This is a genomic window from Mycolicibacterium brisbanense (genome assembly GCF_001570425.1).
Taxonomy (GTDB): Bacteria; Actinomycetota; Actinomycetes; order Mycobacteriales; family Mycobacteriaceae; genus Mycobacterium; species Mycobacterium brisbanense.
The window spans coordinates 112222-169892 of sequence record NZ_BCSX01000044.1; the positions used below are offsets into that span (position 1 = coordinate 112222).

General features: G+C 68.1%; 41 protein-coding genes (2 of these 41 only partly in view). 12 read left to right on the forward strand and 29 right to left on the reverse strand.

The window, feature by feature from the left end:
- Together RMCB_RS24895 and RMCB_RS24900 are read left to right on the forward strand one after the other, a co-directional pair.
- Positions 1-2557: the 3' portion of an arabinosyltransferase domain-containing protein gene (locus tag RMCB_RS24895; protein WP_201028346.1), read on the forward strand. The gene continues 734 nt to the left of window position 1, outside the view; the window shows 2557 of its 3291 coding nt (coding positions 735-3291); the start codon falls outside the window, past its left edge; it ends in the stop codon at positions 2555-2557.
- Positions 2554-5772, forward strand: a complete 3219-nt coding sequence (locus RMCB_RS24900) for an arabinosyltransferase domain-containing protein (RefSeq protein ID WP_062830894.1) — start codon at positions 2554-2556, stop codon at positions 5770-5772. The genes RMCB_RS24895 and RMCB_RS24900 overlap by 4 nt, the downstream gene beginning before the upstream one ends.
- Before the next feature lie 82 nt (positions 5773-5854).
- On the opposite strand, the gene efeB is transcribed toward RMCB_RS24900, so the two are convergent.
- Genes efeB through RMCB_RS24925 form a run of 5 tightly spaced genes read right to left on the reverse strand, consistent with a single transcriptional unit; the run spans position 5855 to position 11107 of the window.
- A complete protein-coding gene (gene efeB / locus RMCB_RS24905) occupies positions 5855-7084 on the reverse strand; it encodes an iron uptake transporter deferrochelatase/peroxidase subunit (RefSeq protein ID WP_062830895.1) in 1230 nt (409 codons plus the stop codon).
- A gap of 9 nt (positions 7085-7093) precedes the next feature.
- Complete coding sequence (gene efeU / locus RMCB_RS24910) at positions 7094-9130, reverse strand: iron uptake transporter permease EfeU (RefSeq protein WP_062830896.1); 2037 nt, start codon at positions 9128-9130, stop codon at positions 7094-7096.
- A gap of 45 nt (positions 9131-9175) precedes the next feature.
- On the reverse strand, positions 9176-10177 hold the full coding sequence (locus RMCB_RS24915) for a DUF4331 family protein (protein ID WP_062831003.1): 1002 nt from the start codon (positions 10175-10177) through the stop codon (positions 9176-9178).
- Between the two features lie 46 nt (positions 10178-10223).
- A complete protein-coding gene (locus tag RMCB_RS24920) occupies positions 10224-10652 on the reverse strand; it encodes an RDD family protein (protein ID WP_062830897.1) in 429 nt (142 codons plus the stop codon).
- Positions 10649-11107, reverse strand: a complete 459-nt coding sequence (locus RMCB_RS24925; protein ID WP_036424714.1) for a hypothetical protein — start codon at positions 11105-11107, stop codon at positions 10649-10651. The genes RMCB_RS24920 and RMCB_RS24925 overlap by 4 nt, the downstream gene beginning before the upstream one ends.
- A 75-nt stretch (positions 11108-11182) precedes the next feature.
- On the opposite strand from RMCB_RS24925, the gene RMCB_RS24930 reads away from it, so the two are divergent.
- Positions 11183-11650, forward strand: a complete 468-nt coding sequence (locus RMCB_RS24930; protein ID WP_131805578.1) for a hypothetical protein — start codon at positions 11183-11185, stop codon at positions 11648-11650.
- Here RMCB_RS24930 and RMCB_RS24935 read toward each other — a convergent pair.
- From RMCB_RS24935 to RMCB_RS24960, 5 genes are all read right to left on the reverse strand, one after another.
- The gene (locus tag RMCB_RS24935; protein ID WP_062830899.1) at positions 11624-13147 is read right to left on the reverse strand and encodes a sensor histidine kinase; all 1524 of its coding nucleotides are present in this window, start codon (positions 13145-13147) and stop codon (positions 11624-11626) included. The two genes, RMCB_RS24930 and RMCB_RS24935, sit on opposite strands and share 27 nt — an antisense overlap.
- Complete coding sequence (locus RMCB_RS24940) at positions 13125-13829, reverse strand: response regulator transcription factor (protein ID WP_084388608.1); 705 nt, start codon at positions 13827-13829, stop codon at positions 13125-13127. Before RMCB_RS24940 ends, RMCB_RS24935 begins: the two co-directional genes overlap by 23 nt.
- A gap of 546 nt (positions 13830-14375) precedes the next feature.
- A complete protein-coding gene (locus tag RMCB_RS24950; protein ID WP_062830901.1) occupies positions 14376-15794 on the reverse strand; it encodes a phytoene desaturase family protein in 1419 nt (472 codons plus the stop codon).
- Entirely contained in the window at positions 15791-17557 is a 1767-nt protein-coding gene (locus RMCB_RS24955; protein ID WP_062830902.1) for a DUF3556 domain-containing protein, read from the reverse strand. The genes RMCB_RS24950 and RMCB_RS24955 overlap by 4 nt, the downstream gene beginning before the upstream one ends.
- Positions 17558-17582: 25 nt before the next feature.
- Positions 17583-19037, reverse strand: a complete 1455-nt coding sequence (locus tag RMCB_RS24960) for a class I adenylate-forming enzyme family protein (RefSeq protein ID WP_062830903.1) — start codon at positions 19035-19037, stop codon at positions 17583-17585.
- A 105-nt stretch (positions 19038-19142) separates the two neighbouring features.
- Here RMCB_RS24960 and RMCB_RS24965 point away from each other — a divergent pair, with 105 nt between their 5' ends.
- Positions 19143-20408 (forward strand): PucR family transcriptional regulator, encoded by a 1266-nt coding sequence (locus RMCB_RS24965; RefSeq protein WP_062830904.1) that lies wholly within the window; start codon positions 19143-19145, stop codon positions 20406-20408.
- Positions 20409-20477: 69 nt separating this feature from the next.
- On the opposite strand, the gene RMCB_RS24970 is transcribed toward RMCB_RS24965, so the two are convergent.
- The 12 genes from RMCB_RS24970 to glf form a co-directional block, all read right to left on the reverse strand.
- Positions 20478-22031: an acyl-CoA carboxylase subunit beta gene (locus RMCB_RS24970; RefSeq protein ID WP_029370838.1), complete on the reverse strand. Its 1554-nt coding sequence runs from the start codon at positions 22029-22031 to the stop codon at positions 20478-20480.
- The gene (gene pks13 / locus RMCB_RS24975; protein WP_062830905.1) at positions 22028-27421 is read right to left on the reverse strand and encodes a polyketide synthase Pks13; all 5394 of its coding nucleotides are present in this window, start codon (positions 27419-27421) and stop codon (positions 22028-22030) included. Before pks13 ends, RMCB_RS24970 begins: the two co-directional genes overlap by 4 nt.
- A 149-nt stretch (positions 27422-27570) precedes the next feature.
- Entirely contained in the window at positions 27571-29463 is a 1893-nt protein-coding gene (gene fadD32, locus RMCB_RS24980) for a long-chain-fatty-acid--AMP ligase FadD32 (RefSeq protein WP_062830906.1), read from the reverse strand.
- A 218-nt stretch (positions 29464-29681) separates the two neighbouring features.
- Complete coding sequence (culp6, locus tag RMCB_RS24985) at positions 29682-30692, reverse strand: carboxylesterase Culp6 (protein ID WP_062830907.1); 1011 nt, start codon at positions 30690-30692, stop codon at positions 29682-29684.
- An 8-nt stretch (positions 30693-30700) separates the two neighbouring features.
- Positions 30701-31156, reverse strand: coding sequence for a hypothetical protein (locus RMCB_RS24990; RefSeq protein WP_029370834.1), 456 nt, complete (start codon positions 31154-31156; stop codon positions 30701-30703).
- A 55-nt stretch (positions 31157-31211) separates the two neighbouring features.
- Positions 31212-32114 (reverse strand): alpha/beta hydrolase-fold protein, encoded by a 903-nt coding sequence (locus RMCB_RS24995; protein ID WP_062830908.1) that lies wholly within the window; start codon positions 32112-32114, stop codon positions 31212-31214.
- 252 nt (positions 32115-32366) lie between these two features.
- The gene (locus tag RMCB_RS25000) at positions 32367-33374 is read right to left on the reverse strand and encodes an esterase family protein (RefSeq protein WP_029370832.1); all 1008 of its coding nucleotides are present in this window, start codon (positions 33372-33374) and stop codon (positions 32367-32369) included.
- 310 nt (positions 33375-33684) lie between these two features.
- Positions 33685-35688 (reverse strand): terminal beta-(1->2)-arabinofuranosyltransferase, encoded by a 2004-nt coding sequence (gene zomB / locus RMCB_RS25005; RefSeq protein WP_305802503.1) that lies wholly within the window; start codon positions 35686-35688, stop codon positions 33685-33687.
- A 28-nt stretch (positions 35689-35716) separates the two neighbouring features.
- Entirely contained in the window at positions 35717-36634 is a 918-nt protein-coding gene (locus RMCB_RS25010) for a decaprenyl-phosphate phosphoribosyltransferase (protein WP_029370830.1), read from the reverse strand.
- Positions 36635-36655: 21 nt separating this feature from the next.
- Complete coding sequence (locus RMCB_RS25015) at positions 36656-37183, reverse strand: phosphatase PAP2 family protein (RefSeq protein WP_029370829.1); 528 nt, start codon at positions 37181-37183, stop codon at positions 36656-36658.
- Between the two features lies 1 nt (position 37184).
- Entirely contained in the window at positions 37185-39122 is a 1938-nt protein-coding gene (locus RMCB_RS25020) for a glycosyltransferase (protein ID WP_062830909.1), read from the reverse strand.
- Entirely contained in the window at positions 39119-40363 is a 1245-nt protein-coding gene (gene glf, locus RMCB_RS25025; RefSeq protein WP_029370827.1) for a UDP-galactopyranose mutase, read from the reverse strand. The genes RMCB_RS25020 and glf overlap by 4 nt, the downstream gene beginning before the upstream one ends.
- 214 nt (positions 40364-40577) lie before the next feature.
- Between glf and RMCB_RS25030 the strand changes: the two genes are divergently transcribed.
- Both RMCB_RS25030 and RMCB_RS25035 read left to right on the forward strand, forming a co-directional pair.
- Positions 40578-41579: a hypothetical protein gene (locus RMCB_RS25030; protein ID WP_062830910.1), complete on the forward strand. Its 1002-nt coding sequence runs from the start codon at positions 40578-40580 to the stop codon at positions 41577-41579.
- Positions 41580-41703: 124 nt separating this feature from the next.
- Positions 41704-43299 (forward strand): N-acetylmuramoyl-L-alanine amidase, encoded by a 1596-nt coding sequence (locus RMCB_RS25035; RefSeq protein ID WP_062830911.1) that lies wholly within the window; start codon positions 41704-41706, stop codon positions 43297-43299.
- Positions 43300-43343: 44 nt separating this feature from the next.
- On the opposite strand, the gene RMCB_RS25040 is transcribed toward RMCB_RS25035, so the two are convergent.
- From RMCB_RS25040 to RMCB_RS25055, 4 genes are read right to left on the reverse strand one after another with little or no spacing between them, the layout of a single operon-like run.
- Positions 43344-44168 carry a Cof-type HAD-IIB family hydrolase gene (locus tag RMCB_RS25040; protein ID WP_062830912.1) on the reverse strand — a complete coding sequence of 275 codons (825 nt, stop codon included), beginning with the start codon at positions 44166-44168 and terminating at the stop codon, positions 43344-43346.
- Positions 44168-44929: a lysophospholipid acyltransferase family protein gene (locus RMCB_RS25045; RefSeq protein WP_029370823.1), complete on the reverse strand. Its 762-nt coding sequence runs from the start codon at positions 44927-44929 to the stop codon at positions 44168-44170. Before RMCB_RS25045 ends, RMCB_RS25040 begins: the two co-directional genes overlap by 1 nt.
- Positions 44930-44935: 6 nt before the next feature.
- A complete protein-coding gene (locus tag RMCB_RS25050) occupies positions 44936-45730 on the reverse strand; it encodes a lysophospholipid acyltransferase family protein (RefSeq protein WP_029370822.1) in 795 nt (264 codons plus the stop codon).
- A gap of 42 nt (positions 45731-45772) precedes the next feature.
- A complete protein-coding gene (locus RMCB_RS25055; RefSeq protein WP_062830913.1) occupies positions 45773-46792 on the reverse strand; it encodes an alpha/beta hydrolase family protein in 1020 nt (339 codons plus the stop codon).
- 18 nt (positions 46793-46810) lie between these two features.
- On the opposite strand from RMCB_RS25055, the gene RMCB_RS25060 reads away from it, so the two are divergent.
- The 4 genes from RMCB_RS25060 (at position 46811) to RMCB_RS25075 (ending at position 50817) form a co-directional block, all read left to right on the forward strand.
- Entirely contained in the window at positions 46811-47653 is an 843-nt protein-coding gene (locus RMCB_RS25060) for a PaaX family transcriptional regulator C-terminal domain-containing protein (RefSeq protein WP_062830914.1), read from the forward strand.
- The gene (locus RMCB_RS25065) at positions 47650-48828 is read left to right on the forward strand and encodes a saccharopine dehydrogenase family protein (RefSeq protein WP_062830915.1); all 1179 of its coding nucleotides are present in this window, start codon (positions 47650-47652) and stop codon (positions 48826-48828) included. The genes RMCB_RS25060 and RMCB_RS25065 overlap by 4 nt, the downstream gene beginning before the upstream one ends.
- An 85-nt stretch (positions 48829-48913) precedes the next feature.
- On the forward strand, positions 48914-50485 hold the full coding sequence (locus RMCB_RS25070) for an MBL fold metallo-hydrolase (protein ID WP_062830916.1): 1572 nt from the start codon (positions 48914-48916) through the stop codon (positions 50483-50485).
- Entirely contained in the window at positions 50482-50817 is a 336-nt protein-coding gene (locus RMCB_RS25075; protein ID WP_029370817.1) for a PH domain-containing protein, read from the forward strand. The genes RMCB_RS25070 and RMCB_RS25075 overlap by 4 nt, the downstream gene beginning before the upstream one ends.
- A gap of 10 nt (positions 50818-50827) precedes the next feature.
- Here the strand turns inward: RMCB_RS25075 and RMCB_RS25080 are convergent, their stop codons facing one another.
- The gene (locus RMCB_RS25080; protein WP_029370816.1) at positions 50828-51652 is read right to left on the reverse strand and encodes a DUF5718 family protein; all 825 of its coding nucleotides are present in this window, start codon (positions 51650-51652) and stop codon (positions 50828-50830) included.
- Positions 51653-51756: 104 nt separating this feature from the next.
- Between RMCB_RS25080 and RMCB_RS25085 the strand changes: the two genes are divergently transcribed.
- Positions 51757-52440, forward strand: a complete 684-nt coding sequence (locus RMCB_RS25085; RefSeq protein WP_062830917.1) for a hemerythrin domain-containing protein — start codon at positions 51757-51759, stop codon at positions 52438-52440.
- A gap of 3 nt (positions 52441-52443) precedes the next feature.
- Here the strand turns inward: RMCB_RS25085 and RMCB_RS25090 are convergent, their stop codons facing one another.
- A complete protein-coding gene (locus tag RMCB_RS25090) occupies positions 52444-55755 on the reverse strand; it encodes an ATP-binding protein (protein ID WP_063979668.1) in 3312 nt (1103 codons plus the stop codon).
- Positions 55756-55768: 13 nt separating this feature from the next.
- Entirely contained in the window at positions 55769-57028 is a 1260-nt protein-coding gene (gene serS, locus RMCB_RS25095; protein ID WP_029371883.1) for a serine--tRNA ligase, read from the reverse strand.
- 137 nt (positions 57029-57165) lie between these two features.
- Between serS and RMCB_RS25100 the strand changes: the two genes are divergently transcribed.
- Positions 57166-57671 carry the beginning of a septum formation family protein gene (locus RMCB_RS25100; RefSeq protein ID WP_062830918.1) on the forward strand. It continues 928 nt past the right edge of the window, so only the first 506 of its 1434 coding nucleotides appear in the window; the start codon lies at positions 57166-57168; its stop codon lies off the right edge, out of view.

Below are 57671 nucleotides of genomic sequence, written 5' to 3' on the forward strand. Positions count from 1 at the left end.
GCGCCGGTTCCTGCGGGTGCCGGTCGCGACGTGGATCGCCGACGCAGGCGTCGTCGGGGCGCTGCTGCTATGGCACGTCATCGGCGCCATCTCGTCCGACGACGGCTACAACCTCACCATCGCGCGGGTGTCCGCCGATGCGGGTTACAACGCCAACTACTTCCGCTACTTCGGCACCAGTGAAGCGCCGTTCGACTGGTACCAGTCGGTGCTGGCGCACTTCGCGGCGATCAGCACCGCAGGGGTGTGGATGCGCCTGCCCGCCACCCTGGCCGGCATCGCGACGTGGCTGCTGCTGAGCCGCTGGGTGCTTCCGAGGCTCGGCCGCCGCATGGCCACCAACCGCATCGCGGTGTGGACGGCAGGCGCGGTGTTCGTGGCTGCCTGGCTGCCGTTCAACAACGGACTGCGCCCTGAGCCGCTGATCGCGTTCGGCGTGCTCGCGGTATGGGCGCTGATCGAGAACACCATCGCGACACACCGCCTGTGGCCCGCCTGCCTGGCCATCATCGTGGCGATGTTCAGCGTGACACTGGCCCCGCAGGGCCTCATCGCGCTGGCCCCGCTGCTGGTCGGGGCGCGCGGCGTCGTCGGCATCATCCGCGCGCGGCGCATCGCGCTGCCCGCCCTGGCCGGCCTGGCCGGCTCCGCGGCGCTCGTGTTCGTCATCGTCTTCCGGGACCAGACCCTGGCCACCGTCGCCGAATCTGCTCGCATCAAGTACACCGTCGGGCCGACCATCTCGTGGTACCAGGAATTCCTGCGCTACTACTTCCTCACCGTCGAAGATTCCGTGGACAGTTCGCTGACCCGGCGGTTCGCGGTGCTGACCATGCTGTTGTGCCTGTTCGGCATGATCGCCGTGCTGCTGCGCAAGGGCCGGGTGCCCGGGCTGGCCAGCGGGCCGGTGTGGCGGCTGCTCGGGGTCACCGCGATCGGCCTGCTGCTGCTGCACTTCACCCCCACCAAGTGGGCCGTGCAATTCGGCGAGTTCGCCGGGCTCGCCGGGGCGCTCGGCGGCGTGACCGCGTTCGCGTTCGCCCTCGTCGGCCTGCACAGCCGACGCAACCTCGCGCTGTACGTGACGGCGCTGCTGTTCGTGCTGGCCTGGGCCACCTCCGGCATCAACGGCTGGTTCTACATCGGCAACTACGGCGTTCCGTGGTTCGACCGTCAGCCGGTGATCGCCGGGCATCCGGTGACGTCGATGTTCCTGGTGCTGGCCATCATCACGGGCGTCCTGGCCGGCTGGCTGCACTTCCGCATCGACTACGCCGGGCACACCGAAGTGGCGAACACCCGCCGCAACCGCGTGCTGGCGTCCACCCCGCTGCTGGTGGTCGCGATCATCATGGTCGTGCTCGAAGTCGGCTCCATGGCCAAGGGCTTCGTGCAGCGTTACCCCGTCTACACCACGGCGGCAGCCAACGTGCGGACACTGGCCTCGGGGCTCTCGAATACCAGCTGCGCCATGGCCGACGACGTGCTGGTCGAGGCCGACACCAACGCGGGCATGCTGCAGCCGGTACCGGGCCAGACCTACGGCGAGTACGGGCCGCTCGGCGGGGAGAACCCGGTCGGCTTCAACCCCAACGGCATCAGCGACACGCTGGAGCCGCCGAAACCCGTCGTCGCCAACCCTGGCACCGTGAACTCCGACGGCTCCCCCAACAAGCCCAACGTCGGCATCGCCTACGCCGCGGGCACCGGTGGCGGCTACGGTCCGGTCGGCGTCAACGGATCCCGCGTGTTCCTTCCTTTCGGCCTCGACCCCGCCCGCACCCCGGTGATGGGCAGTTACAAGGAGAACACCGTAGCCGCCAAGGCCACCTCGGCCTGGTACCAGTTGCCGCCACGCAGCCCCGACCGGCCGCTCGTCACCGTCGCGGCCGCCGGAGCCATCTGGTACTACGACGAAGAGCACGAATTCCACTACGGGCAGTCGCTGAAGCTGCAGTGGGGCGTGCACCGTCCCGACGGCAGCTACCAGGCGCTGGACTCGGTGCAGCCGATCGACGTGTTCGCCCAATTCGCCTGGCGCAACCTGCGCTTCCCGCTGGCCTGGGCGCCGCCGGAGGCCAACGTGGCGCGTATCGTCGCCGACGACCCGAACCTGAGCGACGACCAGTGGTTCGGCTTCACGCCGCCGCGGGTGCCGACCCTGCAGACCGCGCAGCAGTTCCTCGGCTCGCAGACGCCCATCATGATGGACATCGCGACCGCCGCGAACTTCCCGTGCCAGCGCCCGTTCTCCGAGCACCTCGGTGTCGCCGAACTGCCGCAGTACCGCATCCTGCCCAACGTCAAGCAAGTGGTGGTGTCGTCGAATATGTGGCAGTCCGCCCAGAAGGGTGGCCCCTTCCTGTTCATCCAGGCGCTGCTGCGCACGTCGACCATCCCGACGTACCTGCGCAACGACTGGTATCGGGACTGGGGCTCGATCGAGAAATACGACCCGGTGGTACCGCCTGAGCTGGCGCCCGTCGCCCACATCGATCAAGGAACCAAGCGAGTGTTCGGCTTCAGCCGGCCCGGACCGATTCGGGCCCTGCCATGACCACGACGGAACTGAAGCCTGCCGAGAGCGCGCCGACGGCGGCGAAGGACGTGAAGACCGCCCGCTGGGTCGCGATGATCGCCGGGCTGATCGGTTTCCTGTGCTCGGTGCTGACGCCGCTGCTGCCGGTGGTCCAGACGACGGCGACGCTGAACTGGCCCCAGGAGGGGCAGCTGAACAGCGTCACGGCGCCGCTGATCACCGAGACTCCGGTCAAGATGACGGCGACGATCCCGTGTGACCTGATCCGCTCCCTGCCGCCCGAGGGCGGCCTGGTGCTGGGCACCGCACCCAAGGAGGGCAGGCAGGCCCCGCTCAACGCGCTGTTCGTCAACGTCACCAGCAAGCGCGTCGACATCACCGACCGCAACGTGGTGATCTCCAGCGTGCCGCGGGAGAAAGCCGTTGGCCCCCCGGGTTGTTCGCGCATCGAGATCACCTCGTCGGAAGCGGGCACATTCGCCACGTTCGTGGGGTTGACGGGTACCGACGGGAAAGAGCTGCGCACCGGCTTCGCCGACCCGAACCTGCGGCCGTCGATCGTCGGCGTCTTCACCGAGCTGAGCGGCCCTGCGCCACAAGGGCTTTCACTGTCGGCAACGATCGACACCCGGTTCACCACGAAACCCACCGCGCTCAAGCTGACGGCGATGCTGCTCGGCATCGCGGCCACCGTGATCGCGGTGCTGGCACTGTGGCGCCTCGACCGGCTCGACGGCCGCCGGATGCACAGCCTGATCCCGTCGCGGTGGCGCACGTTCAGTGCGGTCGACGTGGTGGTGGTCGGCGGTTTCCTGGTGTGGCACGTGATCGGCGCCAACTCGTCCGACGACGGCTACATCCTGCAGATGGCCCGCGTGGCCGATCACGCCGGATACATGTCGAACTACTTCCGCTGGTTCGGAAGCCCGGAAGACCCGTTCGGCTGGTTCTACAACCTGCTGGCGCTGATGACCCACGTCAGCGACGCCAGCATCTGGATGCGGCTGCCCGACCTGATCTGCGCGCTGGTGTGCTGGCTGCTGCTCTCGCGTGAGGTGCTGCCCCGGCTCGGGCCCGCCGTCATCGCTTCCAAGCCCGCGCTGTGGTCTGCCGGCCTGGTGCTGATGGCCGCGTGGATGCCGTTCAACAACGGTCTGCGTCCCGAGGGCCAGATCGCCACGGGCGCCCTGATCACCTACGTGCTGATCGAGCGCGCCATCATCTCCGAACGACTCACCCCCGCGGCGCTGGCGATCATCGCCGCGGCGTTCACGCTCGGTATCCAGCCGACCGGCCTGATCGCGGTGGCCGCGCTGCTGGCCGGTGGCCGCCCGCTGCTGCGCATCCTGGTGCATCGCCGTCGCCGGGTCGGCGTGTGGCCGCTGGTGCTGCCGCTGCTGGCCGCGGGCACCGTGATCCTCACCGTGGTGTTCGCCGACCAGACCCTGGCAACGGTGTTGGAAGCCACCAGGATTCGCACGGCCATCGGACCGAGCCAGGCCTGGTACACCGAGAATCTGCGGTACTACTACCTGATCCTGCCGACGGTCGACGGTTCGCTGTCGCGCCGGTTCGGCTTCATCATCACCGCGCTGAGCCTGTTCACCTCGATGTTCATCATGTTGCGGCGCAAGCGGGTTCCCGGCGTGGCCCGCGGGCCGGTGTGGCGCTTGATGGGCATCATCTTCGCGACCATGTTCTGCCTGATGTTCACCCCGACCAAGTGGGTGCACCACTTCGGTCTGTTCGCCGCCGTGGGCGCGGCGATGGCAGCGGTGGTCACCGTGCTGGCCTCGCCGGTGGTGCTGCGCTCGGCGCGCAACCGCATGGCGTTCACCTCGGCCGTATTGTTCGTCATGGCACTGTGTTTCGCCACCACCAACGGCTGGTGGTACGTCTCCAGCTATGGCGTGCCGTTCAACAACGACAAGCCGGCCATCGGTGGCATCACCGTCAGCGCCATCTTCTTCACGCTGTTCATCGTCACCGGACTGTGGGCATTCTGGCTGCATTTCCGGCCGGGCACCGAGAGCAGGGTGACGCGGTTGCTCACCACGGCACCGGTGCCGGTGGCTGCCGGGTTCATGTGCGTGGTGTTCGTCGGGTCGATGCTCTACGGCGTGGTGCGTCAGGCCGGGACCTACTCCAACGCGTCGTCGAACCTGCAGGCACTGGCCGGTGGCTGCGGGTTGGCCGACGACGTCCTGGTCGAACCCGACCCCAACAACGGCTTCTTGACCCCGCTGCCCGGGGACTACGGCCCACTTGGGCCGCTTGGCGGCGCGGCACCGACCGGCTTCACCCCCAATGGCGTGCCGGATCACATTGTCGCCGAGGCGATCCGGCTGACAGTGCCGATGCCCGGCATCGACTCCGACTGGGACGCCGCGGCCAAGCTGAAGACCCCCGGCATCAACGGGTCGACCGTGCCGCTGCCCTACGGCCTCGACCCGGCCCGGGTGCCGGTGGCAGGCAGCTACGTGGAAGGGCCTGCGCAACAGGAGAGCAAGCTCGCGTCGGCCTGGTACCAGCTGCCCGCACCCGACGCCGGGCATCCGCTGGTGGTCGTCACCGCCGCCGGAACCATCACGGGCAACAGCGTTTTCAACGGCCGCACCGAGGGCCAGACCGTCGAGCTGGAATACGGGCGTCCGGGTCCCGGCGGTGCGCCGGTGGCCGCGGGCCGGCTGGTTCCGTATGACCTCGGGCCCATCCCGTCGTGGCGCAACCTGCGGTTCGACCGCAGCCAGATCCCGGCCGACGCGACGTTCGTGCGCATCATCGCCGAGGACAAGTCCCTGACCCCCGGCGACTGGATCGCCGTCACCCCGCCGCGGGTGCCCGAGGTCAAGACCGTGCAGCAGTACATCGGCTCGGAGCAGCCGGTGTTGATGGACTGGGCGGTGGGCCTGGCCTTCCCGTGCCAGCACCCGATGCTGCACGCCAACGGTGTCACCGAGATCCCGAAGTTCCGCATCACCCCGGACTACAACGCCAAGATGAAGGACACCGACACCTGGGAGGACGGCCTCAACGGTGGCCTGCTGGGCATCACCGATGTGCTTCTGCGGCAACATGTCATGGCGGCCTACCTCAACAAGGACTGGGGCCGCGACTGGGGCTCGCTGCGCAAGTTCGACACCATCGTCGACGCGAAGCCGGCCACGATCGAACTCGGCACCGCCACCCACAGCGGGCTCTACAAACCGGGCAAGATCCGCATCAAGCCGTAGTTTCTGGTCAACTGCTGCCGCGAGCGTGAACTGAGTGCGAAAAATCGCGGCGACATTCGCACTCAGCGCACGCTCGCGGTGATCAGCTCAGCAAAGCCTTTGCGTACCAGTCACGGTCGTCGGCCAGACCCGGCAACGCGAAGAAGTAGCCACCGCCGAACGGCTGCACATAGTCGACGAGGGGTTCGTCGTCGAGGCGGCGCTGCACGGTCTCGAACTGCCGGTCGATGTCCTGCTGGAAACACACGAAGACGTGCCCGGACTGCATGTTGCCGTTGCGGTCGACGCCCAGGTCGTAGTTGTAGGACCGGCGCAGCAACCGCTGGTTGTCGGTGGCGGGCGTGCGTGGATTCGCCAGCCGGATGTGGGCGTCGAGCGGGATGGTCTTGCCTGCCGGGTCGGCGGCGTAGTCGGGATTGTCGAACTCGTTGTTGCCGTCCAGCGGCGCCCCGCTGTCGCGGCGGCGACCGAACATGCGCTCCTGCTCGTTGATCGACACGCGGTCCCAGAACTCGACGAGCATCCGGATGAGCCGGACCACCATGTAACTGCCGCCGTGCGACCAGGCCGGCTCGGCCGGGTCGGTCACCCAGATCAGGTTGGCGGCGTCTTGTGAAACCGGGTTTCCGGTGCCGTCCTTGAAGCCGAGCAGGTTGCGGCCGGTGCCCGACGGGCGTGGCGGTGAGTTGTATCCGTCGATGCGCCACCGCATCTGCATCGAGCCACGCACGCTGCGCATGATGTCGCGCAGCGCGTGGTGCACGGTGTCGGGATTGTGTGCGCACAGCTGCACCAGCACGTCGCCGTGCGTCCACTGCGGATCGGGAAAGTCGTTGGGGAACAACGTCATCGGCTTGAGCTTGGCGGGTTTGCGATCGGCAAGGCCGTATCGCCCGTCAAACAGGCTGGCGCCCAGCGCGACCGTGACGGTCAGCCCGTCGGCGGGGATCACCGGGCCCAGCACCGCACTGTCGGCAGGCGGCTGCGATATCCCGAGTTCGGGCGGCGTGCCGCCGCCGGTCAGGAACCGGGCCCGCTCGGTGAGGGCGGCGAAAGTCTGTGCCAGCCCGGCCTTGTCCTTGGCGGTGACGTCAAAGGCGATGTGGCTGGCGAAATTCTGTTTCTCGGCCGGCGGTGGCGTCAGGATGCCGGACTGGTGCTCGGCGTGGAACGGATAGCGCTCGGGCGGTGCGGCGACGGTCGCCGCGTTGGCGTCCACCGCCTTGCCTTCGAGCAGCACGGCACCGGTGATCGCGGTTCCCGCGGCACCTGCGGCGGCGCCACGCAGGAAATGCCTTCGACTGACATCCATTTGCGGCTCCTAACGGCTGACCGGTAGTTCGATGACGAGCGGCACCGAGGCCAGCGTCTCCAGTGCCTGTCCCAACGCCGCGTTGACGGCGGCACGCTGCGCGGCAGACGCCTGACTCAGCGGCACCCAGCGGGTCGCACGCAACGCGGCATCCAGTGCGTCGAGGTCAGAATTGGCCTGCCCCAACAACTTCGGTGCCCGCGGCGTGATCAGTGGGGCGAACTGGCCGAGTACGGCGCGGGTCGCCTCGACCGACGCGGCGGTCTCGGCGTACTCGGTGCCCGCGCCCTGGTTGGTGTAGCCGGCCAGTTGGAACCGCAGCATGTCCTCGAGAATCTCGTGCGGCCGTTTGGTCTGGTCGGCGGGCTCGAGCATGGCATCGGACAGGTTGACCCGCAGCTTGGCCACTTCGGTGGCCAGCGCATCGGCGACGGGCATCAGCTGGGTGGGCGGCTGTCCGTGCCACAGGCCGTATTCGAGGCGGCGCAAGCCGGCGAAGTCGGGGTCGTCGACACCGCCGGGCAGGCCGTGGGGCAGGCCCGCGATGGCGTCGCCGTAGTCGCCGAAGCTGCCGTATGCGGCGCCGACGCGGTTCCAGGTCAGCATCGCGGCGGTCCAATCCGCTTTGGCCGCACCGGTGTTCCCGTCGGCAAGGTCGGCCCTGATGCGGTGCACCTGGTCGCTCAGCGTCGCGAGCAGACCGTCGACGTAGAACTGGTAGGCCGCCATGGCCGGCTTCAGGTCGTCTTCGGTGACCCGCACGATCGGCGCCGGGGCGCCCGGAACATCCTGTCCGCTGACCTGTTTGGCCTGCGAGACCACCGCGGGCTTCCCCGCCAGCAGGCACGTGAACTTGTAGCTGCCGGAGCCCAGATTGGCCGTCATCGGCGCGCTGGTGGCCGGGCCGAGGGTTTCGATCTCGGCGACGACGCCGTTGTTGGCGTCCACCAGGTTGATCTCGCCGGTCTTGCCGGACTTGTTGACGACGGTGAACGTCTGGTTGCCCGCGCGCACGGTGGACCAGTCCGCCGCGCACGAGTCCGCGGTTACGGTCACCCGGGTGGCGTCGGCGGAGGCGCCGGGCAGCAGCGCGATGACCGCGGCGGCGAGCACGGCGGGCACCACGACGACGGCGACGGCCACCGCGACCGGCCGGTGGGCGATCAACCGGCTCACAGCGGAGGGTTCCGCCGGCTCTGTCGGTTTCACCGGCGCCGGGGCCTGCCGCGACGAGCGCAGGAAGGCCGGTATGACGACGACGAGGTAGCCGGCCCACGCCAGCACCTGCAGCACGGTCATGCGTGGGGTCAGCTGGGTGATGCCGGTGACGATGGTGACCCACCACGAGTCGGCGGAGATGTGACCGCTGAGGTCGAAGGCGTACCAGGACCGGCCGGGTAGCCAGCCCGCGGTCTGCAGATCACCGATGCCGTAGGCGAGGATGCCCGCGGCGATGACGATGAGCACCACGGCCGTGCGGGTGAAGAAGGTCTTGAGGTTCATCCGGACCGATCGCCGGTACAGCAACCAGCACAACACGACGGCGATCGCGAGGCCGACGGCGCCGCCGAGGATGGGGCCGATCGATTCCCCGGCGGCCTTGGCCGCGGTCCAGAAGAACAGCGTGGTCTCCAGGCCTTCGCGGGCGACCGCCAGGAAGGCGGTCAGCGCCAGCGCCCCGGACCCGAGCATCAACGCCTCGGCCACCTTGCCACTGAGCTCGCCGGACAGGTGGGCCGCGGTGCGCGACATCCAGAAGATCATCGCGGTGACCAGCACCACCGCGAGGATGCTCAGCAAGCCACCGACGATGTCCTGGCCCACGCCGCCGAGTGAGCTCGTCGTCGCGCTCAGCACCGTCGCGAAGCTCGCGGACACCGTCAGCGCACCCAGCAAACCGAGCCAGACAGGCGCGGTGGGCCGGCGGACACCGTCGGCCAGCGGGGATTTGTGCACGGCAGCCAGCAGGATGCTCACCACCAGGCCCGCTTCCAGGCCTTCCCGCAAACCGATCAGCAGGTTCGGCACCGCGTCGGATAGCGTCACCTAATTAAGGTAAGGCACACCAACTGAGAGGCCGCTGTGGATACCTCAGTGCGGCGGCCCCAGATACGGGAACACCTGCAACGTATCGGTGTGCGGGCTCAGGCCTGACGGCGGGCAGTCGCCCTTGGTCAGCGAAGCCAGCCGATAGTCGATCACGTCGTCGGTGAACACGCGGCCGTTCGGATACTTGGCCGGCTTCGACGGGTCGAACGTCAACATGTCCGGCAGGATGCCCTCGGCGTCGATGGCGGCGATCGCCTCGTCGTCCGAGTAGCCACCGGTATGCCCCAGCAGGTGGATGAACTGAGCCATCCAGCGCTCCCGGTCGTGGATCGGCACGCTGGCGTTGTACTCCAGCTTGGTGTCGTCGGTGTTGAAGAAGCTGCTGACCGACGGATGCCCGGCGCGGTCCACATGCTGCAGCTCACCATCGACACGCACGCTGCACCGACCCCAGATCCGGATGTCCGGGTCGGCGCCGAGCTGCTCGGTGGGTAACTCCATGACCATCGAGCACACATTGGCCTCGGTGTTGGAATCCACACCTGTCCACGGGTATTGGCCGCTGAGGTGCAGGGCCGTGAAGTTGCGGCCGCCGCGGATGTCGAAGAGGTTCTTGACGCCGTCGAAGTCGAAGAAGAAGGCGTCGCTGCGGGCACCGGCGAAGAACGTGTAGTCATCGGTGCGGGCGATCACCGGTTCCTTCCCGAACGACACCTCGACGCCACCGAAGATCCGCTCCCCCACGGCCTCGGGGGATTCCGCGTCGTCACCGGTGGCCAGGTACACGTCCACGGTCTGACGGCCGTCGACCGGCTGGGAGAACACGTAGCTGAACGCGATGTCGTTGCGCAGGTCGCCGTCGTTGTCGATGGCCAGCCGGTAGATGGCGTCCGGGTGCAGAAAGTCGGCTTGCGGATTGGCGTTGAGGATCAGCACCGTGCGGGCCGGGTCCGCCGGTGACTGGAAGGCGTACAGGTCGCACAGATCGAGTCGCTGATCGCCCAGCGGTGGCCCGAGGCTCAACCCGGTGAAGTGGTTCGACATGACGCTCATCCAACCGTGTGGACCGCCGCGCCGCAGCGGAACCGGATTACACCCGGGCGTAGACCACCCGACTGCCCAAGACGATGTCCTGCAACGACCTTCGCCGTGCGTCGACCACCACCCACAGCAGGCCGACCGGGAACAACACGTAGGCCACCGCGCGGACGAGCGCCACCACCGGTCCGAGTCGCTCGGACCGCCGACCCACCACCCGCAGCCCCATGACCACGGCTCCGACCGTGCAGCCCGACACCACCCAGCAGCCCGCGAGGTAGAGAACCGACACCGCGAACATCACCACCGACGAGAAGATCGCGGAAACGGTCGGCAGGCTGAATGTGGTGGGGCCGAACATCAATCGCGTCAGGATCAGGCCGACGTACAACGCCGAGAGCACGATACCGACGACGGCCAAGTCGATGACCGCAGCCACCCCCCGGCTCACGATGCCCGCCGGGCGCGCCTCCTGACTCACGACGGGTCCCGGTCGCGCCCCAGCAACCGGTCGACGAAGCCGGACACCATATCGTCGGCCCGCTCGCCCTGGCTGCGGACGTCGGTCATCACCTCGGCGGTCACCGAATCGGTGGACCTGCGGATGATTGTCGGCAGATCGATGCCGTCGACCACCTCATTGGCCAGACCGACGAGGTCGACGCGCTGCCGCACCAACTCGTTGAGGTCGAGTTCATCCAGGACCATGTCGACGACCTGCACGGCCACGGCCGTCACGAGCGCCTTCACCGGTTCGATGCCGGCGGCGATGACACGCTCACCGCGTTGCGACAGATCTCCACGCACCTGCTTGAGCAGACCACCCAGCACGGGCAACCGCTCAGCGCCGCGATAGACCGCGACCACGCCGCCGACGGCGGTTGCTGCCGCGCCCGCGGCAACCGTCACCGCGGGATGATCCTCGAGGCCTGACACGGTTCGAATGGTAGCCGCGCAGTGGTTGGCCGAACTTGGGATCGGTAACCGCGCCGGTGCTCTCTACTGATGACCATGACGAGACGATCCGTGCTCATCGCGACCGCCGCGGCCTTCGCCGCTGGGTGCGTCATCAATCCCGCTGTCGCCGCGGCCGATACACGTGTGCACCTGCAAACCCCGTCCGGCAACATCCGCTGTGTGCTCGACATCTCGCCCGCCACCGACGCCCCGGTGGCCCTCTGCCAGATCAGCGACCACACCTACGTCGCGGGGGCGTCGCGGGACGAGACCACCGGTGCGGCCTGCCCGTCGGGCAACGCGGGCCGCGACTTCCGTCTCGACGCGGGCCAGCCCGCGTTCCTGCGGTGCTCCTACGCCGCACTCGACGGCGGCGCCGGCGTGTGGGAGACCGCTGACGACGGCCAGTCCACCTCGTTGGGCCCGATCACCTGTGTCAGCGAGGTCGCGCGCATGACGTGCACCGACACGGACAGCGGACACTTCTTCCGCGTGTCACGCGAGAGTTATCAGTTGGGCTGACCGGACTCTCGGCAGGCTGATGGTGAACGTGGTTTCCCCAGGGACACTGCGTACCGAGACAGTTCCCTTGTGGGACTTGACAAGTGAGGAGACGATCGCCAAGCCGAGACCCGTGCTGCCTGCCCGGCGGGACCGCGACGAGTCGCCGCGGGTGAAGCGTTCGAAGATCTCGGGCAGCTGGTGTTCGGGGATGCCGGGACCATTGTCGGTGACCGTCAGCAGCGCCGTGTGGTCGTCGGGACACGTCAGTGTGGTGTTGACGTGGGTGCCCGGCGGGGTGTGAATCCGGGCGTTGGTCAACAGATTCGCGAGCACCTGATGCAGGCGCAGGCTCTCGCCGGAGACGATGACAGGTTCGTCGGGCACGTTGACCGACCACTGGTGGGTAGGTCCGGTGACCCGCGCATCCATGACGATGTCGGCGGTGAGCAAGCACAGGTCGACGTCGCTGCAGTCCAGTGGCCGCCCGGCGTCCAGGCGCGCCAACAACAGCATGTCCCCGACCAGTTGGGTCATGCGCTTGGCTTCTGCGTCGACGCGCCCGATGGCGTAGGCCAAATCTGGCGACAGCTCCGAAGGAGCACGCAGAGCGACCAATTCGGTGTAGCCGCTGATGCACGCCAGCGGGGTACGGAGTTCGTGACTGGCGTCGGCGACGAACTGACGCACCCGCATCTCGCTGGTGTGCCGGGCCGACAACGCGTCCGCTATACGATCCAGCATCTGGTCGAACGCCATGCCGAGCTGACCGACTTCGGTGTACGGGGACTGCGGCCCGGTGCCGACAAGGACTGTGGGAAAACGTACTTCGCCTCGGTCGAGCTCGAGCTGCGCGATGCGCCGGGCCGCCAGGGCGACGCGGGACAGCGGGGCGAACTGCCTGCGGATGACGACCACACCGGCGACCGTCGCCACGAGCAAGGCCACCGCCGCGACCGCCCAGAAGATGCCCATCAGCGAGACCAGGGTCCGGTTCACACCGTCGAGCGACAGACCGGCCACCACGAGATTGCCGTCGGAGGCGGGCGTGGCGATCAGCTCGTATTCGCCTATGCCGTCGAGGAATGCGCGCACGGGACGACTGGTGGGCACGTCGACAAGCACGCTCGCCGCAGCCGGCGACAATTGGTCGCGTGAACCATCGGTGGTGATGACAGCGGCTTCGGTGATCCGGCCGCCGACGACGACCGCGCCGACGGTGCCCGTGGATTGCCCTGGCGCATCGAGGAATACCGGCCCCGGCCCGTCGAAGTGGACGCCCGGCGGCGGGCCGAGGTCGTAGAACGTCACCGACCGGGACGCCGCGTCGCGCACCTGGCTGTCGAGTTGGCGCATCAGGAATCGTTCTGTCGCCAGCAGGGTCCCGGCACCGACGACCGCACATACGCACGCCAGCAGCACCACGAGCACCATCACCAGCCGGGCCTGCAGCGACCACGTGCGCGGACTGCGGATCCGCGCGGTCAGCGAGAGTTCAGCGGGGCGGTTTGAGGACATAACCGACTCCACGAACGGTACGGATCAACGGGGTGCGTCCGGCGTCGATCTTGCGCCGGAGGTAGGAGATGTAGAGTTCGACGACGTTGGAGCGCCCATCGTCGTCATGGTTCCAGACCCGTTGCAGGATCTGCGCTTTGGTCAGCACGCGTTGCTGATTGCGCATCATGAACCGGAGCAGTTCGAATTCGGTTGCCGTCAATTGGATCTCGTCGCCACTTCGGGTCACCTCATGGCTGTCCTCGTCGAGGATCAGGTCGGCGACGATCAGCCGGGCATCGCCGGTGTCGGCGGCCACGCCACTGCGCCGCATGAGCGCCCGCAACCGCAACACCAGTTCCTCGACGCTGAACGGTTTGGTCACGTAGTCGTCGCCGCCGGCCGCGAGCCCCGCGATGCGGTCCTCCAGCGCCTCCTTGGCCGTCAGCAGCAGTAACGGCAGCTCCGAGCGCGCGCCGCGCAGCCTCTGGAGCACGTCCAGCCCGGACATATCGGGCAGCATGATGTCCAGGACAACCACGTCCGGCGGGTCCTGCTGCGCCAGCCGCAGGGCGGTCGCGCCGTCGGCCGCCGTCGTCACCTTCCAGCCTTCGTAGCGCAGCGCCATCGAGACCAGTTCAGCGAGCCCGGGTTCGTCGTCGACCACCAGGACGCGGATCGCGCTTCCATCGGCACGGGTCATCACGGATCTGGCCGTCACGGATGTCTGCACCATCCGATCGTCGTGGCCCGGGTTAGCCGTCGCCTGTGGGGTTGATGTGCAAGAGCTATGGATGTGATGCAGGGGCGTGCGGTGCGCTGACCCGCACCGCACGCCCTATTGCATCCGTCAGCGTCCGGGGCCGGGCGGGCCAGGCTGCGGCGCGGGCGGTCCGGGTTGGCACGGCTGCAGCGGAGGGCACGGCGCGGGCGCGGGGCCGGGCGCTCCTGGTCCCGGCGGTGGCGGTGGGTCCGCACTGGCTACTCCGACGCCAAAGCCCAACGCCGCCAAGGACAAGCCGGCCGAGACCGCGAGCGTTCCCAGCAGGCTACGTGTGACACTGTTCGACAATCATCTCTCCCTTCATCACGAAATGTTCGTTGCGGCAGAGACGTTATCGACCGAGGTTATCCGAGTTCTGGCAAAAGAATATGCGTGAGCTATGTAACGGTTCTTTTTTCCCCGCGAGCAGACGCGAAAGTCCGCGACACGCCGGTTTTCACGGACTTTCACGTCTGCTCGCGCGGGTTAACGGGCCAGATACTTCAGCGCGAGCTGCGCCGCGTTGGCCCCGCACATACCGTGAGCGCCCGGGCCGGGCGGCGTCGCTGCCGAACAGATGTACATCCCGGGAACACCAAGCCGGTAGGGCTGCAACGTCATCCGAGGTCCGAACACCAGTTGTCGAATGTCCTTGGCACCCGTGCAGATATCGCCACCGACATAGTTGGGGTTGTACACCGACATCTCGGTGGTGGTGCGCACGGCCATCCCGACGATGCGGTCCCGAAAACCCGGCGCGAACCGTTCGAACTGGCCGATGATCGCCTCGGTGGCATCGCCGGTATAGCCCTGCGGCACATGGGCATACGAGTAGATCGGGTTGACGTCGCCGACCGAACGTTGCGGGTCGGCCAGATATTGCTGCCCCACCAGGACGAACGGCCGCTGCGGCATGCGCCCGGCGTGGATATCCCGTTCGGTGCCCGCGATTTCGTCGAAGCTGCCCCCCAGGTGCACGGTGCCGGCCTTACCGACCTGCGGGTTGCGCCACGGCACCGGGCCCTGCACGGCGAAATCCACCTTGAACGCGCCGGGCCCGTACCGAAACTTGCTGAACTGCTTGGCAATTCGGCGTGGCAGCCGGTCACCGAGGATATCGGCGACGGCGGTCGGCGCGAGATCGAACATGGTGATGTCGGCGGCAGGCAGCTGAGCAGCCGAGGTCACCCGGACACCGGTCTGCACCTTGCCGCCGTGCTCGGCGAGCACCGCGGCGAGCGCATCGGTGATCGACTGCGAGCCGCCCGCGGCCACCGGCCAGCCGTGCCGATGCCCTGCGGTGATGATGCCCAGGCCGATCGCCGAGGTCAGCGGGCGATGCAGCGGCTGAAAGGTATGTGCGGCAACGCCTCCGAACAGCGCCCTGGCCTGCGGGGTGCGGAACAGCCGGCTCAGTGCCGAGGCGGGCAGGACCGTCGGCGCCCCGAACCGGGCCAGCGCGATCGGGTGTTTCGGCACCCGCAGCAGCGGGCCCATGATGTCCTGCGCGAGCGTGTCGAAGCGGGCCGACGGGCCACCGAACAACGCCTTCCAGCGGGTGCCGTCGGCGCCCAGCCCGGCGGCGGTGTCGTCGACGCTGCGCCACAGCAAGCCCGCCCCGCCGTCGTCGAGCGGGTGCGCGCAGTCGATTTCGGGTAGGCGCCACTCGATCGGTAGATCCAGTCCGGACAGGAAGGCCGAGCCGACCGCCATCGGATGGATCGCTGCGCAGTGGTCGACGACGAGGCCCGGCCCGAAGTCACCAAGGGGGCCCTCACCCGATCGCACCCCACCACCGATCTCGTCCTTGGCCTCCAACACCGTGACGTCCACGCCGCCGGCTGCCAAGGTGATGGCGGCAGCGAGCCCGTTGGGCCCGCTACCGACGACCACCGCGGTAGTCATGCCTGGACTCCGGCCCGGCGCCACGTCACATTCAGCGGGATCGGGCCGTTGGGCAGCCACGGCTGCTCCTCGACCAGGTCCGCGACGTTCCAGGTGCCTCGCTCGATGACTCCGAGGGCCGCGTCGATCACCTTGTACTCCTGGGTCTTCTTGTGGATCGGCTGCGATTCGACCCACGCGATCACGAACTCACCGGGCTCGAACTGGGCTTCGGTCTGGATGGCCCGGATCAGATCTTCATTGTGCAGGTGCCCGTCACCGAAGTTGAACCCGATGATGGTGTTGCAGGACATCTCGCCCTCCCGCACCGTGCGGGTGTCGATGTCGGGCAGGTTCTTCAGCAGCACCGAGTACAGGCCGCGACCCTGGCTGTGCATGGCCCGCCATGCCGTCACCTGCTGGGTGAACGCCTCGGCGACCACCGGATCCCAGCCGAAGTTGATGTACTGGTCGACCGTGTTGGGCGAGGACCGGGTGACCCGGTTGAGCTTCTGTTCGGCGCCCGGCGTGAACGTCCACACCGCCGAGGCCCAGTTGCCGGCATACTGCCGCATCGCGGGCAGGAACGACACCAGGTCGGGACGCAGATTGCCCAGCACCGGGAAGAAGCACAACCCGATCAGCAGCACGATGGTGAGCCACGGTGAGGACATGTCCCACACCGCATACCCGTTCCAGTTCGGGAAACCCACGAACAGGAACACCGTGGCGTAGGCGAACAGCACATTCCACTCCACCGGCACCGCCAGCGGGAACGTCGAGATGATGAACAGGTGGAAGCACACCATCACGGCTGCGGCGCAGAACGTCAGCCACGGCCACGGTGACAGCAGCAGTGCCAGCGGTGCGACGATCTCGACGAAACTGCCGGGACCGTGAGCCATGAACGTGGCGAGGTGCGACGAGCGCAGGTCGTGCGGGAAGTTGCGGTAGTGCGCGCGCTTGAGCCACTTGAACGGAAGCGTCGGACTGTTGCTCACCATCGGCGGGATGACGTTGGTGAAATGCAGACCGAACTTCGAGATCCCGGCCCAGATCCACACCGTGCCGATCAGCAGCTTGCCCGCGATGATCATGTCGACGAACGGCAGCGTGGTGAAGAACAGCAGTGCAGGCAGGTACTGCTCACCGCGGGCCGCCAGGAAGATGGTCTTGTCGCGCAGGCCGATCAGCACCAGCAGCACCATGGGAACGATCAGCAGGGCGGGGTTGACCAGGCCGGAGGTGTTGTCCGGCAGCACTTTCGACAGTGAGTCGCTGTGCACGCCGGGTGCCACCAGCGCCACGGTCACGCTGACGATCAGCGCCAGGTAGACGGTGACGTCGAACCACGTGCGCCGGTCGCCATTGGTGAACGGCACCGCCTTCCAGGGCCGCAGCCGAATGGTGTTGACCTTGGCCCAGAATCGGAAGCCACCTGTCATCGGTTTGGTCTTGCCCGCCAGCGGCCCCCATGATCCGGCGAGCCCGATGAGCTCGAGCAGGATGGTCCACAGGATCAGCTTCTGGTAGACGATCGGTTGGTTCCACCACCCCGAGACGTGCCAGAACGCCGGCAGATGCGATGTGACAGTGGCGATCACGACACCGCCGAGGGCGTAGAAGAACACCAGCTTGACGATGTAGAGCACATGGATCATGCGGGGCACACCGAGGCCGTGATCGGCCCACTTGGTGGTCATGATGCGGATCCGCTCCATCAGGGGCTGGCGCAGAAAGTCTTCCAGGTCGACGTCGGGCAGCGTCGGCGTGACGAATCCCATGATGAGCTCCTTCGGTGGGATCAGGTTAGTTCTGGGTGGCGGTGAAAGTTTTGCGCAGCGACGGCTTGTCGATCTTGCCGACGGGGTTCTTGGGAAGCTCGTCGAGCAGCGTGATCTCCACGGGCAGTTTGTATTTCGACAGCGAGTCACGGAGGTGCGCAACGATCTCGTCAGCGGTGAGATCGGTACCGGTGTTCAGCGAGGCGAACAGCACCGGCTCCTCGCCGTAGAGTGCACTGGCCCGCCCGACGACGGCCGCCTCGGCGATCTCCGGGAGTTGGTAGACGACGGACTCGATCTCCTTGGGATAGATGTTCTCTCCGCCGCGGATGATCATGTCTTTGGCCCGGTCGACCAGCACCAGGTAGCCCTCGTCGTCGAACCGCCCCACGTCACCGGTGTGCAGCCAGCCGTCGACGATGGTCTTGGCGGTCTCGTCCGGGCGGTTGAGGTAGCCCCGCATCACGTTGGGCCCCTTGATGATCACCTCGCCGATCTCGCCGTCGGGAACTGTCCGCCCGGCCGGGTCGACGATGCGAATCTCCTGGCCCGGCAACGGGATTCCGACGGTTCCCGGCTTACGCTTGCCGTTGAGCGGGTTGCCGGTGCTGGCGCACGACCCCTCCGACAGGCCGTAGCCTTCGATGAGCCCGATGCCGTAGCGGTTCTCGAAGCGCTCCAGGAGTTCGACGCTGGCGGGCGCCGCGCCGCACACCGCGAACCGCACCGAACTGGTGTCCGGCTGCACCTCGGCCGGCAGGCCGGCGAGCATGGTGTAGATCGTCGGCACCGCGGAAAAGTAGGTGGCCCTGGTGCTTTCGATGCGCGGGAAGAACGTGGCCGGGTTGAACCGGCCCGCGATGGTGGCCCGCCCACCGGCGATGAGCGGCGACAGGATGCTCACCACGATGCCGTTGACGTGAAACAGCGGCAGGATCAGCAGGCTGTGGTCCGAGGAGGTCAGCTCGAAACCCTCGATCACCATGGCGCACATGGCGTTGATGTTGCCGTGGTCGAGCATGACGCCCTTGGGACGGCCCGTGGTACCGCTGGTGTAGATCAGCAGGGCCAGCGCGTCGTCGGTGTTGTCGATCGGGTCTGCGCCGTCGGGGTCGCCGGTGAGGTCGTCCACGCGAAGAATCGGGATATCGGCGTCCACCGCACGGTCGGCGATCAGCACCACCGATCCGGCGTCGGCCACCTGGTACGCGACTTCGGCAGGCACCAGGGTCGGGCTGATCGGGGTGACGGCCGCTCCGAGTCGCCACGCGGCGAAGAGCGCGACGACGAACTCGGTGCGGTTGGGGAGCATGACGGCCACGACGCTGCCAGGCCGGACACCGTGCGCCCGCAGGGCCGCGGCGGCGCGGCGGACAGCGTCGAGGAACGCGCTGTTGTCCAGGTCGAGGTGGTCGTCGGCGACGGCGGGAGCATGTGGTGCGGCGGCGGCGCGGCGGTCGGGCAGAGTGGAGAGGGACATGTCACGACAGTAGAAATTTGTGCTCCCCACCACACCGTCGTACGCCGATGAAGTCGACCTGGCGGTTTGTCGCCGGGGAACAAATACACGTTCTAGGGTCAGGACATGGACACCGCTGTCGCAGCTGCCTCGGCCGTTGTGATGGACAGCCTGATCGCCCGCCAGAGCGCGGTGAGCCGCAGCGTCCAACAGGCGCTGGCCAGCGACATCACGCAGCTGCGCGGCGACCCCGAATTGGTGCAGCTGCTCGGGGCCAGCGTCGCGGGCAACGTCGAGACCATCTTCCATGCGCTGCGCCATGACATATCGCTGGGCAACATCGAGCCGCCGACCGCGGCGCTCGAATACGCCCGCCGCGTAGCCCAGCGCGGAGTGCCGATGGACGCGCTCGTGCGGGCGTACCGGTTAGGCCATGCCCTGGTGATCGACGCGGCCTCCGACGAGATCAACGCCTCGGGTCTGGACGCGCGGATCGGTTTGGCGGTGTTCGAGCGCATCACGTCGGTGTCGTTCCGCTACATCGACTGGATCAGCCAGCAGGTGGTGGTCGTCTACGAAGAGGAACGCGAACGCTGGCTGGCCAATCAGAACAGTGCCAGGGCGCTGCGGGTGCGCGAGGTTCTCGCGACGCCGCTGTCGGCCGCAGTGGCCGACCCTGACACCCTCACTGCCGCATTGCGGTATCCGATGCAGCGCACGCATCTGGCACTGGTGTTGTGGTGGCCTGCCGATTGCGACCGCGACGACGGGCTCGGCCGCCTCGAGATTCTGCTGCGCGATCTGGCTGAAGCCGTTGGCGCGCACGGCAGTCCGCTGTTCGTCGCAGCCGACCGCAACACCGGTTGGGGCTGGATACCGCTGTCGGCGATGGCAGCGGCGAGTGCACTCGACACCGCCCGCGACTTTCTCGGCGCTCAGCGTGATGCGCCCGCGGTGGCGCTCGGCACGCCGTTGCGGGGTGTCGACGGCTTCCGCAGGTCCCACCGCCAAGCCGTGCGGGCCCGCGTCGTCGCGATCGCCGCGGGCAGCGGTGGCGTCACCGCGGCGACCGATCCCGGTCTGGCCGCCGCGGCACTGATGGGTGAGAACCTCGACGCGGCACGGGGATTCGTCACCGATACGCTCGGCGAACTGGCTTCCGACACCGCCAACGACGCGCGGCTGCGCGAGACCTTGCGCGTCTACCTGGCCGACGGCGCGAGCTACAAATCCGCGGGCGAGAAACTCAATCTGCACTTCAACTCGGTGAAGTACCGGGTCAGCCGGGCGATCGAACGCCGCGGCCGCCCCATCGATGAGGACCGGCTGGACGTGGAACTTGCTCTGCTGCTGTGCCATTGGTACGGCGCGGCAGTGTTGGCCACGGGCTGACCCCCTGGGCGAGCAGACACAGCGGTCCGCGAACTGCGGCGTGTCGCGGTACCTCAGCGTCTGCTCGCGCTAGATAGGTAGGAGGCCGTGCTTGCGCTGGACGCGGCCGTGCTTCTGCTTGTCGCGCAACAGGTGCAGCGACTTGCGCAGCAGCAGCCGGGTTTCGTGCGGCTGGATGACGGCGTCGATGAACCCGCGCTCGGCGGCGATCCACGGCGTGGCCATGTTCTCGTTGTAGCCCGCGATGAAGTCCGCGCGGATCTTCTGCACCTCGGGCGCGGTGGGATCCGGGAAACGCTTCACCAGCAACTGCGCGGCGCCCTCGGCACCGATCACCGCGATACGGGCGGTCGGCCAGGCAAAGTTGAGGTCAGCCGAGAGCTGCTTGGAACCCATCACCGCGTACGCGCCACCGTAGGACTTGCGGATGGTGATGGTCACCTTCGGCACGTCGGCCTCGACGACGGCGTTGAGGAACCGGCCGCCGCGCTTGATGATGCCGCCCTTCTCCTGCTCGACGCCGGGCAGGAAGCCGGGGGTGTCGACCACGAAAACCAAAGGCAGGTTGTAGGAGTCGCAGAACCGGATGAATCCGGCAGCCTTGTCCGACGCCTCGTTGTCGATGGCACCGGACATGTGCATCGGCTGGTTGGCGATGACGCCGACCGGGTGCCCGTCGACGCGCGCGAACGCCGTGATCATCGCCTGCCCACGCTGCGCGGCAACGTCGAACACGTCGCCGTCGTCGAAGATCCGCAGCAGGATCTCATGCATGTCGTAGGCCGTGTTGTCGGCGTCCGGCACGATGGCGTCGAGCTCAAGGTCGTGCGGCGTGATCTCGGGCTCCATGCCGGGGTTGACGATCGGCGGGTCGTCAAAAGTGTTGGGGGGCAAGAAGCTCAGGTAGTCGCGCACGTACTGGAACGCCGCGGCCTCGTCCTCGACCACCTGGTGGATGTTGCCGTAGCGGGCCTGCGCATCGGCGCCGCCCAGCTCGTCGAGCGTCACGTCCTCACCGGTGACGTCCTTGATGACGTCCGGGCCGGTGACGAACATGTAGCCCTGGTCCCGCACGGCCACCACCAGATCGGTCTGGATCGGCGAATACACCGCGCCGCCAGCACATTTGCCGAGAATGATCGAGATCTCGGGCACCATGCCGCGCAGCAGTTCGTGGCGGCGGCCGAGTTCGGCGTACCAGGCCAGCGAGGTCACGGCGTCCTGGATGCGGGCACCGCCCGAGTCGTTGATGCCGATCATCGGGCAGCCGACCATGGCCACCCACTCCATCAGGCGGGCCACCTTGCGGCCGAACATCTCGCCGACCGTGCCCTGGAACACCGTCTGGTCGTGGCTGAACACGCCCACCGGGCGGCCGTTGATGGTGCCGTGGCCGGTGACCACGCCGTCGCCGAACAGTGCGTTCGGGTCACCGGGTGTCTTGCACAGGGCGCCGATCTCCAGGAAGCTGCCCGGATCGAGCAGCGCGTGGATGCGCGCACGGGCACTGGGGATGCCCTTCTTCTCACGCTTGGCGATGGCCTTCTCGCCGCCGGGTTCCTTGGCGATCTCAAGCTTCTCGCGGAGGTCGGCCAACAGCGCGGCCGTCGTCTTGTTCGTCACTTGCTCTCGCTCTCGGCTTCGATACGGTTGAGCGCCTCGCTCATGTGAGCACCCACTTTGGCAATGTACGGCTCGTCGATGGCCTGGATGTGCTCACCCCCGATGGGTACGACCTCCAGATCCTTGACGTACTCACCCCAGCCGCCGTCGGGCTTACGGGTCGCGTACGCAGGCTCGAACACGATCGCGTCATCGTGGTAGCGGTCGGCCAGGTACAGCGTGACGTGCCCGTCGTAGGGCTGGACCTCGATGGTGGCCAGGGCGCGCTGATCCAGGTACGACGTGCGCTGGTGCTCGATGATGCCGCCCGGGATCCGCACGCCGCTGTCCTTGATCGCGTCCAGCACGAACTTCACCTGGCCCTCGTCGTCGAGTTGCTCCAGTTCCTCGTACGGGATGGCCGGAATCTCGACGTTGAACGTCCGCTCGGCGAACAGGGCGTAGCGGTCCCAGCGGGCCCGCATGCCCTCCTTGCTCTGGTCGATCGGCTCGCCCGGAAGCGCGAGGTCGATCAGCCCGACGAACCGGACGTCGGCGCCTGCTCGCTTCAGCCCGATCGCGCACGCGTAGGCCAGTGCCCCGCCCAGTGACCAGCCCGCGAGCACGAACGGGCCGTCGTGCATAGCCAACAGCTTCGGCACGTATTCGGCCGCGCGCTCCTCGATCGCGCCCTCGACGCGCTCGAATCCGTAGACCGGGGTATCGGGCGGCAGCCGCTTCATCAACGGTTCGTAGACCACCGTGGACCCACCTGCCGGGTGGAACACGAAGAGCGGCACGTGCGACGAGCCCTCTTTCGGTGCCCGCAGCGTGCGCACGAACCCGTCGACCACGCCCTCCTCGAGCTGGTCGCGCACGATCGTGGACAGTTCCTCGATGGTCGTGGCCGACTTGACGTCGTCGACGGTGATGGTGCCCTCGGCGCGTTCGGACAGCCGCTCGGCCAACTTGGTCGCGGTCGCGTCGTCGACCGAAGGCAGCTCGTTGAAGATGCCGCCCGGAGACTTGCCGGTCACGATCGCCCACGTCGCGAACGTGACGCGTTCCGCGGCGTCACGCGGCGGCACGTCGGCGCCCAGCGCCTCGGTCACCGCCTCCTGGGTCAGCACCTTCGCTGCCGCTGCGGCTGCGGTGGCCTTGCTGGGGCCCGACGGATCTGACGGCGGGGCCGGGATCGAGGGACCGCTCGGATCGGTCGGCGGCGCGGGAATGTCGATCGGCGCAGCTGGTGCGACGCTGTCCTCGGAGTCCTTGTCGGCCAAGGGATGTCCGGCCTCAGCGAGCTTGGCTTCGAGCTCGGCCACCGTGGACGCACCACCCAGCAGCTCGGACTGCTCGGCGGCGATGTCCTCGGCCGACTTGCCCTTCTGCGACTCGGCGATCTGGTCGACCTCGTCGCGGTGCTCGATCGCGTACTTGATGAGCTCCTCGACGTTGTAGAGGTTGGCGTCCCGGACCGCGGTCAACTGGATCGGCGGCAGGTCGAAGTCGTACTCGACGCGGTTCTTGATCCGCACCGCCATCAGCGAGTCGAGACCCAGCTCGATCAGCGGCACCTCCCACGGCAGATCCTCGGGCTCGTAACCCATTGCGGCACCGACGATCGTGCCGAGGCGCTGCGCGACGGTCTCACCGGACTCGGGCGACCACTTCTCGAAGCCGGCGCCCATGCCTGCGCCCTTGGTCAGGTTGTCCTGCAGGATCTCGGCATCATCCTCGGGTTCCGGCTCGACGGCGGCCGGTGCGGCCGAAACCTGCTCGGCGACAACACCGGCACCCACTGCGGTCGGCAGGGTGGCCGCGGCGCCGCCGCGGGTCACGATGGCGTCGTAGACCAGCGTGAACGACTCATCGATGCGGGCGTGCACCTGCACCGAGGCACCGCCCGGGTGCCGGGTCAGCGTCGTGACCAGCCGCGAACCCTCGGCCGGCACCGCGCGCTGCTCGGACGCGGTCAGCCTGGCGTCCGGAAGCACCTGCGCGGCAGCGGCTTTCACCAGCGCAGCGAGGTCGATGGCGCCCTTGGGCACGAACTCCCACACGTGCTTGCCGTCGGGGGTGGCGACATGGTTGCCCGGCATGACCGCCGAGCTGTCACCGGTGAAGTGCGCATCCAGCCAGTGCTGCTTGCGCTTGAACCGCGTCGGCGGGATGTTGGCGAAGTCCAGGGCACCGGCCAGGCCGCTGGACTTGCGCGGGAACAGCGTGCGGATGTCCAGGTCGTGACCGTGCACAAACAGGTGCGCCATGGCCGTGGTCATCGAGGTGACCTCGTCCTGCTTGCGGGCCAGCGTCGCGATCAGCTGCGCGTCGTGCAGGCCCGCCGACGCTGTCGTCAGCCCAACCTGCATGAGCGCCACCGGGTTCGGCGCCAGCTCCAGGAACGTAGTGTGCCCGTTGTCGACCGCGTTGCGGATGCCGTGCGTGAAGTAGACGCTGTGGCGCAGCCCCTTCTTCCAGTACTCCACGTCGTGGATCGGCTCGGCGCCGGCCCGGATGAACTTGCCCTCGTGCACGGTGGAGAAGTAGCCCGTGGTCAGCGGATGCGGTTCGATGCCCTGGATCTCGGCGGAGAGTTCGCCGAGCAGCGGATCCATCTGCTGGGTGTGGCTGGCGCCCTTGGTCTGCAGCTTGCGGGCGAACTTCCCCTCGGACTCGGCCCGGGCGATGATCGCGTCGATCTGCTCCGGCGGACCGCCGATGACGGTCTGGGTCGGGGCGGCGTAGACGCACACCTCCAGGCCCGGGTAGTCGGCGAAGACGGTCTTGATCTCGTCGGCCGAGTACTCCACGAGGGCCATGAGCCGGATGTACTCGCCGAACAGCATCGCCTCGCCCTCACCCATCAGGTGGGCGCGCGAGCAGATGGTCCGGGTCGCGTCGGCCAGCGACAGGCCGCCGGAGAAGTAGGCGGCGGCCGCCTCACCGAGCGACTGCCCCACCACCGCACCGGGTTTCGCGCCGTGGGCCTTGAGGAACTCACCGAGCGCGATCTGGATCGCGAAGATCACCGTCTGGACCACTTCGATGGGGTATTCGCAGGTCTCGTTGGTGTAGTCGATCGCGTCGTCGAGGATCAGTTCGACGACGGAATAGCCGCGCTCATCCTGGATGTGGGCGTCGACCTTGTTGATCCATTCGGCGAAGACAGGCTCGCGCAGGTACAGCTCTTTGCCCATCTTGCGGTGCTGGGCACCGAATCCGGCGAGCACCCACACCGGCCCGTTGGTGACGGGACCGTCGGCGGTGATCACGCTCGGGTGCTGCTTGCCCTCGGCCAATGCCCGCAGGCCCTTGATGGCCTCGTCGTGGTCCGTGGCCAGCACGACCGCGCGCGAGCGGCCGTGGTTGCGCCGCGACAGCGAGCGCCCGATGGATTCGAGAGAGGCCTCACGCCCTGCGGGGCTGTCGATCCAGTCCGCCAGCTCGGCCGCGGCGGCCTTCTTACGCGACGTCAAGAACGCCGAGACAGCAAGCGGGACAACCTTTTTGACGGGCTCAGCGGCTTCGCGGGCGGCCAGCTCCTCGCGCGCCTTCTCGATCAGCCGCTTGGCCTCGTCGGTCAGGCCGGGCAGTTCGTGTGCGGCCTCATCGTAGGCGGGGTATTCATCCGCCTCCGGTTCATCGTGGATGAACTCGCCGTACTCGTCCATCCGCACGCCGCCGACGTATACGGCGTTGGCGTCGTCAGCGGTCGACTTCTCTTCGACCGCTTCGGGTTCCGGCTCGGGTTCGACGAGATCCGACGGCAGCACCTCACGCAGCACCAGGTGCGCGTTGGCGCCACCGAACCCGAATCCCGACACACCGGTGATGGCGTGCCCGCTGTACCGCGGCCACTCCGAGACGGTGTCGTTGACCTTGAGATGTTCCTTGTCGAAGTCGATGTAGGGGTTGGGCCCCGCGTAGTTGATCGACGGCGGCAGCTTGTCGTTGGCCAGCGCCAGCGTCATCTTCGCCAGGCTCGCCGCGCCCGCGGCCGATTCCAGGTGTCCCACATTGGATTTCACCGCACCCAGCAGGGCAGGCTTGTCCGCGTCACGACCCCGGCCGACCACCCGGCCGAGCGCGTCGGCCTCGATCGGGTCGCCCAGGATGGTGCCTGTGCCGTGCGCCTCGATGTAGTCGACGTTGCGCGGGTTGATCCCGGCGTCCTTGTACGCCCGGCGCAGAACCTCTTCCTGCGCATCGGGATTCGGGGCGAGCAGACCGTTGGACCGGCCGTCGTGGTTGACCGCGCTGCCGGCGATCACGGCCAGGATCTGGTCGCCGTCGCGGCGGGCATCGGACACCCGCTTGAGCACCAGCATGCCGCCGCCCTCGGAACGGGCGTAGCCGTCGGCGTCCGACGAGAACGACTTGATCCGGCCGTCGGAGGCCAGCACGCCGCCGACCTCGTCGAAGCCGATGGTCACCAGCGGGGTGATGAGCGCGTTGACGCCGCCGACGATGGCCACGTCGGCCTCACCCGAGCGCAGCGCCTGCACACCCTGGTGCGCGGCGACCAGCGAGCTCGAGCACGCGGTGTCGACAGACACCGACGGGCCGCGGAAATCGTAGAAGTAGGACACGCGGTTGGCGATGATCGCCGTCTGGTTGCCGGTGATGGCGTACGGGTGGGTCACCGTCGGGTCGGCCAGCGACAGGTAGGAGTAGTCGTTGTTGGAACTGCCGATGTACACCGCGACACTGCCGCCCCGCAGGCTCGACGCGGGAATCCTGGCGTGCTCCAAGGCTTCCCACGTCAGCTCCAGCGCCATGCGCTGCTGCGGATCGATGTTGTCGGCCTCCATCTTCGACAGCGCGAAGAACTCGGAGTCGAAACCCTTGATGTCGGACAGATAGCCGCCGCGGGTGCGGGCCTTACCCACCCGCTCGGCGATTCGCGGTTCGGAGAGGAACTCCTCCCACCGGCCCTCGGGCAGGTCGGTGATGCAGTCCTTTCCCGCGAGCAGGGCTTCCCACATCTCGTCGGGGGTGTTCAGGTCACCCGGGAAGCGGGTGGACACACCCACGATCGCAATGTCCTCGACATCACGCTCGCGCGACCAGTCCTCGTCGCTGGTGTCCTCGGGTTCGGGTTCGCCCTCGATGATGACAGTGGCCAGCGACTCGATGGTCGGATGCCGGAACAGCACCGTGGCCGTCAGCGTGACGCCGGTGAGATCCTCGATGTCACTGGCCATCGCGACCGCATCGCGCGAGGACAGGCCGAGCTCGATCAGTGGCGTGGTCTCGTCGATGGCGTCGGCCGATTGCCCCGTCGCGGTGGCCACCGCCTTGCGCAGCCACTCGCGCATCTCCGCGACGGTCATGTCGGGGCGCGACGCCGGTTGGCCGGCAGACTCGGTGGTCGCTGGAAGATTCGAATTGCTTTGTGCTTCATCCATCGCGGGTTGTCCTCCTCGCGTGCGGGTGTTCAAGTCACCTTGTCTCAACCGGCCGACAGTCGGCGGTGTAGCCCAGCTGGGCCCATCAGTGCTGTCTCTTCTTCGCGCGAGCGCTCATCAGTGCTGTCTCTTCTTCGCGCGAGCGCTCATCAGTCGGTCTCGTCGGGGAACGCGTTGGCGATCTTGCCGCTGCGCAGGCTGCCGTCCAGGTAGGCGGCCCGGCAGGCACGGCGGCCGATCTTGCCGCTGGAGGTACGCGGGATGGCACCGGCGGCGGTCAGCAGCACGTCGCGAACGGTGACGCCGTGCCGCACCGCGATGGCGGCGCGGATGTCGTCGGAGATGGGGCCGACTTCGAGCTTGTGCGCGCCCGGCGCCCGCTCGGCCACGATCACCAGCTGTTCGGAGGTGTCATCAGGGTCGCGGTGCAGCCCGGAATGCGCGTTCTCGAAGACCTCGTCGGGCAGCTGGTTGGCCGGCACCGAGAAGGCCGCGACGTACCCGGTGCGCAGCGCCTTGCTGGCCTCCTGCGCCGAGTACTCCAGGTCCTGCGGGTAGTGGTTGCGGCCGTCGATGATGACCAGATCCTTCACGCGGCCGGTGATGTAGAGATCGCCGTCGTAGAAGGCACCGTAGTCGCCAGTGCGGACCCAAGTGGCGTCGTCGGACGCACCCTCGGCGTGCGAGGGGCTGGTGCGCGACTTGAGGGTGTTCTGGAAGACCTCGCGGCTCTCCTCGGGCTTGCCCCAGTAGCCGGTGCCCATGTTCTGGCCGCTGATCCAGATCTCACCGACCTGGCCGTCGGGCAGCTCGGTCGCACTGTCGGCGTCGACGATGACCGCCCACTCGGCCATGCCGACCTTCCCGGCCGATGCCTGGGCGACGGCCTTCGGGGAATCCTCGGGCACCTCGACGATGCGCCCGCTGTTGAGCGCATCCCGGTCGACGGTGATGATCTTGGGCTCCTCGGCCGACGGCGTGGTCGACACGAACAGCGTGGCCTCGGCCAGGCCGTAGGACGGCTTGATGGCCTTGGCCGGGAAACCGTACGGGCCGAACGCCTCGTTGAACCGGCGCACGGTGGCCGCCGAGATGGGCTCGCTGCCGTTCAGCACGGCCTTGACGTTGGACATGTCCAGCGGCGCCGAGCCCTCCTTGGGCACACCGCGCGCCGCGGCGTGGTCGAACGCGAAGTTCGGGGCCACCGAGATGGTGCCGCCGGTGTCACCCTCCTTGCGGGCGAGTTCCCGGATCCAGCGTTCGGGACGACGCACGAACGCCGCCGGGGTCATGAAGGTGAAGTAGTAGCCGATCATCGGCGCGAGCAGAGCGGTGATCAGACCCATGTCGTGGAAGAACGGCAGCCAGGACAGGCCGCGGTCGCCGTCCTCGCCTTCCAGCGCCTCGATCACCTGCACGACGTTGGTGGCCAGGTTGAGGTGGGTGATCTGCACACCGGTCGGGATACGCGTCGACCCCGAGGTGTACTGCAGGTAGGCGATGGTGGTCTCGTCCGGATCGTCCGGATGGACCCAGGTGGCGGCGACGTCGTCGGGCACGGCGTCGACGGCGATGACGCGCGGCCGCTGGTTGGCCGGACGGCTGCGGAAGAACTTACGGACGCCTTCGGCGGCCTCCGTGGTGGTCAGGATCGCCGACGGGTGGCAGTTGTCGAGCACGGCGTGCAGCCGGCCGACGTGCCCCGGCTCGGACGGGTCGAACAGGGGAACGGCGATGCGGCCCGCGTAGAGGGTGCCGAAGAAGGCGACCAGGTAGTCGAGGTTCTGCGGGCACAGGATCGCGACGCGATCGCCCGGCTGGGTGACCTGCTGCAGCCGCGCGGCGACGGCCTTGTTACGGGCACTGAACTGCGACCATGTCAGGTCGCGGGCGACGCCGTCGCGCTCTGTGGAGAAGTCGAGGAACCGGTACGCGAGCTTGTCGCCACGCACCTTGGCCCAGCGCTCGACGTGTTGAACGATGCTGGCGCCGTCAGGAAACTTGATCTGTCCGTCCTTGATGAACGGATTGTGGAACGGCATATTTCTTCTCCCGTCAGAGCCGCACTCGTCGTGAAGCCTGTTGTCGCACGTCGTTCACGGTGCGCCTCAGCCAGTCAACCGACCGCGCGTACCAAAACCCCGAAGGATGGTACGCGCGATCGCACTCGCTACTCACCTATGTGAAGCCCTTACTTTTCTCTTAATATTAAGGGAGTCAAGCGGCCCCAACCAAATCCGGCGCGCTCGTGGCCGAAGTGTTATCCGTGTGCAGGGTGAGGCGCGTTTTCGATGAGGTTCTGCGCCCACGACAGCGTCCACTGAGTGGCCGTCTGACCATTGAGAACCCAGAACTGCGGAGTGTTGTAGAGCGCGTGGACCGGGCCGGCGGCGCTACCCGACAGGGTTTCCAGCGTGGCGGGCAGGTTGACGATCGAGAACGCCTCCTGCGGGGCCGAACAGATCAGGTCACCGGTGCCACAGATCTCGTTGGTGCGGTCGTTGAGGGCGCCGAACCCACCCGGGCGAGCTCCCGTCATCGTCAGACCCAGGGCCGACAGCGTCGGCACCTCGTGCAAGGTCACCTCGGCGCCCTGGCCGACGGGGTTCGGACCCACGTCCTGGCCGACGCCCATCTGACGGCGCCCATCGGCGATCAGGGTCACCCCGAGCACCAGGTCCTCGTCCACGGGGCCGCGGCCGTTACCGATGTCGCTGGCGATGTCGCCGCCGATCACCGCGCCCTGCGAGAAGCCCATGATCACGTAGCTGGTCAGCGGGCACCGGTTGTTCATGTCCGTCAGCGCCTTCACCGCGACGCGGGTGCCTTCGGCCCGGCTGTCGTTGTAGGACATCTGCTTGTCCGCGGCGAACGGATTGTGGAACTGCGCGGTGTAGGGAACCGTGTAGATCTCCATCCGCGAGTTGTCGAACTGCGCGCGCAGCGGGTTGGTCACGTTGAGCAGCAACGCCAGCGGGAACTGCACCGGGTTGGCCGGGTCCAACTGCACCGAGGACTCCCAGGTGCCGGGGATCGACAGCACGAAGACGTCCGGGCAGTCGGCGCTCTGGAACGCCGGGCGCGGCTTACGCGTCGTCGGCGGCACCTGCACGCCAGGGGACGGCTGGGCGCTGGGCGGGGCCGACGGCGTCTCCGGCCTGCGCATCACGATCACCACGATCGCCACCACCAGCACCACGACAAGTGCCATCGCACCGGCAGCGATGAGGGCCAGGATGCGATGCCGCTTCCGTCGAGAGTTTTTCGCCATGTCTCCTGCTAGCAGAGTTGTTCGGTTGCGATGCGGATGTAATCGGAGGCCGCTGCGGCGACTTCACCGTTGTCTTGGTCCCCGACTGACGCGCTGCCGTCCACCACGTGGTCGGCGCGCACATCGCTGCGCACCAGAGGTAGCACAAGATCCCACACCGCCTGATCATTCTGCTTCGCAGCCCGCGCCTGACAGACGTAGGACCCGATGGTCAGGGCTTGAAGATCGCTCGACGGCTTCACGCCAGCAGCGGCCAACGCGTCGAGGTACGACCGCTGCTGGGCGGTGACGGCCGGGGCGGTCGGTACCGAAACGAGGTCACCCGACTGGGCGTGTGCGTCGTTGATCTGCGATGTCGGCAACGCCAGCGGTTCCATCATGTCGCTGCCCGCGCCACACGCGGTCAGCAACGACGAAGCGGACACCGCGAGAACCAGGGTGGCCGACCGTACCGAGCGTTGCACGACTCCACGGTACCGGCTGCCAAAAGTTGCCCCGGTGCAACCGAATTGGTCGCAGCTACTTGATGGTGGCCACCAATTCACCAGACATCTGGGCCAGTTGCGGCGCCCAGCTGCCCCAGTCGTGCTGTCCGCCACCCTGGAAGTCGAAATGCCCGTTGCTGCCGCCCACGCCGCGGTAGTGCGAGTAGAACGCCCGGTTACTGCCCTGGGCCTGGTCACAGACACCGATCATGGCGGCCGGATCACTGCACGTCATGGTGTTGGGGGTGTACACCCACAGCCGGGTGTTGGCGTCGGCGAGCAGTTGCACGTGCACGTCGGGATCGCGCCACTTCCAGCGGCCCAGCTGCGGCGCGCCCCACATTCCGTAGCTGTCGACGCCGCCGTACTGCGCAAGCCCGGCGGTGATCGCACCGTTCAGCGTGGTGGCCGACGGCGTCAGGAAGCCTGACAGCGAACCCGCGAACCGGAAACGGTCCGGGTGAAATGCGGCGAGCGTCACTGCTGCTGTTCCGCCCTGCGAGACACCGACGATGCCGTGCCCGCCCGGGGCCAGGCCCTTGTTGGCGGCCAGCCAGTTCGGCAGCTCATCGGAGAGGAAGGTCTCCCACTGCTTGCTGCCGTCCTGCTCCCAGTTGGTGTAGAGGCTCCACGCGCCGCCCGCCGGAGCGGCGACCGAGATACCACGGCCCGCCAGCGTGCTCATGGCGTGCCCGGCGTTGACCCAATTGCTGACGTCGGGAGCGGCATTGAAGGCGTCGAGGAGGAACACCGCGTGCGGCCCACCGCCCTGGAACGCCACGGGGATGTCGCGGCCCATCGCCGCCGAGGGCACCATCAGGTACTCGACGCCGTCGGCTCGCGCCGGGGCTCCCGTGAGGACCGACGAGGTCCACAGCCCGGCCGCGAGAACCGCGGTCAGCAGCACCGCCCGCACGGCAATCAACCCACGCCTCATCCTCAAACCCCTCCTGTCGCCGGGAACTCCCGGAGAGCCATCGGACCCCATTGCTGAAAGGTGCCCCCGCACACACAGCCCGGCTCCCGCGCGAGGAGCACACAGACCACCGCGCACGCGAGGAGCACAAGGCCCGTTGTAGTGAACCACATCGGACGTACAGGTGGAGATGGAAACGACTGACGGCGGCGACCCCAGAGGATCGCCGCCGTCAGCGTCAATATCGTGTTCGGCCGCTACCGGCCCGCCCGATCAGGCGGTCGGGGTGGCACCCAGCACGCGCTGCAGGTCAGGCTTCATGGCCTGCAGCTGCTGGCCCCAGTAGACCCACGCGTGGGTACCGCTCTGCGGGAAGTTGAACACCGCGTTCTGGCCACCAGCGGCGAGGTACTTCTCCTGGAACGTGGTGTTGGTGCGGCACAGGAAGCCCTCGAGGAACTTCGCGGGAACGTCGGTGCCACCGGACTCGTTCGGCTTGCCGTTACCGCAGTAGATCCACAGGCGCGTGCCCTGCTGAGCGATCTTGGCGACGTTGACCGTCGGGTCGTTGGCCTTCCAGGCGTTGTTCGGATCGCCCGTCGAACCCCACATGTCGTCGGCCTTGTAGCCACCGGCGTCACCCATGGAGACGCTGATCAGCATGGGCCACCAACCCTCGGACGGGTTCAAGGTGCCCGACAGCGCCCCGGCGTAGATGAACTGCTCGGGGTGGTTCATCGACAGGATCAGAGCGGACGAACCGGCCATCGACAGACCGACGATGGCGCTACCGGTCGGCTTGACCTGCCGGTTGGCCTGCAGCCACGCGGGGAGCTCGCTGCTCAGGAAGGTTTCCCACTTGTAGGTCTTGCAGCCGCCGTCCTTGCTGCCACACGCCGGCTTGTACCAGTCGGTGTAGAAGCTGGACTGGCCACCGACGGGCATCACGACGGAGATACCGGAGTTCAGGAACCACTCGAACGTCGGGAGCTCGATGTCCCAGCCGTTCTGGTCGTCACGTGCGCGCATACCGTCGAGCAGGTACAGCGCCGGAGCACCCGGGCCACCGCTCTGGAACTCCACGCGGATGTCACGTCCCATCGCTGCCGACGGAACGTCGAGATACTCGACCGGCAGACCCGGGCGAGAGAAAGCCCCAGCAGTCGCCGAGCCACCCGCGACGCCTACCAGGCCAGGCAGCAGGGCCGCTGCCGCGACCGCAACCGTCAGCCGGCGCGACAGACCTGCCGCTGCGCCGCGCATCTTCCCAACGAACTTCATACCGCTCCCTATCTCATCTGTCGTATGCCGCACGTCAATTCAGCGGACGTAACCGGCTCACGTGCCCGTGTAGTCAACCACACGAAGGCCATTTTCTTCTTTTCAGCAGCTGTCTGCCCTGGTCACACTCGGTCGTCCAAAGTGCGACCAAAGTGCGATCAGGGCAGATCATCGGGCACGCCGCAAGCGGACGCACGGGTGCCCGATTACGTATCGGGCCATGACGGCCTAGCGTTACCCAAACAGACCAACCCACTGACAGCCAAATCCCAGGTTTGTGGTCTAGCGCCCCCACACCGCCGCGCGCAAACTACGGACCGGTTGCGGGCATGCCCGTGTACGGGGGCACCTTGGTCGGCGGCGGTTGCAGGCCACACCGGTTGATCTCGTACAACGGCACGCGGTCGATCCGGTACTTGGTGAACTCGTAGGCGTGCGTGAGGTTCGACAGGAACCGTCGCGGACCCATCTCACCGCGCACAGAATTCAGCATCGCGTCGGTGCCCGGACATGTCATCGCCACCCCGGCTTCGGTGATCCAGTCCTCGTCCAGATACGGCGGGACGTAGGGGTGTTCCTTGAGGAACGGCCCCTCGGCCACCGCCCAGTCCGGGAACAGGTTCTTGTCGTGGCCGATGCGGCCGTCGGTCAGGCGCCGCGTGTGCATGGCCAACGGGTTCGCCAGCCCGATCTGATCGATCACGCGCACGTTGAGCCCGGTGTTCATGCTGACCATGCCGAGGTTGGTGAAAAACACCGTGTGCGGTGTTACCAGCGCCCTGCGCTGCGACGGTGTCAGCCCGGGCGGCGGCGGGAGGGCGGGCACCACATCCCACTGGTCGTAGTTGCCGGACGGGAGCAGCAGCGCACCGTCGGGCGTGTTGTTGATCGCGGTCAGGACCGCCCGCATGCGCGGGTAGTCCAGATAGTCGGCAGCGGTCAGTGGATGCGCGTGGCCGGTGGCCTGCGAGTAGAAGCGCCGCTCGTCGACGATGCCGGAGTAGGTGACCCGGGTCGCGTCGGCGCCCAGGCCCGGCGAGTTGGCCGCCCAGATCGACCATCCGACCACCGCGGCCCACAGCACGCTCGTCGCCGCGGCCAGCAGATATCCGGTCTCCCGGGTGAACTTGGTGCCGTCGGGCAGCACCACCGGGATCACCGCGACGGGGGCAAGCATGCAGAACACCGGCGCCAGCAGCACCCGGCCGTGCATGAAGTCGCCGCCCTGGCGCACCCAGTACACCGCCTGCAGGAACCCGCTGGCCACCATGAAAATGACGATGGCAGGCGGACTTTGGATGGTCCGCGGCAGCCAGCCGTAACCACGCGGCACCTGCCGCCGGACCCACCACGGCCGAGTCCTGGTGGCCAGCAACACCATTCCGAGCAGCACCAGCAACACTGCGGGCACCCACAGCAGGTAGGGGCGGTTGAAATTGGTCAGGTAGATGAAGCCCTGGGCCCATTTGGACCCCGAGGCGTCCTTGGCCACCGCGGTTCCGGGCACCAGCAGGCCGTAGTAACCCATCCGGAAGATCTGGTAGCCCACGGGCAGCAATCCACCCGCGACGAGGATCAACGTCCGGCGGCGCCACCCCCGCGCGGCCACGAGCATCATGACCAGCAGCCCGCCGCCGAGCAGGGCCAGCTCCGGGCGGATCAGCACGCTCAGCCCTGCGACGAAGGCCAGCGAGGCCTCGAACACCGGGCCGGTGATGTTCTGTTGGCCGCGCTGCTGATCGGGATGTGCGCGCAGCGCCTGCGACCAGCAGACCATCATCCACCACAGCAACCCGAGATACGCCAGCGCCAAACCACTTTCGAGCCCCGAGGTGGCGAAGTCGCGGGCCGGCGGGATCGCGATGTAGACCAGCGCACCGGCCGGCAGCAGCAGCGCGCGACGGCCCCGCAGGCTGGGCGCGTAGAGACGGCCGGTGCCCAGCATGACGAACACCACGCCGAGCACGCTGAGCACCAGAGCCAGCGCCAGCACCACGTACTCCAGCCGCAGCGGGCCACCGATCCAGGCGCCGAGGGTCACCAGGTAGGTCCACGCCGTCGAGGTGTTGGCCTCCACCCGTTCCCCGGCGTTGAAGACCGGACCGTTGCCCGCCAACAGGTTTCGCACGGTCCGCAGCACGATCAGGCCGTCGTCGGCGATCCACCGGCGTTGCCAGGCGCCCCAGCCGAACAGCCCGGCGATCACCACGATGCCAACCCACAGGCTGATCCGCACCGACAGGTGATACGGGAATGCCGGCCAGTTCTCGAACCGCTCGCCCAGTCCGCCGGCCCGCTTACGCAGGTCGGTCACGCCGGGCCACCGGCGGGCGTTGGTGGGGTCAGCTGAAAGCGATGGCAGCACCGATGGTCCCGATCCACGCCACAGCCAGCAGCTGCAGAACCCGGTCCCGCAGTGCGATCTCCTCTGGCTCGCCGGCGATGCCGCCATCGACGTCGACCGCGTAGCGCAGGATGGCGATGGTGAACGGGATCATCGATATGGCGAACCACGACGAGCCGACCACCCGGTCGCGCTCGAAGGCCCACAGTCCGTAGCAGACCACCACTGCGGTGGCCGCCAGCGTCCAGACGAAGCGCAGATAGGTCGTCGTGTAGCTCTCCAGCGACTTGCGGATCTTGGCGCCGGTGCGCTCGGCCAGCTGCAGTTCGGCGTAGCGCTTGCCCGATGCCATGAACAGCGAACCGAACGCCATGACGAGCAGGAACCACTGCGACAGCGGGATGCCGGTGGCCACACCACCGGCGATGGCCCGGATCAGGAATCCCGACGACACGATGCAGATGTCCAGCACCGCTTGATGTTTGAGGCCGAAGCAGTACGCGAGCTGGATGGCCACGTAGATCGCCATCACCAGGGCCAGGTTCGGGGTGAGCGACCACGAGATGCCCAACGACGCCGCGGCCAGCACCACTGCCAGCAGATAGGCCAGCCACTCCGGCACCACACCTGCCGCGATCGGCCGGAACCGTTTGGTCGGGTGCGCGCGGTCCGCCTCGACGTCACGGGCGTCGTTGATCAGGTAGATCGACGACGACGCGAGGCAGAACACCACGAACGCGATCGAGACGTTGTAGGCGAGGTCGGCGTAGTTGTAGTGCACGCCGCCGCCCAGCGCAGCCATCGGCGCGGCCAGCACCAGCAGGTTCTTGACCCACTGGCGGGGGCGCATCGCCTTGATGGCACCGGTCACCACGTTCTTGGGCGGGCCGGAAGTCGGCTGGGCTTCCTCACTCATCCGGGCTGTGCTCATCGCTCATCAGTCTCCTTCGACCCCAGAATCCCGGTTCACCGCTGTACCGACCGCCTTCCCCACCAGGGCACCGACGGCCACGCCGGTGAGCACGTCGGTCGGGTAGTGCACACCGAGCACCAGGCGCGACAGCGCCATCGGCGGTACCAGGACCACGGGCAGCGGCAGACCGGTGGTCTGGGCCAGCAGCACCGCGGCGGCGGTGGTGGAGGTGGCGTGCGCGGACGGGAAACTCAGCCGGCTCGGGGTCCCCACGTTCACCGCGATGTCGGGGTGGTGTGGACGTTCGCGACGGACCACCCGCTTGATCACCACCGCGGCGGCGTGTGCCAGGAAGGCACCGGCGCCCACCGCGAGCCAGGACCGGCGCTTGGACGGCTGCACGAGCGCGCCCGCCGCGGCCAGGCCGACCCAGCCCAGACTGTGCTCTCCGAAGTGGGACAGCGCACGCGCCCCGGCGAGTACGCCGGGACGTCCTGCCAGTGCCGACTGAACGGCTACCAGCACGGCGTCTTCGCCGCGCGGGTCGGCCACGTCAGGCCTTCTCGCCGGATTCGGCGAGCAACACGGTCTCCCACTTCTGGGTGCTCGACAGGGTCGGCAACGCATCGCGGTACACCTTGCGCATGCGGTCGAACTGGCGGGCGATCCGCAGCTGCTGACGCAGCGAAGCACGAAGCAGCGCAAACATTTTCGCCCGGTCCCGCTGGCGGTAGACGACACCGCGGCCGTCGGCGGTGGTGACGGTGACACCGTCGACCATGCACAGCGAGAACCACCGGGCGTCCTGGGTCGCCACGTTGATCTGGGGCCGGACGTGGGTTTCGGGATCAGCCTCGCGCAGCTGGTTGGCGACGCCGCGGGCCAGGCGGAAAGCGATGGCGGCTTTGGAGACCGGGATGCGGACCTTCTTGCGCTTGAGATCCGACGCAGGCGGCAGCGCGGTGGCACCGGGCAGCACGACGGCGTCCGGGTACTGCGCGCGCATCTTGCGGACGTCGGGCAGCGCCGACTCCAGGATCGAGAAGATGTGCTCCGGCCCGGCCAGGAAATCCTCCATGGCCCGGTTCTGGATGGCGACCGTCGAATACTCAAGGCAGAGAAGGTGTTTGAAGGTCGCCTTGAGGTGGCTGGCGAGCAGGCCCCGGATGTCGCCGTCCCAGTGCATCGCGGCGATCACCAACCGGTTGCGCAGGTGGAAGTACGCCTGCCAGTCGATGGCGTCGTCCTTGTCGCTCCAGGCCATGTGCCAGATCGCCGCACCCGGCAGGGTGACCGTGCGGTAGCCGTGCTCGGCGGCCCGCAGGCCGTATTCGACGTCGTCCCACTTGATGAACAACGGCACCGGCTGGCCGACCTCTTCGGCCACCTGCCGCGGGATCATGCACATCCACCAGCCGTTGAAGTCGACGTCGATGCGGCGGTGCAGCAGCTTGCTGCGGTAGGCGTCGACATCGTCGAGGGCGTACTTCGCGAAATCGTGGTCGTATTCGGCGTTGGGCGCGGCCGACCACATGAAATTCGAGCGGTCCACCACCTCGCCCATGATGTGCAGGTGCGACGGCTCCTGCAGGTTGAGCATCTGGCCGCCGACCAGTGTCGGCTCCTTGGCGAACCGGTTCATCGCGAGTGCCCGCAGGATCGAATCCGGCTCGATGCGGATGTCGTCGTCCATGAACAGGATCTGTTCACAGTCGGTGTTCTTCAGCGCCTCGTACATCACGCGGCTGTACCCGCCGGAGCCGCCGAGGTTCGGCTGGTTGTGGATCGAGAGCCGGTTGCCCAGTGCCGCGGCGGCTTCGTCGAACCCGGGATGGTCCTTGGCCTTGCTGGTGCCCTGATCGGACACGATGACCGCGCAGATCACCTCGTCGACGAGCGGATCGGACGTGAGGGCGGCCAGGGCGTTGACGCAGTCCGCGGGCCGGTTGAAGGTCGGGATGCCGACGGCGATGTTGGCCCGCCCCGGCGCGGCCATCGGCGCGTACCAGCCGGCGCTGTGCACCGTCACCTTGGAGTCGGTGGTGATGTCGAACCAGATCCAGCCGCCGTCCTCGAACGGGGTGAGGTCGATCTCGAATTCGACTGCGGCAGGCTGGTCGGAGTCGCCGCTGGAGACGGGTGCTCCGCCGACGGTGATGCGCGCGCCGGTGGCCTTGGAACGGTACACGTCGACGCGGGCGCTACCGGTCAGCTCGACGCGCAGCACCACGGACGTCAGCGTCGACCAGCGCCGCCAATAGCTGGCCGGAAACGCGTTGAAGTAGGTCGCGAACGAGATCCCGGATTCCGGGCCGATCTCCAGCGTCGTGCGGGTGGGGGCGTGTGCGCGACGCGCGTTGGTCGGATCCTCGTCGAGGTAGAGCTTGCGGACGTCGAGCGGCTCGCCCGGTCGCGGCAGGATCACGCGGGCCAGCAGACTGACGGCCCTGGATTCTCCGGCGTCGAGTGCGCCGGATGGGATGTCACTCATGCTTTGCTGCTTTCCTTCTCGGGTTCGGTGACGAGCGGCGCACCGTCAACCAGGTGCGGTGCCAGCGTGTTGTCGTACATGTTCAGCGCGCTCGCGATGGCCATGTGCATGTCCAGGTACTGGTAGGTGCCCAGCCGGCCGCCGAAAAGCACCTTGGCCGAGGCTGTTTCGGCCTTGGCGCGGGCGCGGTAGGTGGCCAGCAGGGCACGGTCGGCTTCGGTGTTGATCGGGTAGTACGGCTCGTCGTCGTTCTCGGCGAACCGGGAGTACTCACGCATGATCACGGTCTTGTCGGCCGGGTACTCCCGCTCGGGGTGGAAGTGCCGGAACTCGTGGATGCGGGTGTATGGCACGTCGGCGTCGTTGTAATTCATCACGGCGGTGCCCTGGAAGTCGCCGGTGTCCAGCACGTCCACCTCGAAATCGAGTGTGCGCCAACCCAACCGGCCTTCGGAATAGTCGAAGTAGCGATCCAGCGGCCCGGTGTAGACCACCGGCGCATCCGGGTTCGCGGCCCGCAGATCATCGCGCACGTCGAACCAGTCGGTGTCGAGCACCACCTGGATGCGCTCGTCGGCGGCCATCTTCTCCAGCCACGCGGTGTAGCCGTCGACCGGCAGCCCCTCGTAGGTGTCGTTGAAGTACCGGTTGTCGAACGTGTACCGCACCGGAAGCCGGGTGATGTTGGCCGCGGGCAGTTCCTTGGGGTCGGTCTGCCACTGCTTGGCGGTGTAGTGCTTGACGAACGCCTCGTAGAGCGGGCGGCCGATCAGCGAGATGGCCTTTTCCTCGAGGTTCTGGGCGTCCTTGGTGTCGATCTCGGCGGCCTGTTCGGCGATCAGCGCCCTGGCCTCGTCCGGGGTGAAGTACCGGCCGAAGAACTGGGACACCAGACCCAGGCCCATCGGGAACTGATAGGCCTGCCCGTTGTGCAGGGCGAAGACCCGGTGCTGGTAGCCGGTGAAGTCGGTGAAGTTCCGGACGTAGTCCCACACCCGCTGGTTGGAGGTGTGGAACAGGTGGGCACCGTATTTGTGGACTTCGATGCCGGTTTGTGGTTCAGGTTCGGAATAGGCGTTACCGCCGATGTGCGGACGTCGCTCGATGACAAGTACGCGCTTGTCGAGCTGCGTCGCCACGCGCTCGGCGATCGTCAGGCCGAAGAAACCGGAACCAACGACAAAGAGGTCGAAATGACCTGTGGGCTGGACCGCGCCGACCCGGGGAGATAAGGACGTCATCGGCAGCCAGGGTATCCGACCGGCCCGCTACAGCCCGAATTCGACAGCGGGCGTAGGTCGCAATTCGCTCACAATTCAATATCGTCACTCTAATCCCATTAGTCACATACGTACCATCGATCACGTTGGCACTCATGGGCTTCGCACGTTTCGTCCGTTGGCTGCTGACAGACCTGAGCAGTACAGATATGCAGTCCAATTTGAGGAGACTTCCGTGCCGAACCGACGTCGACGCAAGCTCTCGACAGCCATGCGTGCAGTCGCTGCAGTGGCAGTCGCAAGTCCAGCAGCATTGGTTGCGGTCACCCAGCTTTCCCCCGAGCCTCAGCAGCGCGAATTCACCCAGGCCGCGATGGTCACCGACCTGCCCACCGAGCTGATGTCCGCGCTGTCGCAGGGGCTCTCCCAGTTCGGCATCAACCTGCCGGGCGGGTTGCTCGGCGGCACCGGAGCGTCGCCGTCGCTCGCCTCGCCGACGCTGACCTCGCCTGGCCTGGGCGCGCCAGGGCTGACCAGCCCGGGCCTCACCTCCCCCGGCCTGACCAGCCCCGGGTTGACCAATCCGGGTTTGACGAGCCCCGGCCTGGCCAGCCCCGGCCTGACGGCACCCGGTGGCGCCGGCCTGCCCGGTGCCACACCGGGGGCGACGCCGAGCCTGACCGCGCCTGGCGCACTGACCGATCCCGCGCTGAGCAACCCCGCCCTGAGCAACCCGGCTCTGACCAACCCGGCGGGCGCTCTGCCCGGTGGGCTGACCAATCCGGCAGGCGCTCTGCCCGGTGGGCTGACCAACCCGGCCGGCGCCGTGCCCGGTGGGTTGACCACGCCGAGCCTCGGCGCTCCCACCACCCCGGGCCTCACCACACCCGGCCTGGGCACCGATCCGTCGCTGATGCCGATCTCCAACGGCGGAGCCCTGCCCGCCCCGGGTGAGGTGCCGATCGCCGGAGACCCCGGCCTGGGTGGCACCTACCCGATCCTGGGTGGCCCGCTGGGAACCGACCCGTCGCTGAGCGCGATGCCTGCCGCCAGCAGTGGCGGCGGCGGTCTCTTCGGTGACCTGTCCAGCGCGGCCCAGCAGCTCGGCGCCGGCCAGGCGATCGATCTGCTCAAGGGCATGGTGATGCCGGCCATCACCTCGGCGATGAAACAGGGCATCCCGGCGGCCGCGCCTCCGGTTCCGGCGCCGCCGGCTCCGCCGCTGCCCACACCCTGACCGAAACGCTTGTAACGAAACGGCACCGCAGAAGCCAGTGGAGGCTCTGCGGTGCCGTTGCGTGCACGCTGAGAATCGCGTGTCGAACCATTAGTAACAACAGACCCATACGTAACATCAGTCCGTGCTGTCCCGCCGTACCGCGCCGCCACTACTCTTCACTGCGCTCGCGGCAACGGTCGTCATCCTCCCGTGGGCCATCGACGGCGTGCCCGGCAGCAACCGCACCGATCCTGTCGACGCTGCACCGTTACTCACTCAGCAATCGCTCGACAATCTGAACAGCGGTGACAGCGTGCGAGAGGTCCACCAGGACACCCCGTTTTCGATGGTCGCGCTGACCGCACAGGACCTCAGCGGCACCTCGGCCAAGGTACGGGCGCAAAAAGCCGACGGCTCCTGGGGACCGTGGTACCAGACGGAGAATCTCGACGGCGTCGGCAAGGAAGGCGGCCCGGGACCACGCGGCACCGAACCGGTGTTCGTCGGCCGCACCACCACCGTGCAGATCGCCGTCACCCACGCCGCCACGCCGCCGGCTCCGGGACCGCAGAAGCCCGGCCTCGGCTACCGGCCCGCGTCCGTCGAACAGCCTCTCCCCAAAACCGTCACCGCGGTCCTCATCGCGCCCCCGAAAGCCCCTGTGGACACCGGACCACTGCCCACCGCCGCCACCCCGCCAGGAGTGCCGCCCAACGTCATCACGCGCGCCCAGTGGGGCGCCGACGAGTCGATGCGATGCGGAAACCCGGTGTACGACAGGAACGTTCGTGCCGCTGTCGTGCATCACACGGCAGGCAGCAACGACTACGCACCGGAAGACTCAGCCGGTATAGTCCGGTCGATCTACGAGTACCACGCGCGCACGCTCGGCTGGTGCGACATCGCCTACAACGCGCTGGTCGACAAGTACGGCCAGGTGTTCGAAGGCCGGGCCGGCGGCATCAACCGGGCGGTCGAGGGCTCGCACACCGGCGGGTTCAACCGCGACACCTGGGGTGTGGCGATGATCGGCGACTTCAACGATGTACCGCCCACCGAGATCCAGCTGAACACGGTCGGACGGCTGCTGGGCTGGCGCCTGGGCCTCGATCACGTCGACCCCAAGGGCAGCGTGGTACTCACCTCCGCAGGCGGCTCGTTTACCCACTTCCCGCTCGGCGCGACCCCCACATTGCCGACGATCTTCACCCACCGCGACGTCGGTAACACCGAATGCCCCGGCAACGCCGCCTACGCCGAAATGGACCGTCTCCGCGATATCGCCGCCCGCTTCAACCAGCCCCCTGGCCCGGCGGACCTGGCCGAACAGATGCGCGGCGGTGCCATCTACGCACGCTGGGAATCCCTCGGCGCGTCCGGCGGCCTCCTGGGCAACCCGACGTCGCCCGAGACCGCGGCGGAAGGGTCCGCCCGTTACGCCACCTTCGAGCGAGGCGCGATCTACTGGTCACCGGAGACCGGTGCCCAGCCGGTCACCGGCGCCATCTACGAAGCCTGGGGCTCACTCGGCTTCGAACGCGGCATCCTCGGGCTGCCGACCAGCGGCGAGATCCCCGAACCGCTGTGGATCGGGCAGAACTTCCAGCACGGCACGCTCAACTTCGACCGCGAGAAGGGCACCGTGACCCGCGTCGTCGACGGGGTCCCGCAGGAACTACCACCGCCGCCGGCCGACCAGCAGCCGGTTCAGCTGGAGCGGTTCACCCCGATCACATAGCGGGATTCAACTACCCGCTAGCCCTGTTTTGCTCCTCGCGTCCGCTAGCCCCACCAGCGCTCGAGCACCCGCGCCACCCCGTCGTCGGCATTGGTGACGGTCACCTCGTCGGCGGCCGCCACAGCGTCGGGATGAGCGTTGCCCATGGCCACACCGCGCCCGGCCCAGCTCAGCATCGGCACGTCGTTGGGCATGTCGCCGAACGCGATGACGTCGATGGCAGCGAGCCCGAGCGGGCCTGCCACCTGCTCAACCCCGGTGGCCTTGCTGATGCCCACCGGCACCACCTCGATCAGACCGTTGTTGGTCGAGTAGGTGATGTCGCCGAGCAGGCCTACATGCTCGACGAGGGCGGCAGCCATGTCGGAGCTGCGCGCCCCGGCCTTGCGCACCAGCAGCTTGACGGCGGGCTGGGACAAGAGATCCTCGACCGACACCTCGGTGTTGTCGGGATTGAGCCACGCATGCTCGTAACCGGGCGAGCTGACGAATTGCGGGGTGGCCGCATCGTGTGCCGAGACGCCGACGCGCTCGACCGCCAGGCCGGCGCCCGGGATCACCCGGCCCGCAATCTCGGCCAGTTCAGCGAGGGCATCGGGCAGCAGCGTGTTCGCCGAGACGATCCGATCGGTGGCCGGGTCGTAGATCACCGCGCCGTTGGCGCACACCGCCAGCGGCGCCAATCCAAGGCCCTCGACCACGGGTGTGATCCAGCGTGGCGGCCGGCCCGTCGCCAGTACGAATACCGCGCCGTCCGCGACGGCGGCCTGCACGGCTGCCCGCGTACGCGGGGTCACCTTCTCGTCCTCGTCGAGCAGCGTTCCGTCGACGTCCGTGGCGATCAGCCGCGGTCTCGGATCGATCGCCATCAAATATTTTTTCCTGTCGCTTTACCCGCCCGCTTACGCGCGCGCTCGGCCAACTCGGCCTCGTCGAGGCGCTTGGCCTCTTCCGGCGTCGGCGCCGACCCGCCCAGCCGGCGCGGCACCCAGTACTGTCCCGCAGGCGCCGGGTACTCGCGCTGCACCCGGTCCAGCAGATCTGTCATCGCGGTGCGCAGCCGCGCGTCCAGTTGTTCGACCGTACCGGTCGGCGCGAGCGGCTGCCCCACCTCGACGGTAACGGGAAACTTCTTGCGCCCCAATGTTTTCGGATGGTCCTTTGTCCAGATCCGGTGCACGCCCCATACGATCAGCGGCACGATCGGGACGTCGGCCTCCAAGGCCATCCGCACCGCTCCGGTCTTGAATTCCTTGAGCTCGAAGCTGCGGCTGATGGTGGCCTCGGGGTACACACCGACCAGCTCGCCGTGGCGCAACGACTGCACCGCGAGGGCATAGGCCCCCGCCCCGGCCTCGCGGTCCACGGGAATCGTCCCGGTGTGCCTGATCAGGAAATCGACCGGCTTCACCTGTTGCATCTCGGCTTTGATCATGAAGCGCATGCGACGGCCCCGCTCGGTCGCGGCCAGAGCGGCGGGCAGGAAGTCCACATAGCTGGTGTGGTTGATCGCGACAACGGCGCCGCCCGTCGCCGGCAGATTTTCCACGCCGCGGAAGGTGATCCTGGTTCCGGTAGCCCGAACCGCCAGCTTGCCTGCGATTTCCAAACTTCGGAAAACGGGTTCCATACGGACCTACCCCGACGCACCAGTCGGCTCGGCGGGCCCCGTCTGCTCCCCCAACGCCCGCCGCCGGGCCGCCTTCTCCGCGGCCTCCTCGGCATCCATCCGGTTGGCTTCGGCCAGCGACGGCGCGCCGCCGCCGAGACGATGCGGCACCCAGAACTCGCCGGGAGGGTACGGGCCATACGCGTCCTGCACCTGCTCCAGCAGGTGCTGCATGCGGGAATGCAGCAGCGCCGTCAGCTCGGCGGCAGGCAGCGTCGGCTGGATCGGTTCGCCGACGGCGATCGAGATGGGCACCTTGGGCCGGTAGAGCTTCTTGGGGTGTCCCTTGGTCCAGATTCGCTGGGCGCCCCAGACGATGTGCGGGACGATCGGCACGCCGGCCTGGATCGCCATCCGCGCCGCGCCGGACTTGAACCCCTTGATCTCGAAACTGCGGCTGATGGTCGCCTCGGGGTACACCCCGACCAGCTCACCGGCCTTGAGGTACTCGACAGCCGCATCGTAGGACGATGCGCCGTTGTCCCGGTCGACCTCGATATGGCGCAGGCTGCGCATGATCGGACCGGTGATCTTGTTGTCGAACACCTCTTTTTTGGCCATGAACCGCACCTTGCGGCCCCGCTTCTGCTTGTACGCAGGCAGACCGGCGAAGGTGAAGTCGAAGTAGCTGGTGTGGTTGATGGCCACCACCGCTCCGCCGGTGACGGGCAGGTTCTCCACCCCGGTCACAGTGAACTTCAGCCCCTGTAGCCGCCACGCCAGCCGGGCGAGCTGGATGACAGTCCCGTACACCGGTTCCACAGCCGCAAGCGTAGTGCGCAGCCCCGCCGGACGCGTATGCGGTCACCCGCCGGCCCTGGCGACGAAGTCCCGCTGCGTAGTCAGGGCGCCCGGGGTGTACAGCCGACGCGGAGCGAACACCGCCACGAGAGTGCTCAGGACGCCGCTGTTCTCGATCCAGGCAGGCACCAGCGAATGGGTGGCGTCGGGATACCGCGCGATCTGCAGCAGGGCGGGCGCCGGCAGATGCGAGCGATACCCCGCCTCGGTATCGGCGACGTCGACATTGACGTCCCGGCCGCCCAGCATGAGCAGGACCGGGATGCGTACCCGTGCGAGATCGGCCGATGCATCGGAGGTGAAGTTGCGTTCGGCGAAACCCCACCGCTCGGCCGACATCCCGTCGGCCGCCCCGGCGGCGAGCGCCTCGGCATAGCCCGCGCCGCGGCGCAGCAGCTCCAGATTGCGTTCCCGGCGGCCCAGTGCCGCGTCGACCTCGACAGGAGTTGCGTGCGCGGCGGCCAACTCGGCCAGCAGGTTGTAACGACCTTGCTGCAACCAGTTGATCGCGGGGGACACCGCGATCATGAAGCGCAGCCGCGGGTCCTGGGCTGCCACCTTGGGCATCACCCACCCGGCTTGGCTCGCGCCCCACAGCCCGACGCGGTCCGGGTCGATGTCGGGCAGCTGCCGTGCCCACGCGATGGCGTCGGAGGTCTCGCGGGCCCGGTCGGCCATGCTCTGCGCCAGCCAGTTGCCCGGCGCGCCGTTGACTCCCGGTTTGTCCCACGCCAGTGAGGCATACCCGGCCTGCGCCAAAGCCTCCCAGATCGGCCGGTAGAAGGTCTGGTGGATCGCGTCGAGCGGGCCGTCTCCGTGCACGAACACGACGAGTCCGAACGGGCCGTGGCCACGCTTCGGCAGAGCCAGCACACCTTGTAGCGGTTGCGCACCGCCGGTGATGGTCACCTGACGCTCGCGCAGCGCGTATTCGTTCTGGCACACGATCCAGCCCGCCATCCCGGTGACGACGAGAAGCACCGCCAGTCCGATCCGCGCCAACCGCCGCAATCGTTCATTCATGTTACGATCGTATACGTTATGAACGAAATATCGACCCGCGTGCTGCTCGAGAGCATGGTGCGCGCCGACGCCACGATCGACACCGGCGATCTGTACGCCGTCGGCACCGCACTCGGCATGACCGACCAGCAGGTCCGGCTGTGCATCCGACGCGCCGTGACCGAGGGGCAATTCACGCAAGAGGGCCGCGGCAGGCGGGCACTGCTGCGGGCGAGCGCCGCGTTGCGCAAAACCCTCGACCCAGACGTGGAGTTCGTCCGATACGCCTACGAGCAGGACGGTGGACACGCGCCGTGGGATGGGCGCTGGCACCTGGTGGCCTTCGCGATCCCGGAATCCCTGCGCCCGGCCCGCGACGCGATGCGCGACGGCATCGTGCGACTCGGCGGTGCCCCGATCCAGGGCGGTCTGTACGCATCGACCAACCCGTGGGAGCCCCACGTCGCCACTCTCGTGGCCGAACTCGATGTGGCCCAGTATGTTTCGCAACTGACCACGACGGATCTCACCGTCGGTGAGCACACCGCGCCACAGCAGATCGCAGCGCGACTCTGGCCGCTTGACGATATCGCGGCCCGGCACCACCGCCTGCTGGAACTCACCCGCACCTGCGCCGCGGCACTGCGCGACGATCCGCCCGGCACCGAACGTCTGCGCATCGGCATCGAATTGGCGACCGAGTTCACCCGGGCCATGGAGCCCGACCCCCTGCTTGCGCCGGAACTACTGCCGCGACCATGGATCGGCGCGACAGCGCGAGCCGCGTTCGCGCAGTGCTGGGCACGGCTGAGCGCGTTGGCCGACGACACCACGCCCGCCCTCTTCACGCGCTACCGCGACACCCTCGAGGGCAGGCCATGAAGCTGGTGGCGCTCGGCGGCGCGGGTGCAATGGGAGCCGCTGCCGTTCGAAAAGCCTTCGCGCTCAGCGTCTTCCAAGATATCGTCGTCGCCGACCGGGACCACGCCGCTGCCGCGGAGCTGGCCCATGGCCTCGGCGTGCACGCGCAGCCCGTCGACGTGACCGACGCGGCAGCTTTGCATGCCCTGCTCGCCGACGCCGACCTGGTGATGAACACCGTCGGTCCGTACTACCGGTTCGGCCCGTCCGTGCTGCGGGCGGCGATCGACACACGCACGCACTACGTCGACATCTGCGACGACTGGGAGCCGACGCTGAGCCTGCTCGACCTCGATACAGCCGCCCGCGCGGCCGGGGTGACCGCGATCATCGGCATGGGCGCGAGCCCCGGAGTGTCGAATCTGCTTGCGGCGCTTGGCGCCGAGGAACTCGACACCGTGCACGACATCTGCACGGCCTGGCCGGTGGATCCACCCGGGGCAGGCGTGCTGACCGATGCGGACGCCGAGCTGTCGCGGGCCGACGGACAACCGTCGGCAGCCGTCGTGCACTGGATGCAACAGCTCAGCGGCACGGTCGCGGTGGTGCGCAGCGGCCACGTCACCCATGAACCGCCGCTGCGGCCCGTCCCGCTCCGTCTGCCCGGCGGGCGGACCGGCACTGCCTACACCGTGGGACATCCAGAACCCGTCACGCTGCACCGCACCCTACGGCCCAGCGGCGACGTCGTCACCGCCATGGTCCTACGCCGCGGCACCGCCGCCTACCTCGACGTGCTGCGCACCGACATCGACCGCGGCCGCATCGACGTCGATACCGCCGCCCGGCGGCTGGCCACCCCCGGTGGCTGGACCGCGCTGCGATCGGCCGGCCGTACCCACCGCTTCGATTCCCCCGGCGCGCTGCCGCCGTTCTTCGCCGCGCTCACCGGTACCCGCGGCGGACAACGCCACCGAGTGCTGGCCCGGCTGACACCCGCCGGGTTCCCACCCGGCATGGCCGAAGCGACCGGGGTCCCGCTCGCCCTGGGTGCCGCACAGATCGCCACCGGCCTCGCGACGCGGCCCGGCGTGTATCCGCCCGATGCCGTCATCGACCGCGACGCGTTCTTCGCCGGGCTGGCCGCGCACCTGGGCATAGGACTGGCCGAGTGCGTGGCCGTCGACTCGTACTGACACCCCTGGCCAGCAGCGCTTCGGCGCGTCGCCGGATTCCGGCTAGGCTGGCTGGCGCTCCATGTTCTGAATCGAAAGGCTATTCGTGCAGGTCACAAGCGTCGGACATGCCGGCTTCCGCATCGATACCAGGGCCGGCAGCATCTTGTGCGATCCGTGGGTCAACCCGGCGTACTTCGCGTCGTGGTTCCCGTTCCCGGACAACAGCCGGCTGGACTGGGCGGCACTGGGCGACGTGGACTACCTCTACGTCTCCCACCTGCACAAGGACCACTTCGACCCGGAGAACCTGCGCCGCCACGTCAACAAGGACGCCGTGGTGCTGCTGCCGGACTATCCGGTGCCGGACCTGCGCCGCGAGCTGGAGAAGCTGGGCTTCCACACCTTCTTCGAGACCACAGATTCGGTCAAGCACACCGTCAGCGGCCCCAAGGGCGACCTCGACGTCATGATCATCGCGTTGCGGGCCCCGGCGGACGGCCCCATCGGCGACTCCGGGCTGGTGGTGTCCGACGGCGTCACGACCGCGTTCAACATGAACGACGCACGGCCCGTCGACCTGGATGTGCTGCACGCCGACTTCGGCCAGATCGACGTGCACATGCTGCAGTACTCCGGGGCCATCTGGTACCCGATGGTCTACGACATGCCCGAGCGCGCCAAGGAGGCCTTCGGCATCCAGAAGCGCCAGCGCCAGATGGACCGCTGCCGCCAGTACATCGCGCAGGTCGGGGCCACATGGGTGATCCCGTCGGCCGGTCCGCCCTGCTTCCTGGACCCGGAGTTGCGTGACCTCAACGACGACCACGGCGACCCGGCGAACATCTTCCCCGACCAGGTGGTGTTCCTCGATCAGATGCGCCGCCACGGCCACGACCGCGGCCTGCTCATGGTGCCCGGCTCCGTCGCCGATTTCACCGGCTCCGAGCTGACCGGGCTCAGTCATCCGATCGAAGACCCCGAAGCCGTGTTCACCACTGGCAAGGCGGCCTACATCGAGGACTACGCCCAGCGGATGGCCCCCGTGCTGGCCGCCGAGAAGGCCGGCTGGGCGCCTGCGGCCGGAGAACCGCTGCTGGACCCGCTGCGCGCGGTGTTCGAACCGATCATGCTGCAGTCGGACCAGATCTGCGACGGCATCGGCTATCCGGTCGAACTGCGGCTCGGCCCCGAAACTGTGGTGCTGGACTTCCCGAAACGCACTGTGCGCGAACCGATTGCCGACGAGAAGTTCCGCTACGGGTTCGAGATCGCCCCTGAGTTGGTCCGGACGGTGCTGCGCGACAACGAGCCGGACTGGGTCAACACCATCTTCCTGTCCACCCGCTTCCGGGCCTGGCGCGTCGGCGGCTACAACGAGTACCTGTACACGTTCTTCAAATGCCTGACCGACGAGCGCATCGCCTACGCCGACGGCTGGTTCGCCGAGGCGCACGACGACACCGCCACCATCACACTCGACGGCTGGGAGATACAGCGGCGCTGCCCGCACCTCAAGGCGGACCTGTCGAAATTCGGTGTGGTGGAAGGCAACACCCTCACCTGCAACCTGCACGGCTGGCAATGGAACCTGCAGAACGGCAAGTGTCTGACCACCAAAGGACACGAGCTGAGGTGCGCACGCGAGGACCAGAAGACGCCGGGCGCCGAATTGTGAGTGCACCGCACCAGTACTACGACGACGGTCTGATCCAGCTGGACCGTGAGGCGATCACGTTGCGGCGCTATCACTTTCCGTCGGGCACCGCCAAGGTCATCCCGCTGCGCGACATCCGGACCTACAAGGCCGAGTCACTGAACATGCTGCACCGCTTCCGGCTATGGGGCAGTTCGGATCTGCGCCGGTGGCTACCGCTGGATGTCGGGCGTCCCCTGCGGTCGACCCTGGTGACACTCGAGATCGAGCGATCCTACTGGCGGCCGGCTTTCACCCCGGCCGATCCGGAGAAGTTCACCCAGATGCTCGACGAGGTGCTGCACACCCCGTGACAACCGGGGCTCAGCTGTCCGAAACCACCTGTCGCAGTTCGGATGCCGCGTCGGTCACGGTGTCGTACACCCGCACGATGGCCTCGTCGCCCGGCTTGAGGAACGTCGACTCGCCCAGCGGCGTGTAGCGGGTGGCGCCGATGCCGATCAGCACGTTGCGGGGATGGCCGCTGGCCACCATCAGCGCGCCGACATCCTCCAACGGCGTGTCCGCCGAGCCCTTCTGGTTGGCCAGTCGCTCGACGATCCAGTCGAGCAGCACCTCGCCGTAGTACGAGTAGCCGACCAACGGGGAGTCGACGCCATAGGCGTGCTGCTCACCGTTCCCGTCGCGCAGATAGCAGACCAACCGCATGGTGGCCGTCGGACCGTCGGGAGTCAGGTCGCTGATGTCGAAGAACTGCGGCGCAACGCCTTTCGACGCCGGACCCCAGTTCTTCTTGTAGCTGATCTTGGGAGCACCGGGCCGCCGGATCGAGCAGTCGTTGAACGCCCCGAGCGCGAACGGCTCCAACCGCACCACGGTGTCGCCGTTCCACACCACCCGGCAGGCGACCCCGACCTCGGGTTCGATCTGCAGGTTCAACGGCCCGTCGAACCCGGAGCCTTCGCTCGCATCGGGCAGCACGATGGCGTCGTTGGACAGCGGGAACTCGCCGAGGAAATCGTCACGCCCTGGCGCATACCACGGGAAAATGCCTTTGGGCGCATAGCCTTCGGTGACGACCTTGACGAAATCACCGGCCTCGCCCGCCTGCTCGAGATGGCCTGCGAAGTTACCCGCCACGCCGAACCCAAACCAATTCCGCAGCTCGGCAAGGTCGATATCGATCATGGCTGCAACCCTACTGTGGCCGCGACAAGCCGGTGACAAGTCGTGCTTAAGTGGCAGGCAGCAGGCTGTACCCCGATAATGCACCCCGTCCGAGGAGTACTGCCGTGCCCACCACCGTCACCGTCGAACCCCGTCGCGCGGGCGACCCCGCACCGGATCTGCTCGGTATCACCCTGGCCCACCGCGCGATGCTGGCTGACCTGACCCGGCTGACCGAACTGGCCCTGGCGGTCCGCGACCGCGACGTGATCTGCACGCCCGGCCGGGCCCGCGCCATCTCCCGCTACGTGGAGATGCTGTGCGATTCGATCCATCACCATCACAGCACCGAGGACACCGTGCTGTGGCCGATCATCCAGGCCAGCGTGGGCAGCCACCTGGATCTCGGCGAGCTGACCGACGACCACGCCGCACTGGACCCGCGGCTGGACCAACTGCGCGCCCGGGCCGCGGCGTTCCGGTTGTCGATGGGCGACCGCCGGGTGGCCGGCCTGATGGCCATCGAGCTCGCCGAGCTCTCGACACTGCTGACCGACCACATCAACGACGAAGAGATGGAAGTGTTTCCGCTGATCAGCGAGCACGTCTCGGTTGCGGACTGGACGGCGGTGCAGGCCGCGGCCCGCGACGGCGCGCGGATGTCGTTCGACGGGCCCCGCTCGCTCGCGGTGATGACCGACGACGAGCGGACCGAGTTCACGCAGCATGCGAGCATCGGGCTGCGGATGCTGCTCGCGGTGCTGCGGGTGCGGCACCGTCGGCTGGAACGGGCCGTCTTCGGCCGGTGACGGTCAGTCGATGAAGCGCCGGGCCTCGGCCGCCAGCCGGTCGCGCAACGCGGCGGCGGATCGGCGGTAGCGGCGGGCCTCCTCGGGTCGACCCAGCGCGTCGGCGGCCGCGGCGAGGGCATCGTCGACCGGGCCGACCATCAACCCGTCGACCCCGAGCCCGGCGATCCGGCCGGCGTAAGGCTCCAGTTCGGCCGCCCGCGCGCGGATTTCGTCGAGGTCGCCCAGCGCCACCGCGGCGTTGACGCGCAGCACGGTGAACGGCAGCCAGAAATAGGCCCGCTCGATGGGCCCGCGGTCCTGCCACAGCCGACGGGCCTCGTCCTCGCGATCGCGCGCCACCAGCGCCAGCACAGCCGCGTCCAGCGCGGCGACCGACACCTCCCGGTAGAAGAACACCAGCTCGTCGGCCAGCAGGCCCAGATCGCCGAGGCAGAACTCACCGGTCACCCGGCCCACCATCGCCAGCTTGGCCCCGTTGGCGGCGCCGTTCTCCACCATGCGGGCCGCCAGGTCGGTGTAGGCACTGACCGCCTCGTCCAGGCGCCCGGCCAACAGGTACATCCGGGCGCGGAACAGGCCGAGCACGCCGAGCAGGTGGACGAGCTGGCCCGTGCCGGCGCGTGCCACCGCGAGGTCGACGTGCCGTTTGGCGGCCACCAGATCACAGCGATTCCCGGCCGCCAGCGACAGCAGCCAGTGCGCGACCGCTTGGTAGTCGGCCTGTTCGGCGGCTTCCGCGGTCCGCAGCAGTTCCGCGGCGATCGATTCCCGCTCGGCGTGCAGGTCGGGCCCCAGCGAGCAGTAGGCCCGGACGTTGAGCGCCGTGCAGAGCAACCGGCCCGAGGTCTCGGGCTGCTCGGCGTATCTGCGGCGCGCCAGCTCCAGCAGTTCGGTGCTGGCCGCCAGCGCCCCGTCCGGGTCGGTGCCCTCCAGCTCCACGAACAGCGCTTTGAGCAGCTTGATCCGGTCGACCGTGCTGACCTCGCCTGCCAGTGCCCGGCGCAACTTGCCGATCATCTGTTCGTCGGACTCGTCGTACTCGCGGTCGCGCCACACCAACGGCGTGTCCCATGCGGTGAGGACGCGCACCGTGAGGTCGTCGCGGGACTTGTCGGACAGCAGCTGCAGCGCGGCCTTCAGCTCGACGCGCGCCGCGACGGCATCCCCCGACTGCGCCAAGGCGGAGATCAGCCCACAGCGCACGTCGATCTCGCGCTCCACGGCGACGGGGTCGGGCTGCAACCGGCGGCTCGCCGCCAGGTCGAGCATGTGCACCGCGGCGCGCCACTGCCGGGCGGCCTCGGCGTGGGCGCCGACCGAATCCGCCTCACCGGCCGCTTGGGTCGCGAAAGCTGCAGCAGCCAACGCGGTTTGAGCGGTCGCGGCGGCGACGGCGTGGTGTGCCAGGGTGGCCGGGTCGGCCGAGCGGCCGGGCGCGGTGAGCAAATCCAGTGCGGCGGCATGCAACCGCGAGCGCCGCAGTTTCGAGGTGTCTTCGTAGAGCGTGTCACGAACCAGGGCGTGGGCGAACCGCAGCCGGCCCGGGACGGGCTCGTCGAGCAGCCCGAGCAGCACGGCCGGCTCCAGCGCGTCGAGCAGGTCGTCGGGATCGCCGCGGCCGAGTTCGGCAAGCAGGTCGACGTCGATGTCACGGCCCAGCACGGCAGCTTGGCGCAGCGCCGTCACCGTCGGGCCCGGCAAGCGGGCGAGCCTGCGGCGTAACACATCTCGAACCCCCACCGGCACCGAGGCCCGTACCGCGTCCGGTCCTTCGGCGGCCATCAACCGGGCCAGTTCCCGGACGAACAGCGGGTTGCCGTCGGTGCGCTCGCGCAGCAGCCGCAGGGCTTCTCCGCTCACCGCGGCCAGTCCGCAGTCGGCAGCCAGCGTGGCCGTGGCCGCGGCGTCGAGCCCACCCAGGATGAGATGCGCCGCGGTGTGGACCGCCAGCGCCGCACGCGCCACCTGCAGTTCGCCGCGGTCCTCCGACGGGCGATAGGTGCCGATCACCAGCACGCGGCACCCCTTGATCCGGTCGGTCACCAGGCGCAGCAGTTCGAGCGTCAGGCCGTCGGTGCGGTGCAGGTCGTCGAGCACGACGGCCAACGGCTGGCCGTCGGCGACGCCGCTCACCACGTCGGCGACGGCCTGTCCCAACCAGAACGTGCCCGCATCGGTCGCCGCGCCGTCGTGCAGCAGCGGGGCCAGCACGTGCCGGTCGTCCAAATGCACAGCGGGGTCGACCAATTCGCGCAGCACCTCGGTCCACGCCCAGCCTGCCGGCGCCCCGTCGACCTCAGGGCACCGGCCGTGCACCGTGCGCCATCCCGCTGCCCGCAACCGCGCCGCCGCGGCCTCTGCCAGGGTGGTCTTGCCGGAGCCCGCCTCGCCCCCGATCCACAGCACCGCGCGTTCGCCCGCCGCCACCGCTCGCGCTGCGTCATCGATCGCCGCCAGCTCCTCGGCGCGACCGTAGGCCGACCGCTCCGCCCGGTCCGGTGCGGCGACGCGCAGCGCCGCTTGCGGATGCGGCTGCGGCCGCGACGGCTCCAGATGCTCGGCGTGGCACAGGATGTCGCGCTCGAGATCGCGCAACGCCCGGCCCGGCTCCAACCCCAACTCGTCGACGAGATGTTCGCGCGTGCGCCGCAGCGCCTCCAGCGCGTCGGTCTGGCGTCCGGCCCGGTACAGCGCGGTGGCCAGCACGGCGGCGGCGCTCTCGCGCCCCGGGCACCCGCCGACGTGGCGTTCCAGCGCCGCGATGGCGGTGCCGTACCGGCCGAGCTCGACCAATGCGGCGGCGTGGCTTTCGACCGCGGCCAGCCGCAGTTCGTTCAGCCGGGCCACCTCGGGTGCGGCCCACAACGCGTCGCCCACGCCGGCGAAGGGATCGCCCGTCCAGTGAGCCAATGCCTCCTCGAGCACGCCCACCCGCCGCTGCGGATCCGATTCTTCATATGCCGCAGTGACTTTCGCCTCGAACCGCCACGAGTCGACGGCGTCGACAGGCAGCCGCAGACAGTATCCCGGCGCGGCGCTCACCAAGACGCCTGCCGGGGCCCGCCGCTGCCGGCCAGGCTCGAGGGCACGCCGCAGATGCGAGACGTAGACCTGCAGGGCCGACAACGCCTTGGGCGGCGGCTCGCCCTCCCAGAGGTCGTCGATGAGCCGGTCGACGGAGACGGTGTGGCCGTGCGCCGTGACCAGCCGGGCCAGCAGCGCGCGCTGCAGCCGTGCCCCGAGATCGACCGGTGCGTCCCCGACCCAGGCTTGTACCGGACCGAGCACGCTCACCCGCACGGGGGCAGTCATGGCCGCGGTGTGACTACTTCGCCGGCTCCAGCACCGCGGTGCCGACGAACGGCACCAGGGCTTCGGGAACCCGAACGCTGCCGTCGGGCTGCTGGTGGTTCTCCAGGATCGCGACCAGCCAGCGGGTGGTGGCCAGCGTCCCGTTGAGCGTCGCGGCGATCTGCGGCTTGCCGTTCTCGTCGCGGTAGCGCGTGGAGAGCCGCCGCGCCTGGAACGTCGTGCAGTTGGACGTCGAGGTGAGCTCCCGGTAGGTCTGCTGGGTGGGCACCCAGGCCTCGCAGTCGTACTTGCGGGCCGCCGACGAGCCGAGATCGCCTGCGGCGACGTCGATCACGCGGTAGGGCACCTCGATGGCGGCCAGCATCTGGCGCTGCCAGCCCAGCAGCCGCTGATGCTCGGCCTCGGCGTCCTCGGGCTTGCAGTAGACGAAGCCTTCGACCTTGTCGAACTGATGCACCCGGATGATGCCGCGGGTGTCCTTGCCGTAGCTGCCCGCCTCGCGGCGGAAGCACGACGACCAGCCGGCGTAGCGCCGCGGCCCGGCCGACAGGTCGAGGATCTCGTCGGAGTGGTAACCCGCCAGCGGCACCTCGGACGTGCCGACGAGGTAGAGGTCATCGGCCTCCAGGCGGTACACCTCGTCGGCGTGCGCACCGAGGAATCCGGTGCCCGCCATGACCTCCGGGCGCACCAGAACCGGCGGGATCATCAGCGTGAACCCGTTGGCCACGGCCAGCTGGGCGGCCAGCTGCAGCAGGCCGAGCTGCAGCAGGGCGCCGTGTCCGGTGAGGAAGTAGAACCGTGAGCCCGAGACCTTGGCGCCGCGTTCCATGTCGATGAGGCCGAGGGCCTCACCGAGCTCCAGATGATCCTTGGGGTTCTCGATGGCCCGGGGTTCACCGACCGTGTCGAGCAACGCGAAATCGTCCTCGCCGCCGGCCGGAACCCCGTCGATGATGACGTTGGCGATCGCCATGTGCGCCGCGGTGAAGGCCGTTTCCGCGTCGGCCTGCGCCGCCTCGGCCGCTTTCACCTGCTCGGCCAGGTCCTTGGCCTTCTCGAGCAAGGCCGGGCGCTCCTCCGGGGAGGCCTTGCCGACCAGCTTGCTGGCGGCCTTCTGTTCGGCGCGCAGATTGTCGGCCGCCGAGACGGCCGCCCGCCGGGAGGCGTCGGCTTGCAGCAGCGCGTCAACGAGGGCGGGATCCTCACCGCGGGCCCGTTGCGACGCGCGAACGATGTCCGGATTCTCGCGCAGCAGCTTGAGGTCGATCACGGGCGCAACCATACTTTTCGACAGCGCCGGGCGTGCATCCGAGGTGGCTGATACGTGTTCTGGTAGCCGTCGGGCCAGCACAACCACATAACGTTACAACTGCATCACTTGTCACATGGCCTGACACGCCTGTCACAATGGACGCGATGTTGGAGGCACCCGAGCAAGACGATCTGCTCCCCTACCGGACCGATGATGATCGGAAGTGGGGGAAGTGGTGGAACAGTTTGCACGCCGCGTCGGCGCGGCGTGTGCTGTTGCTGACGGCGCTGGGTGGCCTCCTGATCGCCGGCCTGATCACGGCGTTCTCGCACGGCACGGGCTCTGAGACGGGGCTCAGCGCGGGCTCGATCTCGCTGGGGCCCCGCGGCAACGACACGTTCGATCACGTCAAGCCCGGCGACTGCCTCAACTGGCCTGGCACCAACCCCGACGCCGCCCACATCGTGGCCTGCAAGGACGAGCACCGCTTCGAGGTCGCCGAGTCCATCGACATGAAGACCTTCCCCGGCACCGAGTACGGCCCCAACGCCGCGCCGCCGTCGAAGGAACGCGTCGCCCAGATCAGCCAGGAGCAGTGCACGCCCGCGCTGCGGTCCTACCTCGGCCCGAAGTTCGACCCGAACGGCAAGTTCACCATCGG

Bases quoted from the DNA above. Each gene is read 5' to 3' on its own strand.
- culp6 (WP_062830907.1), bottom strand. From the start codon at position 30,692: ATGGCGAAAAACTCTCGACGGAAGCGGCATCGCATCCTGGCCCTCATC.
- fadD32 (WP_062830906.1), bottom strand. From the start codon at position 29,463: ATGCCGTTCCACAATCCGTTCATCAAGGACGGACAGATCAAGTTTCCT.
- RMCB_RS25055 (WP_062830913.1), bottom strand. From the start codon at position 46,792: ATGAATGAACGATTGCGGCGGTTGGCGCGGATCGGACTGGCGGTGCTT.
- RMCB_RS24965 (WP_062830904.1), top strand. From the start codon at position 19,143: ATGGACACCGCTGTCGCAGCTGCCTCGGCCGTTGTGATGGACAGCCTG.
- RMCB_RS25020 (WP_062830909.1), bottom strand. From the start codon at position 39,122: ATGAGTGACATCCCATCCGGCGCACTCGACGCCGGAGAATCCAGGGCC.
- RMCB_RS25080 (WP_029370816.1), bottom strand. From the start codon at position 51,652: ATGATCGATATCGACCTTGCCGAGCTGCGGAATTGGTTTGGGTTCGGC.
- RMCB_RS24915 (WP_062831003.1), bottom strand. From the start codon at position 10,177: ATGTCGAACCACTTCACCGGGTTGAGCCTCGGGCCACCGCTGGGCGAT.
- RMCB_RS25060 (WP_062830914.1), top strand. From the start codon at position 46,811: ATGAACGAAATATCGACCCGCGTGCTGCTCGAGAGCATGGTGCGCGCC.
- RMCB_RS24955 (WP_062830902.1), bottom strand. From the start codon at position 17,557: ATGGGATTCGTCACGCCGACGCTGCCCGACGTCGACCTGGAAGACTTT.
- pks13 (WP_062830905.1), bottom strand. From the start codon at position 27,421: ATGGATGAAGCACAAAGCAATTCGAATCTTCCAGCGACCACCGAGTCT.
- RMCB_RS24900 (WP_062830894.1), top strand. From the start codon at position 2,554: ATGACCACGACGGAACTGAAGCCTGCCGAGAGCGCGCCGACGGCGGCG.
- RMCB_RS25010 (WP_029370830.1), bottom strand. From the start codon at position 36,634: ATGAGTGAGGAAGCCCAGCCGACTTCCGGCCCGCCCAAGAACGTGGTG.
- RMCB_RS24940 (WP_084388608.1), bottom strand. From the start codon at position 13,829: ATGACCCGTGCCGATGGAAGCGCGATCCGCGTCCTGGTGGTCGACGAC.
- glf (WP_029370827.1), bottom strand. From the start codon at position 40,363: ATGACGTCCTTATCTCCCCGGGTCGGCGCGGTCCAGCCCACAGGTCAT.
- efeB (WP_062830895.1), bottom strand. From the start codon at position 7,084: ATGGATGTCAGTCGAAGGCATTTCCTGCGTGGCGCCGCCGCAGGTGCC.
- RMCB_RS24930 (WP_131805578.1), top strand. From the start codon at position 11,183: ATGACGAGACGATCCGTGCTCATCGCGACCGCCGCGGCCTTCGCCGCT.
- RMCB_RS25090 (WP_063979668.1), bottom strand. From the start codon at position 55,755: ATGACTGCCCCCGTGCGGGTGAGCGTGCTCGGTCCGGTACAAGCCTGG.
- RMCB_RS25040 (WP_062830912.1), bottom strand. From the start codon at position 44,168: ATGGCGATCGATCCGAGACCGCGGCTGATCGCCACGGACGTCGACGGA.
- RMCB_RS24935 (WP_062830899.1), bottom strand. From the start codon at position 13,147: ATGTCCTCAAACCGCCCCGCTGAACTCTCGCTGACCGCGCGGATCCGC.
- RMCB_RS24950 (WP_062830901.1), bottom strand. From the start codon at position 15,794: ATGACTACCGCGGTGGTCGTCGGTAGCGGGCCCAACGGGCTCGCTGCC.
- RMCB_RS25000 (WP_029370832.1), bottom strand. From the start codon at position 33,374: ATGAAGTTCGTTGGGAAGATGCGCGGCGCAGCGGCAGGTCTGTCGCGC.
- RMCB_RS25065 (WP_062830915.1), top strand. From the start codon at position 47,650: ATGAAGCTGGTGGCGCTCGGCGGCGCGGGTGCAATGGGAGCCGCTGCC.
- RMCB_RS24960 (WP_062830903.1), bottom strand. From the start codon at position 19,037: ATGTCCCTCTCCACTCTGCCCGACCGCCGCGCCGCCGCCGCACCACAT.
- RMCB_RS25045 (WP_029370823.1), bottom strand. From the start codon at position 44,929: ATGGAACCCGTTTTCCGAAGTTTGGAAATCGCAGGCAAGCTGGCGGTT.
- RMCB_RS24995 (WP_062830908.1), bottom strand. From the start codon at position 32,114: ATGAGGCGTGGGTTGATTGCCGTGCGGGCGGTGCTGCTGACCGCGGTT.